The organism is Nocardiopsis sp. iso_238 (assembly GCF_056173325.1).
Genome location: NZ_CM149668.1, coordinates 1,202,170 through 1,259,242, shown reverse-complemented (window position 1 = coordinate 1,259,242; position 57,073 = coordinate 1,202,170). Strand labels below are relative to the sequence as shown.

At 71.7% G+C, this 57,073-nt stretch carries 48 protein-coding genes (2 of these 48 running past the window's edge); 20 read left to right on the top strand and 28 right to left on the bottom strand.

Annotated features, from left to right (window positions below; genetic code table 11):
• Both AC0VYL_RS05640 and AC0VYL_RS05635 read right to left on the bottom strand, forming a co-directional pair.
• A protein-coding gene (locus AC0VYL_RS05640; RefSeq protein WP_475482509.1) for a hypothetical protein crosses the window boundary here: on the bottom strand, nt 1–361 show its 5' portion. Its footprint begins 134 nt before the window's first position; only the first 361 of its 495 coding nucleotides appear in the window; it begins with the start codon at nt 359–361; the stop codon falls past the left edge of the window.
• A gap of 87 nt (nt 362–448) precedes the next feature.
• The gene (locus AC0VYL_RS05635; RefSeq protein ID WP_475459964.1) at nt 449–964 is read right to left on the bottom strand and encodes a gluconokinase; all 516 of its coding nucleotides are present in this window, start codon (nt 962–964) and stop codon (nt 449–451) included.
• A 120-nt stretch (nt 965–1,084) separates the two neighbouring features.
• On the opposite strand from AC0VYL_RS05635, the gene AC0VYL_RS05630 reads away from it, so the two are divergent.
• Entirely contained in the window at nt 1,085–1,792 is a 708-nt protein-coding gene (locus tag AC0VYL_RS05630; protein ID WP_475459962.1) for a FadR/GntR family transcriptional regulator, read from the top strand.
• A gap of 4 nt (nt 1,793–1,796) precedes the next feature.
• On the opposite strand, the gene AC0VYL_RS05625 is transcribed toward AC0VYL_RS05630, so the two are convergent.
• On the bottom strand, nt 1,797–3,173 hold the full coding sequence (locus AC0VYL_RS05625) for a GntP family permease (protein WP_475482508.1): 1,377 nt from the start codon (nt 3,171–3,173) through the stop codon (nt 1,797–1,799).
• A gap of 309 nt (nt 3,174–3,482) precedes the next feature.
• On the opposite strand from AC0VYL_RS05625, the gene AC0VYL_RS05620 reads away from it, so the two are divergent.
• Nucleotides 3,483–4,115 (top strand): DJ-1/PfpI family protein, encoded by a 633-nt coding sequence (locus tag AC0VYL_RS05620; RefSeq protein ID WP_475459957.1) that lies wholly within the window; start codon nt 3,483–3,485, stop codon nt 4,113–4,115.
• Nucleotides 4,116–4,174: 59 nt separating this feature from the next.
• Here AC0VYL_RS05620 and AC0VYL_RS05615 read toward each other — a convergent pair whose 3' ends face one another.
• A complete protein-coding gene (locus AC0VYL_RS05615; RefSeq protein ID WP_475482507.1) occupies nt 4,175–5,200 on the bottom strand; it encodes a MerR family transcriptional regulator in 1,026 nt (341 codons plus the stop codon).
• Nucleotides 5,201–5,320: 120 nt separating this feature from the next.
• Between AC0VYL_RS05615 and AC0VYL_RS05610 the strand changes: the two genes are divergently transcribed.
• The 4 genes from AC0VYL_RS05610 to AC0VYL_RS05595 all read left to right on the top strand — a co-directional run bounded on the left by AC0VYL_RS05610 (nt 5,321) and on the right by AC0VYL_RS05595 (nt 10,057).
• Nucleotides 5,321–6,325 carry a threonine aldolase family protein gene (locus tag AC0VYL_RS05610; RefSeq protein WP_475482506.1) on the top strand — a complete coding sequence of 335 codons (1,005 nt, stop codon included), beginning with the start codon at nt 5,321–5,323 and terminating at the stop codon, nt 6,323–6,325.
• 148 nt (nt 6,326–6,473) lie between these two features.
• Nucleotides 6,474–7,262 carry an IclR family transcriptional regulator gene (locus AC0VYL_RS05605; RefSeq protein ID WP_475459949.1) on the top strand — a complete coding sequence of 263 codons (789 nt, stop codon included), beginning with the start codon at nt 6,474–6,476 and terminating at the stop codon, nt 7,260–7,262.
• A gap of 374 nt (nt 7,263–7,636) precedes the next feature.
• Nucleotides 7,637–9,136 (top strand): glycerol kinase GlpK, encoded by a 1,500-nt coding sequence (glpK, locus tag AC0VYL_RS05600; protein WP_475482505.1) that lies wholly within the window; start codon nt 7,637–7,639, stop codon nt 9,134–9,136.
• A 159-nt stretch (nt 9,137–9,295) separates the two neighbouring features.
• Nucleotides 9,296–10,057, top strand: coding sequence for an MIP/aquaporin family protein (locus tag AC0VYL_RS05595; RefSeq protein WP_475459944.1), 762 nt, complete (start codon nt 9,296–9,298; stop codon nt 10,055–10,057).
• A gap of 72 nt (nt 10,058–10,129) precedes the next feature.
• Here AC0VYL_RS05595 and AC0VYL_RS05590 read toward each other — a convergent pair whose 3' ends face one another.
• Nucleotides 10,130–10,984 (bottom strand): helix-turn-helix domain-containing protein, encoded by an 855-nt coding sequence (locus AC0VYL_RS05590; RefSeq protein WP_475459942.1) that lies wholly within the window; start codon nt 10,982–10,984, stop codon nt 10,130–10,132.
• 456 nt (nt 10,985–11,440) lie between these two features.
• On the opposite strand from AC0VYL_RS05590, the gene AC0VYL_RS05585 reads away from it, so the two are divergent.
• Nucleotides 11,441–13,009 (top strand): glycerol-3-phosphate dehydrogenase/oxidase, encoded by a 1,569-nt coding sequence (locus tag AC0VYL_RS05585; RefSeq protein ID WP_475482504.1) that lies wholly within the window; start codon nt 11,441–11,443, stop codon nt 13,007–13,009.
• Nucleotides 13,010–13,244: 235 nt separating this feature from the next.
• On the opposite strand, the gene AC0VYL_RS05580 is transcribed toward AC0VYL_RS05585, so the two are convergent.
• From AC0VYL_RS05580 to AC0VYL_RS05515, 14 genes are all read right to left on the bottom strand, one after another.
• On the bottom strand, nt 13,245–13,448 hold the full coding sequence (locus tag AC0VYL_RS05580; protein ID WP_014912876.1) for a cold-shock protein: 204 nt from the start codon (nt 13,446–13,448) through the stop codon (nt 13,245–13,247).
• A gap of 279 nt (nt 13,449–13,727) precedes the next feature.
• Nucleotides 13,728–16,229, bottom strand: coding sequence for a glycoside hydrolase family 2 protein (locus tag AC0VYL_RS05575; protein WP_475482503.1), 2,502 nt, complete (start codon nt 16,227–16,229; stop codon nt 13,728–13,730).
• Between the two features lie 95 nt (nt 16,230–16,324).
• A complete protein-coding gene (locus AC0VYL_RS05570) occupies nt 16,325–17,236 on the bottom strand; it encodes an ABC transporter ATP-binding protein (protein ID WP_475459932.1) in 912 nt (303 codons plus the stop codon).
• Between the two features lie 4 nt (nt 17,237–17,240).
• Nucleotides 17,241–18,194 carry an ABC transporter ATP-binding protein gene (locus AC0VYL_RS05565; protein ID WP_475459930.1) on the bottom strand — a complete coding sequence of 318 codons (954 nt, stop codon included), beginning with the start codon at nt 18,192–18,194 and terminating at the stop codon, nt 17,241–17,243.
• A complete protein-coding gene (locus tag AC0VYL_RS05560; protein ID WP_475459928.1) occupies nt 18,194–19,105 on the bottom strand; it encodes an ABC transporter permease in 912 nt (303 codons plus the stop codon). Before AC0VYL_RS05560 ends, AC0VYL_RS05565 begins: the two co-directional genes overlap by 1 nt.
• Complete coding sequence (locus AC0VYL_RS05555; protein ID WP_475459925.1) at nt 19,102–20,097, bottom strand: ABC transporter permease; 996 nt, start codon at nt 20,095–20,097, stop codon at nt 19,102–19,104. Before AC0VYL_RS05555 ends, AC0VYL_RS05560 begins: the two co-directional genes overlap by 4 nt.
• A gap of 68 nt (nt 20,098–20,165) precedes the next feature.
• Complete coding sequence (locus AC0VYL_RS05550; RefSeq protein ID WP_475482502.1) at nt 20,166–21,866, bottom strand: ABC transporter substrate-binding protein; 1,701 nt, start codon at nt 21,864–21,866, stop codon at nt 20,166–20,168.
• A 170-nt stretch (nt 21,867–22,036) separates the two neighbouring features.
• Complete coding sequence (locus AC0VYL_RS05545) at nt 22,037–23,083, bottom strand: LacI family DNA-binding transcriptional regulator (RefSeq protein ID WP_475482501.1); 1,047 nt, start codon at nt 23,081–23,083, stop codon at nt 22,037–22,039.
• A 198-nt stretch (nt 23,084–23,281) separates the two neighbouring features.
• Entirely contained in the window at nt 23,282–24,160 is an 879-nt protein-coding gene (locus AC0VYL_RS05540) for an Fpg/Nei family DNA glycosylase (protein ID WP_475482500.1), read from the bottom strand.
• A gap of 78 nt (nt 24,161–24,238) precedes the next feature.
• Complete coding sequence (locus AC0VYL_RS05535; RefSeq protein WP_475482499.1) at nt 24,239–27,346, bottom strand: AAA domain-containing protein; 3,108 nt, start codon at nt 27,344–27,346, stop codon at nt 24,239–24,241.
• A gap of 141 nt (nt 27,347–27,487) precedes the next feature.
• Nucleotides 27,488–29,218: a phosphonate ABC transporter, permease protein PhnE gene (gene phnE / locus AC0VYL_RS05530; protein ID WP_475482498.1), complete on the bottom strand. Its 1,731-nt coding sequence runs from the start codon at nt 29,216–29,218 to the stop codon at nt 27,488–27,490.
• Nucleotides 29,219–29,232: 14 nt separating this feature from the next.
• Complete coding sequence (gene phnC / locus AC0VYL_RS05525; RefSeq protein WP_475459910.1) at nt 29,233–30,039, bottom strand: phosphonate ABC transporter ATP-binding protein; 807 nt, start codon at nt 30,037–30,039, stop codon at nt 29,233–29,235.
• Nucleotides 30,040–30,125: 86 nt separating this feature from the next.
• Nucleotides 30,126–31,079 (bottom strand): phosphate/phosphite/phosphonate ABC transporter substrate-binding protein, encoded by a 954-nt coding sequence (locus AC0VYL_RS05520; RefSeq protein WP_475482497.1) that lies wholly within the window; start codon nt 31,077–31,079, stop codon nt 30,126–30,128.
• Nucleotides 31,080–31,236: 157 nt separating this feature from the next.
• Nucleotides 31,237–32,676: a PucR family transcriptional regulator gene (locus AC0VYL_RS05515; RefSeq protein ID WP_475482496.1), complete on the bottom strand. Its 1,440-nt coding sequence runs from the start codon at nt 32,674–32,676 to the stop codon at nt 31,237–31,239.
• 137 nt (nt 32,677–32,813) lie between these two features.
• On the opposite strand from AC0VYL_RS05515, the gene gabT reads away from it, so the two are divergent.
• Nucleotides 32,814–34,148, top strand: coding sequence for a 4-aminobutyrate--2-oxoglutarate transaminase (gene gabT / locus AC0VYL_RS05510; protein ID WP_475482495.1), 1,335 nt, complete (start codon nt 32,814–32,816; stop codon nt 34,146–34,148).
• Nucleotides 34,149–34,253: 105 nt separating this feature from the next.
• On the opposite strand, the gene AC0VYL_RS05505 is transcribed toward gabT, so the two are convergent.
• Together AC0VYL_RS05505 and AC0VYL_RS05500 are read right to left on the bottom strand one after the other, a co-directional pair.
• Nucleotides 34,254–34,742 carry an Lrp/AsnC family transcriptional regulator gene (locus tag AC0VYL_RS05505; RefSeq protein WP_475459900.1) on the bottom strand — a complete coding sequence of 163 codons (489 nt, stop codon included), beginning with the start codon at nt 34,740–34,742 and terminating at the stop codon, nt 34,254–34,256.
• Between the two features lie 106 nt (nt 34,743–34,848).
• Complete coding sequence (locus tag AC0VYL_RS05500) at nt 34,849–36,453, bottom strand: PucR family transcriptional regulator (RefSeq protein WP_475459898.1); 1,605 nt, start codon at nt 36,451–36,453, stop codon at nt 34,849–34,851.
• Between the two features lie 184 nt (nt 36,454–36,637).
• On the opposite strand from AC0VYL_RS05500, the gene AC0VYL_RS05495 reads away from it, so the two are divergent.
• A complete protein-coding gene (locus AC0VYL_RS05495; RefSeq protein WP_475459896.1) occupies nt 36,638–37,924 on the top strand; it encodes an aspartate aminotransferase family protein in 1,287 nt (428 codons plus the stop codon).
• A gap of 26 nt (nt 37,925–37,950) precedes the next feature.
• Complete coding sequence (locus tag AC0VYL_RS05490; RefSeq protein WP_475482494.1) at nt 37,951–39,459, top strand: CoA-acylating methylmalonate-semialdehyde dehydrogenase; 1,509 nt, start codon at nt 37,951–37,953, stop codon at nt 39,457–39,459.
• Nucleotides 39,460–39,711: 252 nt separating this feature from the next.
• Here the strand turns inward: AC0VYL_RS05490 and AC0VYL_RS05485 are convergent, their stop codons facing one another.
• From AC0VYL_RS05485 to AC0VYL_RS05475, 3 genes are all read right to left on the bottom strand, one after another.
• Entirely contained in the window at nt 39,712–39,954 is a 243-nt protein-coding gene (locus AC0VYL_RS05485) for a hypothetical protein (RefSeq protein WP_475462953.1), read from the bottom strand.
• Between the two features lie 240 nt (nt 39,955–40,194).
• Complete coding sequence (locus AC0VYL_RS05480) at nt 40,195–41,007, bottom strand: carbon-nitrogen hydrolase family protein (RefSeq protein ID WP_475482493.1); 813 nt, start codon at nt 41,005–41,007, stop codon at nt 40,195–40,197.
• Between the two features lie 332 nt (nt 41,008–41,339).
• Nucleotides 41,340–41,735 carry a DUF4333 domain-containing protein gene (locus AC0VYL_RS05475; protein ID WP_475482492.1) on the bottom strand — a complete coding sequence of 132 codons (396 nt, stop codon included), beginning with the start codon at nt 41,733–41,735 and terminating at the stop codon, nt 41,340–41,342.
• Nucleotides 41,736–41,876: 141 nt separating this feature from the next.
• Here AC0VYL_RS05475 and AC0VYL_RS05470 point away from each other — a divergent pair, with 141 nt between their 5' ends.
• From AC0VYL_RS05470 to AC0VYL_RS05460, 3 genes are all read left to right on the top strand, one after another.
• Nucleotides 41,877–42,695, top strand: a complete 819-nt coding sequence (locus AC0VYL_RS05470) for an alpha/beta hydrolase (RefSeq protein ID WP_475483474.1) — start codon at nt 41,877–41,879, stop codon at nt 42,693–42,695.
• A gap of 92 nt (nt 42,696–42,787) precedes the next feature.
• A complete protein-coding gene (locus tag AC0VYL_RS05465; RefSeq protein ID WP_475459883.1) occupies nt 42,788–44,161 on the top strand; it encodes an amidohydrolase family protein in 1,374 nt (457 codons plus the stop codon).
• A 3-nt stretch (nt 44,162–44,164) separates the two neighbouring features.
• The gene (locus AC0VYL_RS05460) at nt 44,165–44,779 is read left to right on the top strand and encodes a TetR/AcrR family transcriptional regulator (protein ID WP_475482491.1); all 615 of its coding nucleotides are present in this window, start codon (nt 44,165–44,167) and stop codon (nt 44,777–44,779) included.
• 14 nt (nt 44,780–44,793) lie between these two features.
• On the opposite strand, the gene AC0VYL_RS05455 is transcribed toward AC0VYL_RS05460, so the two are convergent.
• Together AC0VYL_RS05455 and rlmN are read right to left on the bottom strand one after the other, a co-directional pair.
• Nucleotides 44,794–45,264 (bottom strand): hypothetical protein, encoded by a 471-nt coding sequence (locus AC0VYL_RS05455; RefSeq protein WP_475482490.1) that lies wholly within the window; start codon nt 45,262–45,264, stop codon nt 44,794–44,796.
• Between the two features lie 6 nt (nt 45,265–45,270).
• Nucleotides 45,271–46,368, bottom strand: a complete 1,098-nt coding sequence (gene rlmN / locus AC0VYL_RS05450; protein WP_475459876.1) for a dual-specificity RNA methyltransferase RlmN — start codon at nt 46,366–46,368, stop codon at nt 45,271–45,273.
• A gap of 213 nt (nt 46,369–46,581) precedes the next feature.
• On the opposite strand from rlmN, the gene AC0VYL_RS05445 reads away from it, so the two are divergent.
• Nucleotides 46,582–47,670: a suppressor of fused domain protein gene (locus AC0VYL_RS05445; RefSeq protein WP_475482489.1), complete on the top strand. Its 1,089-nt coding sequence runs from the start codon at nt 46,582–46,584 to the stop codon at nt 47,668–47,670.
• 105 nt (nt 47,671–47,775) lie between these two features.
• A complete protein-coding gene (locus tag AC0VYL_RS05440; protein ID WP_475459871.1) occupies nt 47,776–48,999 on the top strand; it encodes an MFS transporter in 1,224 nt (407 codons plus the stop codon).
• Here AC0VYL_RS05440 and AC0VYL_RS05435 read toward each other — a convergent pair.
• Nucleotides 48,985–49,380 carry a BlaI/MecI/CopY family transcriptional regulator gene (locus AC0VYL_RS05435; protein ID WP_475459868.1) on the bottom strand — a complete coding sequence of 132 codons (396 nt, stop codon included), beginning with the start codon at nt 49,378–49,380 and terminating at the stop codon, nt 48,985–48,987. The genes AC0VYL_RS05440 and AC0VYL_RS05435 overlap by 15 nt on opposite strands.
• A 540-nt stretch (nt 49,381–49,920) precedes the next feature.
• Between AC0VYL_RS05435 and AC0VYL_RS05430 the strand changes: the two genes are divergently transcribed.
• From AC0VYL_RS05430 to AC0VYL_RS05410, 5 genes are all read left to right on the top strand, one after another.
• Nucleotides 49,921–53,550 (top strand): multifunctional oxoglutarate decarboxylase/oxoglutarate dehydrogenase thiamine pyrophosphate-binding subunit/dihydrolipoyllysine-residue succinyltransferase subunit, encoded by a 3,630-nt coding sequence (locus tag AC0VYL_RS05430; protein ID WP_475459866.1) that lies wholly within the window; start codon nt 49,921–49,923, stop codon nt 53,548–53,550.
• A 10-nt stretch (nt 53,551–53,560) separates the two neighbouring features.
• Nucleotides 53,561–53,740: a DUF6104 family protein gene (locus AC0VYL_RS05425; RefSeq protein WP_378743195.1), complete on the top strand. Its 180-nt coding sequence runs from the start codon at nt 53,561–53,563 to the stop codon at nt 53,738–53,740.
• Between the two features lie 192 nt (nt 53,741–53,932).
• Nucleotides 53,933–54,790, top strand: a complete 858-nt coding sequence (locus AC0VYL_RS05420; protein ID WP_475482488.1) for a DUF4097 family beta strand repeat-containing protein — start codon at nt 53,933–53,935, stop codon at nt 54,788–54,790.
• Nucleotides 54,787–55,749: a PadR family transcriptional regulator gene (locus tag AC0VYL_RS05415; RefSeq protein ID WP_475482487.1), complete on the top strand. Its 963-nt coding sequence runs from the start codon at nt 54,787–54,789 to the stop codon at nt 55,747–55,749. Before AC0VYL_RS05420 ends, AC0VYL_RS05415 begins: the two co-directional genes overlap by 4 nt.
• Before the next feature lie 94 nt (nt 55,750–55,843).
• A complete protein-coding gene (locus AC0VYL_RS05410) occupies nt 55,844–56,023 on the top strand; it encodes a hypothetical protein (protein WP_475482486.1) in 180 nt (59 codons plus the stop codon).
• Nucleotides 56,024–56,309: 286 nt separating this feature from the next.
• On the opposite strand, the gene AC0VYL_RS05405 is transcribed toward AC0VYL_RS05410, so the two are convergent.
• Nucleotides 56,310–57,073 carry the 3' portion of an NAD(P)-dependent malic enzyme gene (locus AC0VYL_RS05405; RefSeq protein WP_475459855.1) on the bottom strand. It continues 430 nt past the right edge of the window, so only the last 764 of its 1,194 coding nucleotides appear in the window; its start codon lies off the right edge, out of view; the stop codon is at nt 56,310–56,312.

Genomic DNA, 57,073 nt, shown 5'->3' with positions numbered 1-57,073 from the left:
CGCCCACGCCGAGGGCGACCAGAGCGCCGAACTGGGCGGCGCGCCACAGGACGTGACCGGCGCGGCGCACGGGCACCACCAGCGCGACCAGCCCCAGGACGACCAGGGACGCCAGGACCACCTGCACCCACAGTTCGCGCACGACCGGCGCGGGCGCCCCCGCGTCGAGGGTCGCCCAGGACTGGTAGGCCAGGCCCGCGAACGCGGCGGCCGTGACGCACATCAGGACACAGGTCTGCCGAACGTCCTGCGGGGGCCGCACACCGGGGCGACCCGCGGCGAGCAGGCTCCGCCGGGGGGCCGGAAGCACGCTGAAGGGCCGGGAGTCGGAGGATACGGGGGACGTCTGGGTGTCTTGCATGACGAACAGGGTCGCGTGCCCGGGCGTACTTCACAAGTGGAGCGAAATCCCCACACAACCGGTGCCCGACTCGTGACGGAGCGTCCCCTAGTTTCGGGAGAGGCGCGTCTGCTCCGACACGTAGTCCAGGGCCTGTGCACTGAGTTCGTCGAGGTCGCCGCGCACGTCGAGCTCCAGGCCCTCCTCGTCCGGGCCCAGGCGCTCCAGGGTCTCCAGCTGGGAGCGCAGGAGCGCGGGCGGCATGAAGTGGTCCTCGCGGGCCTCGATCCGTTCCCAGATCACCTCCTCCGTCCCGTGCATGTGGACGAAGCGCACACCGGGCGCCCCGGCGCGGAGGACGTCCCGGTAGGAGCGCCGGAGCGCGGAGCAGGCCATCACGGTGGACTCCCCCAGCACCTCGTGCGCCGCGATCCAGTCGGCGAGCTCGGTCAGCCAGGGCCACCGGTCCTCGTCGGTCAGCGGCACACCGGCCGACATCTTGCTGATGTTGGCCTCCGGGTGGAAGGCGTCGGCCTCCGCGAAGGGCAGTTCCAGGCGTGCGGCGATCCGCTCCGCGACGCTGGTCTTGCCGCTGCCGGATACGCCCATGAACACGAAATGCATGCTCTCTCCGAGTCTTGGCCCGCCGCCCGTGCGCGACGCCGCCACCAATAGTGATATCAATCAATCCGGCTAGGCTGCTCCCTGACACCGACCGCGTCGCAGGAGATTCCGAGGGGCCAGATGACCACCGAGCACCGAACGCTGCACAACCGGGTGCTGGCGGTGCTCGGTCCGGCGATCGCCGCCGGCGAGTACGCCCCCGGTCACGCCTTCACCCTCCAGGGCCTGGAGAACGACTTCGGCGTGTCCCGGACGGTCGCCCGTGAGGCGGTCCGGGTCCTGGAGTCCATGGGACTCGTGGTGAGCCGCCCCCGGACGGGTATCCGGGTCCGCCCCCAGCGGGACTGGAGCGTCTTCGACCCCCAGCTGATCCGATGGCGCCTGGCCGGTTCCGGCCGGATGGCGCAGCTGCGTTCCCTCAACGAGCTCCGGGCCGCCGTGGAACCCGGCGCCGCCGCCCTGGCCGCCGAACGCGGGGCCGCCGACGAGCGGGCCCAGCTGGAGGCGGTGGCCGAGCGGATGACCCTCACCGGCCAGGCGGGCGAGCTCACCACCTTCATGGAGCTCGACATCGCCTTCCACCGCCGTGTCCTGGAGCTGTCCGGCAACGAGATGCTCTCCGGCCTGGCCGAGGTGGTGACCGAGGTGCTGGTCGCGCGGACCTCCTACGACCTGATGCCGCACAACCCCCGCCCGGAGGCCCTTCGCCTGCACATGACGGTGGCGAGGGCCGTCCGGGACGGGCTGCCCGACGTGGCCGAGGCCGCCATGAGGGCGATCGTCACCGAGGTCGCGGACGCCCTCAGGGACGACGCCCCCGGCTGCTGAGGTCCTACAGGACCAGGTGCAGGGCGAAGGCGAACCCGAAGCCGATGAAGCCGATCAGGGTCTCCATGACCGTCCAGGTCCTGAGCGTCGTCTTCACGTCCATCCCCAGGAACCGGCCGACCAGCCAGAACCCGGAGTCGTTGACGTGGGAGAGCGCGGTCGCGCCGGAGGCGATCGCGATGACGATCAGGGCCAGGTCGAGGGAGCTGAGCCCGGAGGTCGCCTGCACGGCCGGGGCGATCAGCCCGGCGGCCGTGGTGATGGCGACCGTGGCCGAACCCTGGGCGACGCGCAGGGCGAGCGCGATGACGAAGGCCGCGACGATGACCGGCATCCCCGTGGACTCCAGGCTTCCGGCGAGCGCGTCACCGATGCCGCTGGTGCGCAGGACGCCGCCGAACATGCCGCCCGCGCCGGTGATGAGGATGATCCCGCAGACCGGGCCGAGCGCGCCGCCGACGATCTCCTCGACCCGCTGGCGGGTGAAGCGCCCCCGGCTGAGGACCAGCATCGCGTAGAGCACGGTGATGAGCAGCGCGATGGGCGTCTCACCGAGGAGCCGGAGCGACTGCACCCAGAAGGCGTCGGCCGGGACGGCGCCGGTCTCGGCGAGGGTGGCCGTACCGGTGTTGCCGAAGATGAGCAGCATCGGCAGCATCAGGATGCTGAGCACGGTGCCCAGACGCGGCGGGTCCTCGTGGGTGACGTCGCCGTTGGACATGATGTCGTCCGGGACCGGGATCTCGAAGCGCTTGCCCGCCCACAGGCCGAACAGGTAGCTGGCCAGGTACCAGGTGGGGATGGCCAGGACCGCGCCGACGAGCAGGGTCAGGCCCATGTCCGCGCCGATCTCCACGGCCGCCGTGACGGGGCCGGGGTGCGGCGGCACGAAGGCGTGCATGACGGCGAAGGCGCCGGCGGTGGGCAGGGCGTAGGTGAGCACCGAACCGCCCACGCGGCGGGCCACGCTGAAGACGATCGGCAGCATGACGATGAGGCCGACGTCGAAGAAGATCGGGAAGCCGAAGAGCAGGGAGGCGACGCCGAGGGCCAGCGGGGCGCGTTTCTCCCCGAACAGCTTGATGAGGGCTCCGGCCAGGACGGCGGCGCCGCCGGTGACCTCCAGCATGCGGCCGATCATCACGCCCAGCCCCACGAGGAGGGCCACGTTGGCGAGGGTGCCGCCGAACCCGCTGAGGAGGGTGGGGACCACCCCGTCGACCGGGATCCCCGCGGCCAGCGCGGTGAGCACGCTGACCAGGACCAGCGCGACGAACGCGTGCAGCTTGAATCGGATGATCAGGAACAGCAGGAGCGCGATGGCACCGGCCGCGATCCCGAGGAGGGGACCCGTGCCGTAGACGGGTTCGAAGTTCTCCATGACGGAGCCTTCCGGTGGACGGGACTGGGGCTTGGTCGTGCGGGGACACGCCCTTGACCTGCTCTTGGACCAGGCTCAGTGAATGGTAATACCATTTGTGAGCATATGTGAACACCGGCTTTCGATTTTGTGAGGGTGACCCAGGCCACAGGACCGGATCGGAGCCCCTCCGGGCGGCGGCACCCGGGCGGGCAACGGACCGGAATCTTCACGGCACCGGCGGACAAACCAGGTGATCCGCGCGGCGGATGTGGCGTCCACGGTGTGCGTGAATTGACACCCCGCCCACCCAGACCCCAACCTCATGCCATGAGCGCTGAGCCCACCCCCTCTCTGCACCTCGCCGTTTACGACCGGATGGCCGACTGGCACTACGGCCACACCGTCGCGCAGGCGCGGGAGGGAATCGGCCCCCGTCGGACCGGCAGCCTCCCGGTCGTCACCGTGGGGCTCACTGGGGCCCCGGTGACCACGGCGGGCGGGCTCACCGTGCTCCCCGACGTCACGCTCCCCCAGCTCAAACCCTCGCGCAGCGCGATGTTCCTCCTGCCGGGCTCACCCGACTGGGACACCGAACCGGAGTCCCTGGCCCCGATGGCCTCGGCGGCGGGCATCCTCCTGGACGCCGGTGTCCCCGTCGCGGCGATCGGCGGCGCGACGGCCGGACTGGCCCGGGAGGGGGTGCTCGACCACCGCGACCACACCAGCTCGGCCCCCGACTACCTCCTGGGCACCGGCTACGCGGGCGCCCGCCGCTACCGCGAGGAGCTGGCCGTCACCGACGTGGACCTGGTCACGGCGGGCGGAAGCGCCCCCGTCGAGTTCGGCCGGGCCGTCCTCGCCCGGCTCGACCTGCTCAGTCCGCGCGCCCTCGACGCCTGGTACCGGCTGCACGCCCTGCACGACGCGGACGCCTACCTGACCCTGCTCGAAGAGGCCTGAGCCGGGGTCCCGCCCGGACCGCCCGGACCGGATCCGTCGGAACCCCCCGCGGGCCGGCGTCAGGAGCCGAGGGACGCCGCGCTCATGGCGTCCGCGATCCAGACGTAGGAGGCCGGGTCCTCGTCGTGGTCCTCGGGGACTCCGTTGATCACCGCCACCAGCGACAGGTACCGGCCGTGGGTGTCGTCGTGGCCGGGCTCCCCGGAGACGGCGTCCTCCTCGGCCAGCTGGCGCACGATGTCGGGGACCTGGCGGAACCCGTCTGCCATCCGGTCGCGGACCTCCGGAGTGAGCTCCGTGCCGGAGAGGGCGACCGCCGCCTCCATGAAGCGTGTGACGGTCGACTGCGCGCGCGGGGACCGGGGGGACTCCCCCGCACGGTAGGCGGCGAGCAGGTCCTCCATGAGGGGCGTCCCGCTGTCGTGGATGAAGTCCTGGAACGGCTCGGTGGCCATCGTCCTGGCCTCGGGCGCCGCGTGGGTGTACCGGAGGTGGGCGCGGACCGCGTCGCGGAAGTCCCGGTCCCGCACCAGGTCGGCCAGGGTGATCCAGGCCTCCAGCTGCGCGGCGGTGGGCTCCTCGGGCAGGACGGGACGCGTCGCGCGCAACCGGTCGACGAACCCGTCCGGCACGTCGAGGCCCTCCGCGACGTCGTTCCAGAAGTCGTCGATGGTCCGCTCGCGCTCCTCGTCGGTCATCGTCACCAGTCCGTGCATCAGGTCGACCCGCGCGGCCTCTCCTCCCTCCCTACCTCCCTCCCTGATCAGGGCCCTGAGCACCGCCCGCCTGGACCTCAGGACGCGCTCCTGCCGTTCGACGACCTCCAGGTGGGTCACGAGCACGCCGTGCAGGGTCGTGTCACCGGAGAGCAGCCTCCGGATCTCCCTGAGGTCGGTGTCCAGCTCGCGCAGGGTGCGGACGAGCTCCAGTCCGGCGATGGCGTCGACGTCGTACATCCGGTGCCCGGCCTCGTTCAGGGCCGTGGGCCGGACGACCCCGGCCTCCGAGTAGTAGCGGACGGCGCTGACGCTCAGCCCGCTGCGTCGCGCGGCGTCTCCGATGGGGTACAGCTCCTCGTGGTTCATGGGGATCACTGTGGCGCCTCAAGCGGCTTGAGGCGCAAGCTCGCTCCGCGCCGGGCCGGTCCGGGTTCCGCGGGGGCCGCGCAGTATCGTCGTGGGCGCACCCCCACGCCGAGGAGAACCGTGATCGACCTGCGTTCCGACACCCTGACCAGCCCCACGCCCGCGATGCGGCGGGCCATGGCCGAGGCGGAGGTGGGTGACGACGTGTTCGGCGAGGACCCCACCGTGCGCGCGCTGGAGGAGGAGACCGCCGCGCTGCTGGGCCGGGAGGCGGCGCTGTACGTGCCCTCAGGACACATGGCCAACCAGCTCGGCCTGTACGTGTCCACCCGCAGCGGCGAGGAGGTGTGGGCGCACGAGAACCACCACCTCATCGGTGACGAACAGGGTGCCACCGTGGTGCTCGCCCGCGCCCTGCCCCGGCTGTACTCCGGCGACCCGTTCCCCTCCCAGGAGCTGCTGGAGTCGTGGATCGCGGGCGTCGGTGACGTGCACCGGGCCGACCCCGCCCTGGTGTGGCTGGAGAACACCTTCTCGGGGCGGGTGGTCCCCCTGGCCGAACAGCGCCGGGTGACGGACTTCGCGCACGCGCACGGGCTGCGCGCCCACCTGGACGGGGCCCGGCTGTGGAACGCCGCCGCCCATCTGGGGATCTCCCCCGCCGACGCGGCCGCGGGCTTCGACACGGTCTCGGTCTGCTTCTCCAAGGGGCTGGGCGCTCCGGTGGGCTCGGCGCTGGTCGGTGACGCCGAGACGGTCCGGCGGGCCCGGCGCGGCCGCAAGCTGCTGGGCGCGGGCATGCGCCAGGCGGGGATCATCGCGGCGGGCGCCCTGCACGCCCTGCGCCACCACCGGGAGCGGCTGGTCGAGGACCACGCGCGCGCGGCCCGGCTGGCCGGACGGCTGGCGGGCCTGCCGGGGCTGACGGTCGAGGCCCGGACCAACATGGTGCTGGTCACCACCCCCGACGGCCTGGCCGGACGGTACCTGGAGGCGCTCGCGGCCGAGGGGGTCCGGGCGCTCGGCGGCGGGACCCGGGTGCGGCTGGTGCTGCGCCAGGAGATCACCGACAGCGACGTCGAGGACGCGGCGAAGGCGATCACCCGGGCGGCCGCGGCGGTCTGAGGTGAACCGACCGCAGGTCAGCGCGGTGGCGCGTCGGTAGACTTGGCCGATCGCGCGCGAACCCGGGGCGCCGACAGGTGTTGCGCATCACATCGCGTAGTAGCATCGGGCGTATGACATTGTCGTACTAGAGAGTGGTAGCACCGCAATGCCGGGAAGAATCCAGTCCATCGAACGCGCCGCCGCGATCCTCCGGCTCCTGGCCAGTGGCGCCCGCGGACTGAGCCTGGCGGAGGTCTCCCGCTCCCTGGAACTGCCCAAGGGCACCGCCCTGGGCATCCTGCGCACCCTCCAGCACGTGGGCTTCGTGGAGCAGGACCCCGAGTCGGGCCGGTACCGCCTGGGCGGCGGCATGCTCAGCCTCGGCACCCGGTACCTGGACGGCAACGAACTCCGCACCCGCGCGCTGAACTGGGCCGACACCCTGGCCTCACGCAGCGGCGAGAGCGTGCGCATCGGCACCCTCCACAAGCACCAGGTCCTCGTGGTGCACCACGTCTTCCGCCCCGACTCCTCCCGGCAGACCCTGGACGTGGGCACCCTGCTGCCGCTGCACGCGAGCGCCCTCGGCAAGGTCCTGATGGCCTTCGACCCCCTGGCCGTGCCGGAGGAGGTCTCCGCGGTGGAGACCGACTCCCCGGTGGAACTCACCGCCTTCACCCGCCACACCGTGACGTCGATGGCGGCCCTGGAGGCCCAGCTGTCGGAGATACGCGACAACGTCTGGGGCTGGGAGGCCGAGGAACTGGTCGACGGCGAGGTCTCCATCGCCGCGCCCATCCGCGACCGGCGCGGGGTCACCGTCGGCGCCATCGGGGTGCGCGGCGCCGTCGAGCGACTGCGCGGGGAGGACGGCAAACCCGACATGGAGCAGGTCTCCTACGTGCGCGACGCCGCCCGGGCCATCTCCCGTGAGTTGGGTGTCACACCCTACTGAGCCGGGTCTCACTCCCCGGGCCCCCGCCTGAGCGTCCGCTCCCCCGACACCGGGCGGCGGATCCGCGGGCTGTCTTCACACGCCTTCCCATACCCCGCCGGGCAACGGCCGGACCAAAGGCGGTCACCGCTTCGCCCCACTTCGGGTCAGCCCCCGGAGTGGTGCTTTCCGTGTCCGCGTCCGTCTTGAGACAGTGTCCGCCCGACCGCGTGATCCACGCAACACGATTGCGTCACACGGCCTTGACATGGGAAGGAAAGACGGTTGAAACTATCGCCTATTCATACGTCAATGTCGTACATCGTTCGGTGAGCACCGCCGATCACACCGATTCCCACCCCGTTCCAGAGCCGTCCACCTGAAGGCGAGCACCGATGAGTCAGCAGTACGTCGCCGCGATCGACCAGGGCACCACGTCGAGTCGCTGCATCCTCTTCGACCGGGACGGACGTATCGTCTCGGTCGACCAAAGAGAGCACCGGCAGATCTTCCCGAAGCCCGGTTGGGTGGAGCACGACGCCCTGGAGATCTGGACCAACGTCGAGGCCGTGGTCCAGGAGTCGCTGCGCAAGAGCGACATCACGCCCGACCAGATCGCCGCCATCGGTATCACCAACCAGCGTGAGACCACCCTGATCTGGGACCGCGCCACCGGCGAGCCGGTCTACAACGCCATCGTCTGGCAGGACACCCGCACCGACGACATCGTGCGCGAGCTCGCCGCCGACGAGGGCCAGGACCGGTTCCGCCCCAAGTGCGGGCTCCCGCTCGCCACCTACTTCTCCGGCCCCAAGATCCGCTGGCTCCTGGACAACGTGGACGGCGTCCGCGAGCGGGCCGAGCGCGGCGAACTGCTGTTCGGCACCATGGACACCTGGCTCATCTGGAAGCTCACCGGCCGCCACGTCACGGACGTGACCAACGCCAGCCGCACCATGCTGATGAACCTGGCCACCCTGGACTGGGACCCCGAGGTCCTGGAGGCCATGCGGATCCCGGCCAGCCTGCTGCCGGAGATCCGCTCCTCCTCGGAGGTCTACGGCGAGTCCACCGGCTACCTGGCGGGCACCCCCGTGGCCTCGTCGCTGGGCGACCAGCACGCCGCACTGTTCGGGCAGACCTGCTTCGACCCGGGCGACGTCAAGGGCACCTACGGCACCGGCACGTTCCTGGTGATGAACACCGGCACCGAGCCCGTCACCTCGCACAACGGCCTGCTCACCACGCTGGGCTACAAGATCGGCGACGCTCCCGCCGTCTACGCCCTCGAAGGGTCCATCGCGGTCACCGGCTCCCTGGTGCAGTGGCTCCGCGACAACCTCGGCCTGATCTCCTCCGCCCCGGAGATCGAGACGCTCGCGCGCACCGTCGACGACAACGGCGGCTGCTACGTCGTCCCGGCCTTCTCCGGCCTGTTCGCCCCGCACTGGCGCAGCGACGCCCGCGGCGTGATCGCCGGTCTGACCGGCTACGTCAACAAGGGACACATCGCCCGCGCGGTCCTGGAGGCCTCGGCCTGGCAGACCCGCGAGGTCGTCGACGCCATGAACGCCGACTCCCAGATCGACCTCACGACCCTGAAGGTCGACGGCGGCATGACCGCGGACAACCTGCTCATGCAGATCCTGTCCGACGTGCTCGACGCCGAGGTCGTGCGGCCGATGGTCGCGGAGACCACGTGTCTGGGCGCCGCCTACGCGGCCGGGCTCGCCGTGGGCTACTGGCCCGACATCGAGACCCTGCGCGCCAACTGGCACAAGGCCGCCGAGTGGAACCCGCGGATGGAGCCCGCGGTCCGTGAGCGCGAGTACCACAACTGGAACAAGGCCGTGCAGCGCACCCTGGACTGGGTGGAGCACGAGGACGCCGGGTAGCACCGGGCCGACGGGGGCGGGCCGGTCACACGGCCGCCCCCGGCCCGCGCGTCGACCGCGCCCCAGGGGCTCCTCCCGGTGCCCCGGAGCGCGGACCCGGGGCACCGGGAGGTGTCCCCTTCATCCATCTCGGCAGCCCCGCACGGGGCGGAGGTCTCCATGGAAAACATGTCCGCGTACCTGGCGGAGTTCGTCGGTACGGCCATTCTGATCCTGCTCGGCGGCGGTGTGGTCGCCGGCGTCTCACTCGCCCGCTCCAAGGCCCTCGCCGCGGGCTGGATCGTGGTGACGTTCGGCTGGGGTATGGCGGTCGCCATGGCCGTCTACGTCGTCGGCACCACCTCCGGCGCCCACATCAACCCGGCGGTCACGCTCGGTCTGGCCAGCATCGGCGAGTTCGACTGGGGGCTGGTGCCGGGTTACGTCGCGGCCCAGATGCTCGGTGCCATCGTCGGTGCCTGCCTGGTCTTCCTCGCCTACTTCGCGCACTGGAGGATCACCGACGACCCCGAGGCCAAGCTGGGTGTGTTCAGCACCGCGCCCGGGGTGCGCAACCCGGTCGCCAACCTCACCACGGAGGTCATCGGCACCGCGATGCTGGTGCTGGGCATCCTCGGCATCGGCGGCAACGAGGGTTCGGTCACCAAGGGTGACGCCGACCTGTCCGCCCTGTTCGCGCACGGTCTGGCCCCGCTGCTCGTGGGTCTCCTGGTGTTCGCGATCGGCCTGTCGATCGGTGGCCCGACCGGGTACGCCATCAACCCGGCCCGTGACCTCGGTCCGCGCATCGCGCACGCGCTGCTGCCCATCCCGGGCAAGGGCTCGTCCGACTGGGGGTACGCCTGGATCCCGGTGGTCGGTCCCCTCGTCGGCGGTGTGATCGGTGCCTGGATCTGGCACCTGACCGGCTTCGGCACCTGAACCGGGGCGTGACGACGCTCGTTGGGGGCGCCCGGCACCGGCCGGGCGCCCTCCGGCGTTCCCGGGGCGGCCTCACGTGCTCAGGTGGACCTCCTCCAGGTAGTCGAGGGTCTCCCCGGGCCGCAGCGCCACCAGTCTGAGGTGGTTGACCAGCTGCTGGTAGCGGGCGACCTCGTCGGGCTCCTCCAGGTAGATGCCGTCCGTCGCGGTCTCCAGGTAGACCACCGTGGGGTCGCTGGCGTGCGGGAACTCCAGGATCACGCAGGAGCCCCCGGCTCCGGGGTTGAGCTTGGCGGCCCGGGTCATCTGCACGGTGACGTTGGGCCGCTGGGCCATCTCCATGATGTGCTTGACCTGGGACCGGCGGACCTCGGGGTGGTCGTGCAGGCGCAGCAGGGCGCCCTCGTCGAAGATCGCCCACAGCTCGGGAGGGTCCTGGTCCTCCAGGATGCGCTGTCGGGTCATCCGGGCGTCGATGTCCCGGCGGATCTCCTGGGGGTTGGCCAGACACGCCTGGGCGGCGACCCTCATGTACTCCGGGACCTGGAGGAGTCCGGGGATCACGACGGGCTGCCAGGACGTGATGCGTCTGGCCTCGGTCTCGAAGCCGACGAACCGGGCCGCGAGCACGTCCCGGTACCGGGACCACCAGCCGCGTTCGAGGGACTGGCGGCACAGGTCGAGGATCTCGTCGAACTCTCTGCCCCGGGGGACCTGGCAGGCGTCCAGGATCGCCCTGATCTCCGGGACGCTGGGCCGTTTCTTGACCCCGGACTCGATGTTGGAGTAGGTGGACTTGGACAGGCCGGCGGCCGCCGCGGCCTCTTCGCTGGTCTTGCGGGCGGCGAGCCGCACCCGCCGCAGTTCGGCGGAGAGCCGGCGCCGCCGGATCGTGGGTGAGTACCTAGTGGCCATGATGGGGTTCATCGTAGGACCGGCGATGCCTCCCAAGCTGGACAATCCGGGGAACTCGAAGTCCAGACATCCATCTTGTTTGAGGAATCAGGAAACCGGCTTCTCAAACCCTGGATTCCAGTACCCGGCGAGGAGGAACGGGCTCCTGTCGCACCTTGGGGCGACATGCCCGGCATCGGAGCGGCCCGATACCTCGCGCACGAGGTTTCTGCCCCGACGCCCCGGCCCGGATTCGACAATGCCGAACCACAGTGGACAACAAGCGACTACTCGATCCCCCAGAGTCACACCAGGCCCGGGTGGCACCAGGACAGGCGCCCACCTCCAGCGCCGACCCCCGCTACCGCGACGCCGATCGACCACATCGTTCGGCATTGTCGTATTATGCGTACGACACCCACCTGAAACGTGGAGCCCGTTCAGGTACGTGCGGTAACGCCCCCCTCCCCAACGGACGGAGCACCAGCCATGACCGCCAGCGCCCACCGCAGTGACGCCAGCACCCACCGAGGTCGCACGCGCGACGAACTCACCCGGGGCACCTTCGACCTCCTCGTCATCGGCGGCGGGATCCTCGGCACCTCGGTCGCCTGGACCGCCACCCAGGCGGGCCTGCGCGTGGCCATGGTCGACGCGGGCGACTTCGCCGGGGCCACCTCCAGCGCCTCGTCCAAGCTCGTGCACGGCGGTCTGCGCTACCTCCAGACCGGCAACGTGCGCCTGGTCGCGGAGAACCACAAGGAACGGCGCTCGCTCGCCTCCGACGTGGCCCCGCACCTGGTCAACCACCGCCCCTTCCTCGTCCCCGTCTACTCCGGGGGACCGCACGGCGCCGCCAAGATGGGCGCGGGCGTCTTCCTCTACTCCGCGCTGTCCGCCTTCGGCGACGGCATGGGCCGCCTGCTCTCCCCGCTCCAGGCCAAGCGCCTGGCTCCCGGCCTGCGTACCGAGGGGCTGAAGTCGGTGGCCGCCTACAGCGACCACCAGATGAACGACAGCCGCATGGCGGTCATGACCGTGCGCGCCGCCGTGGACGCCGGGGCCGTGGTGCTCAACCACGCCGAGGTCCGCGGGCTGCGGACGACGCGCGGCCGCGTCACCGGCGCCGACCTGCACGACCGCGTGGGCGGCGACGACTTCGGGATCGACGCGCGGCTGGTCCTCAACGCCACCGGCCCCTGGGTGGACCACCTGCGCCGTATGGAGGACGCCGCCGCCTCGCCCAGCGTGCGCCTGTCCAAGGGCGCCCACCTGGTGCTGCGCACCCCGGAGCCGTGGCGGGCCGCGCTCACCATCCCGGTGGACAAGTACCGGGTGTCGTTCGCGATCCCGTGGGAGGACCACCTGCTCCTGGGCACGACGGACGAGGCCTTCGAGGGCGACCCCGCCGAGGTGGGCGTGGTCCCCTCCGACGTCGACCAGATCCTCGGTGAGGCCGCGCTGGGTATCGACTCCCCCTACCTCGACCGCGACCGCATGACCTACTCGTTCGCGGGGCTGCGCGTGCTGCCGGGCGGGCCCGGGGACACCAGCTCCGCCAAGCGGGAGACCGTGGTCACCCAGGGGCGCGGCGGCATGCTCTCGGTGGCCGGGGGCAAGTGGACGACCTACCGGCACATCGGTCGGACGGTCCTGGAGGAACTGCGGAAGGTGTCGGCGGTGCCGCTGGCCGAGGACATGGCCGACCCGCTGCGGACCGTGCCGCTGCCCGGTCTGGCCAGCCCGGACGCGGTCGCCCAGCGCCTGATCATCGACCGCGACCCCGGCACCCGCCTGGACCCGCTGGTCGCCCGCCACCTGGCGTCGCACTACGGAAGCCTGGCCCTGGACATCGCCGGACTGGTGCGCGACCAGCCCGAGCTGGGCGAGCGCATCCACCCGGACGGCCCGGACGTCTGGGCGCAGGTCGTGTTCGCCCGCGACCGCGAGTGGGCGGTGACCGTCGACGACGCCCTGCGCCGCCGGACCACGGTCACCGTGCGGGGCCTGGACACCCCCGACGTACGCGAGCGCACCCGCGCCGTCCTGGAGGCCTGAGCGCCCACGGGAGGCCCTGAAACCCCACGGGGAGGCCTCCGTACACACACAGGGACCCCGGGGCCGTCAGTGACGGCCCCGGGGTCCCTCGCGTGCGGCCCCGGCCCTCCGCCGGACCGCGGACGCCCGGGCACGGAGCCCGGACACGCGAACGCCCCCGGAGAGACGGACTCTCCGGGGGCGTTCAGCGACGTTCACGCCCACGAGGGGCGACATCGCTAACGTCTATGCGGTCTTAGATCGCGACGACGTTCTCGGCCTGCGGGCCGCGGGTGCCAGCGACGATCTCGAACTCCACGCGCTGGTTCTCCTCCAGGTTACGGAAGCCCGTGCCCTGGATGGCGCTGTAGTGAACGAAGGCGTCGGGGCCACCGTCGTCGGGGGAGATGAAGCCGAAGCCCTTCTCGCCGTTGAACCACTTCACAGTTCCCTGAGCCATGTTTTCTCCTTCAGCTCGGTGTACACGGACGCATACTCACACGCCCGAAAATTGCCGCGAGCCGACTCCAAGAGAAACCGCCCGCCGGTCACAAACTCCGCGGGCAAGACACCAACTGCGAAATTCAACGACTAACAATCTCCAATGAACGTACCACAGCCTCGCCAGCTGGCGAGGGTTTTCGATGTGGCAACCCGCACGGCCCGCCGAGGAATACCGACGGGCCGGGCGGGGAACGCGTGTGATCCCTGTGGCGGACACCGGAGTGTCACCGGAAGGTCACCCGTCGTTCACCAAAGCGTCGTTGACGCACCTCAACACAGGTGGAGCGGTCACGGCCCCGGGCTCCAGCGCCGCGCCTCCCGACACCGTGAAGGTGTGCGACTCGCCGGGCAGCAGCGTCACCAGGGCACTGTCCGCGCTCGCCCCGGGATCGAGTCGATCGACGTTCAGGACCAGATCCCGCAAGAGCACGCGAGCGCGGACCGTCACCCGCAAATCGGAACCGTCCACCCGCGTTTCCACGTCGAATTCCGGCTTTCGGTACTCCAGGTCGAGATCGCGGGAGAAGAACCACCACGCCCGCTCCCCCGCCCCGTCGACGGTCAGCACCTCGCGGACGGGATCCCCCGGCTCCGCGACCCCGGAGGGCACCGGAACGCGCAGTGCTCCGCGCGGCGCCACCCGGACCTCGTGCGCGGAGGCCGCCACCGCGCGCCCGGTCCCGGTGTCCCGGCGGGCGAGGGTCACCTCGGTGACCCACTCCTCGTCCGTGTCGTTGCCCAGGACCACCGCGAGTCCGGCGGAGGCGGGCTGGACGGTGGCCACCCGGTCCGCGTACACGCGCCGCAGCGCGTACCACAGGGGCTTGCGGCGCCCCGCGCCGTCCACCGCCGCCCACGACGTGACCGGCCAACAGTCGTTGAGCTGCCACATCACCGTGCCGGTGCAGTACGGCCAGGTGGACCTGAAGTGCTCGATCCCCACGGTGAGGGCGCGCGCCTGGTTGACCTGCGTGAGGTAGTGCCAGTCGTCGTACTCCCACTCCCGGTCCCCGAAGTGCGCGGCGAGCCCGCGCGCGAGCTTGCCGTTGCCGTCCTCGGCCTTCTGGTGGTGCAGCACGCCCGGGGAGGTCGGCTTGAGCGGGTCGTCGGTGACCGCGCCCCGCAGGGTGGCGTGCGCGGGCGGCGCCTGGTAGCCGAACTCGGCGGCGAACCGGGGCCGGTGGTCGCGGTAGACGGTGTAGTCCTCCTGGTTCCAGACGTCCCACAGGTGCATGGTGCCGTGAGCCGCGGCGTTGGGGTGGACCCCCTCGCCCTCGGAGTAGGGGCTGCCCGGCCAGTAGGGGCGGGTGGGGTCGAGCTCGGCCACCACGCGCGGGAGAAGGTCCAGGTAGTACCCGGCGCCCCACGCGCGGTCGCCCAACCGCTCCTTCCAGCCCCAGTCCTCGTGTCCCCAGATGTTCTCGTTGTTGCCGCACCACACCGCCAGGCTGGCGTGCGGGGACAGCCTGGCGACCGCCTCGCGCGCCTCCGCCTCGACCTCGGAGGCCAGCGACTCGTCCTCGGGGTAGGCGGCGCAGGCGAAGAGGAAGTCCTGCCAGACGAGGATCCCGAGTTCCGAGCAGAGTTCGTAGAAGTCCTCGGACTCGTACATCCCTCCGCCCCACACCCGCAGCAGGTTGATCCCGGCGTCGCGGGCCTGTTCGATGCGTTCCCGGTAGCGGTCCCGGCGGATCCGGCTCGGGAAGGCGTCGTCGGGGATCCAGTTGGCTCCCCTGACCAGTACGTCGCGGGCGTTGACCTGGACGGCGAAGCCCGTTCCCTCGCGGTCGGGCTCACTGCGAACCGCCACGTTCCGGAAGCCGATCCGCCGTTCCCACGTGTCGAGCCGGGGGGTGTCCGGCCCGGCCCCGGCGAGCTCCACCACGAGGTCGTGCAGGGGCTGGTCGCCGTGGCCGCGCGGCCACCACAGCGCGGGTTCGGCCACCACGAGGTCCAGGACGGCCTCTGTGCGCCCCGGCGCGAGGGTGACGGCGGTGGTGGCCCCCGCGACCGTCGCCGTGAGCGTGAGCGGGAGGTCCGTGCCCGGCCCGGTCCGCTCCACCTCCACGTGCGCGCTGACCCGGCCCAGCGAGCCGTCCTCGGAGACCGTCACGAGCGGCCGTACCGAGGCCAGCCGCGCGGTGGACCACGCGTGCAGCCGGATCGGCCGCCAGATCCCGGAGGTGACCACAGTGGGCCCCCAGTCCCACCCGAAGTTGCAGGCCATCTTCCGGATGAACTGGTAGGGCTCGTCGTAGGCGCCGGGCAGCGCGCCCATGCGCTCCCGGTTCCCCTCCGCGTACCGGTAGGGGGACGCGAACTCCACGTCGAGGACGGGGGCCGGGCCGCCCTCCGCCAGCGCCCGGGTGACGTCGAAGCGGTACGAGCGGTGCATGTTGGCGGTCCGCCCCACCTCCCGGCCGCCCACCCGGAGCGCGGCGACGGTGTCCAGGCCCTCACAGACCAGGTCCACGCGTTCGGCCGCGCCCACGGCCGGGAGGAGGCCCTCCAGGGTGCGGGTGTACCTCCAGTCGGTCCGGCCGATCCAGCCCAGCCGGTCCTCGTTGTCGTCGAGGTAGGGGTCCTCGATCAGGCCCCGGTCGAGCAGGTCCGTGTGGACACAGCCGGGCACGGTGGCCGGGACCTCTCCCAGCGCGGCGGCCGACTCCGGCAGTGCGCCCTCGTGTGGCACCGCCGTCAGGGTCCAGCCCTCGCCCAGGTCGAACCAGGAGGTCATACGCTCCCTCTCACTACTGCTCGGGTACCGCTTCGGTACTGCGTTGTTGGTCCGGGGCGGGCCCTGTGCTGACCCGGTGCGGACCCGCCCCGGGGTCAGCCCTGGTCGATGCCGACGAAGTGGTTCTCCTCGATCTCGACCAGCGGTGCGGAGTCGTCGCCCTCGGCGACGGTGGGCAGATCCACGTCCTCGGGCGGATTCGCGGCCAGTTCCGCGTCCACCTCGGCCCAGGTGCGGTGCAGTTGTGGCACGCACGAGAGCAGGTGGCGACTGTAGGGGTGCAGGGGGTTCTCGAACACCCTGCGGGTGGGTCCCATCTCCGCGATCGCGCCCTTGCGCAGGATCACCGACCGGTCGCTGACGTAGTTGCCCAGGGACAGGTCGTGGGTGACGAACAGGACGCCCAGGCCCCGTTCCTTGAGGTCGCCCAACAGGTTGAGCACGTCGATCCGGGTGGAGGCGTCCAGCATGCTGATCACCTCGTCCGCGACCAGCAGCCGGATGTCGAGGAGGAGCGCCCGCGCGATGAGCAGGCGTTGCAGCTGCCCGCCGCTGAGCTGGTGCGGGTACTTGTCCAGCACGTTCTCCGGGTCGAGGCGGACCGTGCGGACCACCTCCAGGACCCGCTCCCGCCAGTCGGCGTCCGAGACCTCCGGGAAGTAGGAGGAGCGGACCATCGCGAAGACGCGGTCGGCCTTGAAGATGGGGTTGAAGGAGCTGAACGGGTCCTGGAAGACCCCCTGCACCCTGCGGTAGTACTCCTTGCGGGCCGCGAAGCCGCGCAGCCGCGAGACGTCCCGCCCCTCGAAGCGGACGGTGCCGGAGCTCACCCCGGTCAGGCCCAGCACCATCTTCCCGATCGTGCTCTTGCCGCTGCCGCTCTCCCCGATCAGCGAGACCACCTCGCCGGGTTCGACGGTGAGGTTGACGTCCCGGACGGCGCGCAGCCTCGCGCCGCCGAACGCCCCGACCCGGTACACCTTGTGCACGTGGCTCAGTTCCAGCACGGCGCTACCTCCCCGTCTTCCAGCAGGCGGCCCAGTGGCCGGGGTCGATCTCCACCAGGGGCGGGGTCTCCTCGCACTCTTCGGAGGCGAGGGGACAGCGTTCCCGGAACCGGCAGCCGGAGGGCGGCCGCAGCAGCCCGGGCGGGGTGCCCGGGATGCCCTCCAGCCGGGTGCCCTCGGTGGTCGTGCCGACCTCGGGCAGCGCCCCGATGAGCATCCGCGTGTAGGGGTGCCTCGGTTCGTTGATGAGCGTGGCCGCCGGGCCCTTCTCCGCGATCCGGCCCGCGTACATCACCATGACCGAGTCGGCCATCTGGTAGACGAGCGAGATGTCGTGGGTCACGAAGATCATGCTCTTGACGTAGCCGCGGTCGCGGAACTCCACCATGGATTCGACCACCGAGCGCTGGGTGGACACGTCCAGGGCCGAGGTGGCCTCGTCCGCGATGAGCAGGGACGGGTTGAGCAGGGTGGCCATGACCATGACCACCCGCTGCTTCATCCCGCCGGAGAGCTCGATGGGGAACCGCTGGAGCACGTCGGGGTCGAGCCCCACGAGTTCCAGTCGGCGGTTCAGCTCCTCCGCGACCGTCGCCGGGCGGACGCCGCGTGCGCGCAGCAGCTCGTTGATCATCCGACCGATCCGGCGGGTCGGGTTGAGCGCGCTCATCGCGTACTGCGGGATGAGCGAGATCTCGTGGTACCGGAACGGGTTCATCGCGCGGTCGTCCGCGACGGGCACGTCCTTCCCGTCCAGCTCGATCGTGCCGTCCACGTGCCGCATCCGGCCGTCCAGCCGGATCAGGCTCTTGCCGAGGGTGGTCTTGCCGCAGCCGGACTCCCCGGCCAGGCCCATGATCTCCCCGTCGGCGAGGTCGAAGCTCACTCCGTCGAGGGCGTGAACGTCCCCGCGCAGGGTCTGGTAGTGGACCTTCAGGTCCTTGACGCGCAGGGTCATCACAGCTCCCGCAGCTTGGGGTTGAAGACCTCGTCCAACCCGACGTTGAGGATGTACATCGAACCGACGAGCAGGGTGATCCCCGCGCCCGGCGGGACGAACCACCACCACATGCCGAGCTGGAGGGCGCTCCAGGCTCCGGCGCTCTCCAGCATCAGTCCGAGGGAGACGCCGCCCGCCGGGCCGAGGCCGATGAAGTCGAGTCCGGCAGCGATGAGGATGGCGCCGCCGAACAGCAGGATGAACGACATCACCAGGTAGGAGCTCATGTTGGGAGCGATCTCGCTGGTGATGATCCGCCAGGTGCGCCGTCCGCTGAGCCGGGCCAGGTCCACGTAGTCGCGGGTGGCCAGGGTCAGGGCCTGGGAGCGGACCGCGCGGGCCGCCCACGGCCACGACGTCAGGCCGATGAAGAGCGCCTGGACGACCAGTCCGCGGACGTCGAGGTAGGCGACGGCGACGATCAGCACGACCATGCCGGGCAGGACCAGCACGACGTTGGTGAGCATGTTGAGGATCTCGTCGACGACCCCGCCCTTGTACCCGGCCACGAAGCCCACGGTGGTGCCGACGAGGAAGGCGATGCCGCCGCCGAGCAGGCCGGTGAGGAACGTGGAGCGCAGGCCGTACACGAACTGCGCCCAGATGTCCTGGCCGAACGTGGTGGTGCCCATCCAGTACTCGGAGCTGGGCGGCTGGCTCTGCGGGCCGATGTAGACGTTGGGGCCGTGGTCGATGAACAGGGGCCCGACGAGCCCGACCGCCAGGAGGGTGAGCACGATCCCCGAGCCGATGAGCAGCTTGGGGTTGCGCCGGGCGAAGTGCAGGGTCTCGGACATCCGGCGCTCGCCGGTCGCCTCGGGTGCGCCCCCGGGGTCGGTGGCCCCGGGGGCGCCGGGGATGCTGCTCATGACGCGCCTCCCGTCATCTGGACGCGCGTGCGCGGGTCGACCAGGACGTAGATGATGTCGATGATGAAGTTGGCGATCAGCACGCCGACGACCACGAACAGGAAGATCCCCTGGAGCAGGAAGAAGTCGCGGTTGTTCAGCGAGTTGAGGATCAGGGTCCCCAGGCCGGGGTAGTTGAAGACGATCTCGGTGAGCAGCGCCCCGGCGATCAGCGTGCCCAGCTGGACGGCGAGCCCGGTGATCTGCGGCAGCATCGCGTTGCGGAACGCGTAGCGGCGGATCAGTCGGCGGGGGGCGCCCAGGGCCTGGAGGTAGTTGGAGTAGTCCGCCTCCAGCTCGTAGATGATCATGTTGCGCATGCCGATCGCCCAGCCGCCCAGGGCCACGACGAACATGGACAGGAACGGCAGGAACCAGTGGGAGATCAGGTTCGAGACGAACGTCCACGACCATGACGGTGTGAGCGCGAAGCTGTACCCGCCCGCGGTCGGGAAGAAGCCGCCGACCACGGACAGCGAGTAGGCGAGCAGCAGCGCGATCCACATGTAGGGCATCGCGGTGAGGATGTAGCCGATCGGCAGGACGGTGTTGTCCAGGACCTTGCTCCGGGCCGCGAAGGCGCCGAAGCGGTTGCCGACGATCCAGCTGAGGATGATGGCGGGGAGCAGCAGGCCCAGGGTGAAGGGCACGTGCCGCAGGATGACGTCGGTGACGGGCTCGGGGTAGAGCCACACGCTGACCCCGAGGTCACCCCGGAAGAGACCGGCCCAGAAGCTGAGGTACTGCTGGTGGAGCGGGGTGTCGAGGCCGAAGACCTCGTTGTAGTACGCGGTCATCCGCTCCAGCGCCTCGGGGTCGGAGACCGAGGCCCTGCTGAGCATGCTCCGGACGGGGTCGCCGGGCATGAAGCGCGGGATCATCCAGTTGATGGTGACCGCCACGACGAAGGTGATGGCGTAGATGCCGACTTTTCGGCCCATGTAGCGCCACACGGGTGTCCTCCAGGTGTGGGGGCGCGGGTCGTGGGGCGCTCCCGCTCGGGGAGCGCCCCACGTGTGCGCTATTCGGCCAGTTCGATCTCGGCGAGGGTGTAGATCGCGCCCATCTGGTACATGTTGTTCCACATGGTGGCGAAGTGGTCGGGGGTTCCCTCGTCCTCACTGGGCCAGTTGGTCCACACCTGGTTGCTGGCCTGGGACCACATGCCGTTGTACCAGAGCGGGATGATCGGCAGGTCGTCCAGGAAGATGCCCTGGAGGTCGGAGGTGATCGCGGCCATGTCCTCGGTGTCCTCGGCGGGAGTCGAGGCCAGCTGTTCGGTCAGGTCCCAGGCCTCCTCGTTCTCGTACCGGGCGTAGTTGGCCGTGGTCTGCTGGTCGCGGATCGGCAGCTGGAAGATGAAGTCGTAGTACGTCCAGGGCGTGTTGCTGATGCTCCGGTCGTTGTTGATCATCAGGTCGAACTCCGCCTTGCGGAAGTTCTCGATGAGCAGCTCGTGCTCGGGGAAGGCCGGTTCGACCTTGATCCCGACCTCCTGGGCGTTCTCGGCGATGACGTTGGCCGCCTCCATCCAGTCGCTCCAGCCCGAGGGGACCTCCAGGGACAGGGTGATGGGTTCGCCGTCGGGGGTCTCGACGAAGCCGTCGCCGTCCTCGTCCAGGTAGCCCGCCTCCTCGAGGATGGCCACGGCCTCGTCGGAGTCGTAGGTGAAGCCCTCGTCCGCGACCAGCTCGTGGTCGACGAACTCCTCCCACTGCGGGAGCAGACCGGTGGGGTCGGCCGGCTCGACGAGGTTGGTGTAGGGGCCCTCGACGATCTGGTTGACGTCGACGGCGTGGGCCAGCGCCCGGCGGAACTCGGGGTCGCCCAGAGCGGGGTGCTCGTGGTTGGGGACGAGCCAGGCGGTGTTCGCGGACTGCATGTAGGGCGGGCCCGCGAAGTAGCTGGTGATGTTGTTGTCGTTGCTGATGACCTGGTCGATGCCGGGGAGGAAGTTGTTGGAGAGGTCGACCTCGTGGTTGTTCAGCATGTTCATCGTGACGTCGTTGGACGCGTTGACGATGTCCACGATGTAGGTCGGCTTCATCTCCAGGCCGAGGGCCTCGGTGCCCCACCACTCGTCGTTGCGCCGCCAGACCATGCGGTCGTCCGCGTGGTTCTCGTAGACGTAGGCGCCGGTACCGACCGGGTCGCGGTTGGGGTCGTCGTTGACCTGTTCCTGGCTCTTGTCGGCCCAGAGGTGGTCCGGGACGATCGCCCGGTTGGCCACCCAGTTCATCCACTCCTGCGGGCGCGCCTCGGAGAAGGTGAGGGTCACCTCGCGCTCACCGGTGGCCTCGGCGCTCTCCAGGTAGTCCCAGACGTTGCTGTAGTGGATGTCGAAGTGGCCGAGCTCCAGGGTGGTGACCACGTCCTGGGCGACCAGGGGTTCGCCGTCGCTCCACTCGACCCCGTCGCGGAGGGTGATGACGTGCGTGTTCTCGTCCGGCCACTCGTCGCTCTCGGCCAACCAGGGCGTGTACGCGCCCTCGCTGGGATCGAAGACGAAGAGGGGCTCGTAGACCAGCCCGACGGTCCCGACCGCGTAGTTGCCCTCCATGATGGGGTTCCAGTTGGTGGGGGGACCCCAGGCCGTACCCGTCGTGTACAGCGTCTCGTTCCGGGGGTAGCCCCCGGAGTCGCCCCCTGCGCCCTCGCCCGAGCACGCGCTGGCGACCAGCACCAGCGCCGCCAGAGCGGCGGGAAGCCTCAGAGATCTCATCTCGACTCCTCCTTTCACCCGGTCGGCCCTTCGTATGGGGGAAGCCGATCCTGGCTCGGAAGGCTGGGAGCGCTCCCAATAGAGGGAGCGAAGGACCGTTGCTGAACCGGGTAAGTGACGTTAACAACAACACGGACCGGCGAACCCCGTCAATCCCCGACACTTCGGTGTTATCCGCTTGTAACAGCGGATTCGGGGTCCCCCACCAGCGGCCCCGTGCTTCCACGAGGGTGCAGCTCCCCCACCGGACTCTCCTCGCTCTCCACCCGCTCGCCGTCCAGGACCCGGCCGAGCATCCCGGCGACCTGGCGACCGTGACCCACCACGTCCCGGCTGATCGCGGTCAGTGAGGGCCGCACCAGACGGCACAGCGCCGAGTCGTCCCACGCCACGATCGACAGCTGGCCCGGCACGTCCACGCCCATCTCGGCGGCCACACCGAGCCCGGCCACCGCCATCAGGTCGTTGTCGTAGACCAGCGCGGTGGGCCGGTTCGCGGAGGCCAGCAGGCGCCGGGTGGTCCGGGTACCCGCCTCCCCCGTGTAGTCGGCGTTCACCGAGTACGCCTCGGCCAGCCCGGCCCCGGCCGCGGCCTCCAGGAAGGCGGCGCCGCGCACCCGGGTGTGCAGGAAGTCCTCCGGGCCCGCGATCCGGGCGACGCGTCGGTGCCCCAGCGCCGCGAGGTAGCGGACCACCTCCCGGACCGAGGCGCCGTCGTCGGAGTACACGCAGGGCAGACCGCCCACGCCCTCCGGCCCGCCGAGGAACACGGCGGGCAGGCCCAGGGAACGCACCGCCTCCGGACGGGGGTCGTCCGCCCGCAGGTCGACCATGACCACCCCGTCCACCCGGCGCTCCGAGGCCCAGCGCCGGTACACCTCCAGCTCCGCCCGGTGGTCGTCGGTGACCTGGAGCAGGAGGTCCACCCCGGCCGAGGCCAGCTCCGTCTCGACTCCGGAGACCAGCTGCATGAAGAACGGTTCGATGCCGAGCGAACGGGCCGGCCGGTCCACCACCAGCCCGACGGCGCCGACCCGGCCGCCCGGGGCCAGCGCCCGAGCCGCCTTGCTGGGTGCCCACCCCAGGTCGTGGGCGATGTCCAGGATGCGCCTCCGGGTCTCCTCCGAGACCCCGGGGCGCCCGTTGAGCGCGTACGAGACCGCCCCCTTGGACACCCCCGCCGCACGGGCGATGTCCATGATCGTCGGCCTCCGCATCAGAGCACCCACAGTGTCTCCCTCACGTCCTCTCTCCTCCCGTCCCCGGTCGCGGACCGGGGCTCCGAACAGCCGGTTCACTGAACCGGTTAAGCGATCGACACGGGATTGTACCCACGGCGGTACCGGGCACCCCAGGGGTTTTCGGGGCGGCGGCGCGGGGCGGGGCGCGCCGGAGCGGGAGGGTCGGGGAGGCGGCTACCCCTGGCAGCCGGGGCACCAGTACAGGGTGCGCCCGGACAGCTCGGTGGCGGAGACCGGCGACGAGCACACGCGGCAGGGGTCCCCGGTCCGGTAACAGACGTAGAGCGTGTCGGGCCGGGGCACCGGGAGCGCGTCGGGGTCGGGCCGGTCCTCCGGCCGCGTGGTGATGATGTAACCGTCCCTGACGCCGTCGCGCAGGAGCGCCGTGAGGTCGGCCCACAGGGCGTCCCACCGCTCCCGCGTGAGCTCCCGGCCGGGGGTCAGGGGGTCGAGCCCGGCGCGGAAGAGGGACTCAGCCCGGTAGATGTTGCCGATGCCCGCGATGACGTCCTGGCGCATGAGGAGCACCGCGAGACTGCTGCGGGACCGGCTCACCACACTCCAGGCCCGTTCGGGGTCGGCGTCGGGGCGCAGCGGGTCCGGACCGAGCCTGGCCTGGACGGCGTGCTTCTCCGCCACGGTGATGACCTCGCACGCCGAGGCGCCGCGCAGGTCCGCCCAGCCCGAGGAGTTGACCAGGCGGACGCGGACGGCGCCCACCGGCTCCGGTGGGACGACGAAGCCGTCCGGATCGCGGCGCAGGTCGAGGCGTTCGGCACCCTCCGCGCGGGGCGCGCCCAGGTGGCGCTCGCCGTCGGCGTCACCGAAGGACCAGGCACCGTAGAGGCCGAGGTGGACGCGGAGCCACTCGCCGGAGTCGAAGCCCAGGAACAGGTGCTTGCCGTGCGCCTCGCTCTCGGTGAGGACCCGGCCGTCGATCCGGGCCGCGCCCTCGACGAAGCGTCCCTGGGGGCTGCCGGCCCTCACCGTGCCGCCGCCGAAGGTCTTCTCGAAGTGTGCGGCCAGCCGGTGCAGCGTGTGACCCTCAGGCACCCGTGTCCCCTTCTGTGAGCATGTGTCCTTCGCTCCAGGATAGGGCGCGGGCCCGCACACCCGACCGGGGTCGAGGGGTCAGCAGGCGGAGAGGATCTCCTCCACCAGCGTCCGGGGATCGGTGAGGCAGCGCCAGGCGGGCACCACCACCACGAGGTCGTCCGTGGCCTCGCTGAGTGCTTCCCCCCTGGCGAGCAGACGGCGCAGGGCGGGGCCGTCCGGCTCCCCGTCCAGCAGCAGGAGCACCCGCCGAGCGCCGTAGCCGACCACGAGGTCGGCGGCCCACCCGTCGAAGCTGCGCCCCACCTCCACTCCGGTACCGGCCGTGCGCAGGGCGTCCACCAGGGCGATGCCGGCCGGGGTGGTGCCGGGCCCGGAGCGTCCGCCGAGGAGGTCGCGGAGGGGGCCGTCCCCACCGGTCCAGTGCCCGCGGTCGCCCACCACCACGAGGCGTTCGCGGGTCCGGGTGAGCAGGGACGACCACAGGTGGTTCATCCGGCGCACCCTGCGCTCCGCGATGGCCGGGGCGCCCGCCGCGAGCATCGGGGAGAGCACGGTGACGTCGGCACCGGCGGCGTCGGTGTCCAGCATGTCGGGACCGCCCACCCGGACCCGGCGGCGCAGGTGGCGTTGGCGCAGCAGCCTGCGGAGCAGCGCCACCTGCGGTTGTAGCGGGGCCACCACCGCGAGGTCGGCCCCCTCGGGCAGCTCCCGGTCGAGCTCGGCCACCACCACCGCCACCCGGTAGGCCTCCTCGCGGTTGATGTAGGAGGACCCGGGCGCCGCCTCGCACTCCCCCGCGACGTCGCGCCACTCGAAGGCGGGCCCCTCGCCGCCCCGGGGCGGGCCCGCCACCACGAGCCGCCCGCCGTAGCAGTGCCGGGAGGCGGACGCGGCCAGGACCTCGGGGGCGCCGTCGTGTTCGCCCAGCCAGAGCGTCGTCGGGGTCGCCGCGCGCACCGCCCGCAGCGCCGAACCCGCGCCGTACCGGAGCGCGCGGTCGTCCAGCTGGTCCGCGACCAGACCGGCGGTGGCCAGGGCGCGCCGCTCCTCCTCCGGTTCCAGCACGCTGGCCGGGCCCGGGTGGGCCGGGTCGCCCGCGACGACCGCGCGGTGGGCCCGGTAGAGCACCGGCAGGAGTTCGCTGACCCGGGTCCGCTCGGCGCCCACCACGACCACCAGGTCGAACATGCCCGCTTCCGAGGGCAGGGCGCGGGCCTGGTCGGTGCGGCAGGTCCACACCGGCAGCGCGTCGAGGAGGTCGGCCGGGCCGGGCCAGCTCCCTCCGTGGTTCCAGTTGAGCGCCTCCACGCGGTTCTCGATGGAGGCGCGGCCCCGCCGGAGGCGGGGGCCGGTCACCGAGGCCAGGCAGGCGGCGCTGGCCGCGCGGTGCCGGGCCCAGGCGTCGGCCAGCTCCCGGGTGAGTTCGTTCAGGGGCGCGCAGCGGGTCCGGCGGTCCACGGCCTCGCGCCACGCGCTCTCCAGCCGGGCCACGGCGCAGAGCTGGTCGAGCCCCTCGGGGTCGGTGGCCACACCGAGTTCGCGGCGGACGGCGGCGCGGTGGTGGAAGCCGCCCAGACCGCCCCCGGCCGCGCGTTCGGCCCGGTGCAGCCAGTACTCGGGGCCGCCGTGCTCGGGGGTGAAGAGGGTGTCGGGGGCCCAGCCCCGGGCGATGCTGCGGCCGCGCTCCTCGGCCAGGTGGGCGAGGACGTGGCCGTCCGCGGCCAGCGTGTCCATGGCCGACCAGACCCGGCGGATCCGGTTCCACGAGGCGACCAGGTCGTCCCGGTGGCCGGTGCCCTCCTCCCCGTCGGTCGGCGGGCCCGCGACCGCCGGGGACTGTGCGTGACGGGAGAGCAGACGGGTGAGCTGGCGCTGTTCGGCGGCGCGTTCACCGGTGCCGCCCGCGCGGACCACCGGGTGCGCGGGGGCGGTGTCGGCGCGGGCCAGGACGGCGTCGAGGTCGGCCTCGGTCCGGCCGCACACCAGGACCCGCTGGCCGCTGGCGACCGCGGTGCGCACGAGCGCGTCGACCAGGTCGTGGACGCCGCTCCGGGGAGGGGCGGCCACGGCGGTGAGCTGTTCGCGCATGGCGGCGCTCAGGACCGCGTACTGGGGCTGGCTGAGTTCGGTGGCCGAGACCGGGACCGTCGGGGGGTTGTGGTCCCGGGGGTCGCGTCGGTGGGCGCGCGGGCCGCGGAGCGGGGATTCGGGGATCCACCGGCCTGCGGCGGGGTCCGTGACCCGGGCGGTGGGGGCGGCATGGGCGGAACTGCCGAGCAGGGACTCCAGCGCGGTGCCGAGGACGGCGCCGGGGTCGAGTCCGTCCTGGTGGGTGGGGTCGAGGTCCGTGAGGACCCCCTCCACCCCCTCGGCCGGGGCCGGTGCGCCGTCACCCGTCGCCGTGGGTCCCGCCCGGAAGAGCACGGCGGTGTTGTGCGCCCCGGGGGTGAGCGGATGGGGCCTGCCCCGGGTGCCGAGCGGGGCGATGTCGTCGACCCGTTCGATCTCCAGCCGGGTGAGGAGGGTGCGCACCTTGACGGCGAGGTCGGCGACGGCGGCGGGCCGGTGCGCGGGGTCGGGGGCCCCGGAGCGGAGACGGGTCCGCAGCTCGAAGAGGTCCTCGGGGTCGGTGATGCCGAGCCGGGCGAGGAGGGCGGTGTTGACGTCGGGCCGACCCACGGCGCGCACCAGCGGGCCCGGGCCGGTGCCCGGGAGACCGGTGGCGCCGACCGCCCCGGGTTCGTCCACGGCCCGGACGTCCACGGTGAGGAGGGGCAGGGCCACGCGGTCCGCGCCCTCACCGAGGATCACCAGGGGGTAGCCGTAGCGCAGCGCCTGACCGTGCCGTACGGCCAGACGGGTCACCCGGGCGCTCTCGGGGTGCGCGGGCAGCGTGTCCCTGGCCCCGCTGAACAGCAGTTCGGGACCGGCGGGAAGGCAGGCGCAGGTGTCGGTGTCCAGGCGTTCGGCGCGCACCACGTGGGTGAGCACGGACTCGCGGCGCAGGCAGGCCCGCAGGTAGGCCAGGAAGGAGCGGATCCCGCCCCGGTCCGCCGGGGCCTTCCAGCGCACGGACGGCGCACCGACCCCGGCGGCCCCCCGGTCCCGGCCCGCGAACCGGCCGCCGGTGGTCGGGTAGGAGCCCAGACCGCCGATCTGCTCGTCGTCCTGTAGTGACCTCACGACGCCCCCCTGACCACCCGACCACGCGTGATCAGATGACTACCCCCAGCTATCAGGGCCATTGTGGTGCATTTTCCGCGCCCCCACCCGGCGAACGCCGGAACCGGTGCCACTTTCCCCGGGGCCCGGTCCGGCGCGCGCTCAGTGGGACGTCCGGCCGCCGACCACCCCGCGCAGCCACACGGCGACCAGCTCCACGGCCAGCGCGACCCCGAAGACCATCAGGGTGATGAGGGTGACCACCCCGAACTCCAGCACCCGGGCGGCGTTGAGCAGTTCGTAGCCGATCCCGCCCGCGCCGACGATGCCCAGGACGGTGGCCGACCGGATGTTGACGTCCAGCTGGTACATGGCGTGTCCGACGAAGGCGGGGAGCGCCTGGGGCAGTGTGGCGCCGAAGAACACCTGGACCCGGCTGGCCCCGGTGGCCCGCAGCGCCTGCTCGGGACCGGGGTCGACTTCCTCCACCGAGTCGGCGACCAGCTTGCCGAGCAGTCCGACGGCACCGATGGCCAGGGCGAGGGTGCCCGCCACCGGACCGAGCCCGATCATCACCACCAGGACGATGGCCAGGATGAGTTCGGGGACGCCGCGGACCAGCACGACGAACATCCGGCAGGCCTGCCCCACACGGTGGTGGGGGGCCACGTTGCGCGCGGCGAGCACGCCCACCGGGAGTGCCAGCACCAGGCCGAGCAACGTGGCGGCGAAGGCGATCTGCACGGTGACCAGCAGGCCCTGGATGAGGCGTTCCCCGATCCCCCCGGTCTCCGGCGGCCAGAACAGTGCCAGGGCGCCCAGCGGCCCCCGGCCGGAGTCGACGAACCCGGTGAAGTCCGCCAGCGAGTAGCCGACCGACCCGGCCAGGACCGCCACGGTGACCAGCGCGTAGAGGGCCCGGCGCACCCGGGAGGGGGTCCAGGGCGGGCTCACCCGGGCCGAGGCCCGTGCGGCGGCGGAGGCCGCCCGGGGGTCCACTGCGGCGTGTGGCTCCCCCGCCATGCCGGGGGCACGTCGGCGCAGGCGGGCCGTGAGCCCGGTGATCCCGGTGGGGCGCTGGTCGGTGTGCGGCAGCAGGGCCCGGCGCACGGCGACGGACGCCAGCTCGATCACGACGCACAGCACCAGCACGACCACCGCCAGGGCCATGCCGCGCTGGTAGTCGAGGCGGCCCAGGGCGTGGGCGAGGTCCTGGCCGATCCCGGCGACGCCCACGAAACCGAGGATCACGGAGATCCGGAGGTTGATGTCCAGCCGGTGCATGGCGGTGGCGACGAAGGCGGGCAGCACCTGGGGCAGCACCCCGCCGGTGAGCTCCTGGAGGCGGCTCGCGCCCGCCGCGCGCAGCGCCTGGCGCGGACCCTCGTCGATCTGCTCGACGGCGTCGCCGTAGAGCTTGGCGACCATGCCGACCGAGTGCAGCCCCATCGCCAGCACACCGGTCACGGCGCCGAAGCCGAAGAGGCGGAAGAACAGGATCGCGAGCACGACGTCGGGGACGGCGCGGGCGACCACGATCAGGGCCCGCGCGGCCAGCCGGGCCGGTCGCCCGGGGGTGGTGTTCCCGGCCGCCCACACCGCGAGGGGAAGGCTCAGGACCACCGACAGCAGGGTGGCGGCGATGACGATGGCCAGGGTGGTGGCCAGGGGTTCGACCAGTTCACCGGGGGCGGGGAAGTCCAGCGGGAGGGTCCGGGAGAGGAAGTCGGACGCGTTGTCGGCGCTGGAGACGAGGGTGGCGACGTTGACGCGGAGGTCGAGGACGGACCACACGCCGATCCCGACCAGGGCGAGCAGGGTGAGCGCCGCGGCCGTCCCGCTCGGGCCGGGCGCGGCCAGGGTGCGCGGTCGGACGGCGGGTTCGGGCCTCATTCGCACGTTCACCGTCAGCCGACCGTCACGGGGGCGCCGCCCACACGTCCGTAGACGGACATCGCCCGGGCCCGGTCGAGTTCGCGGACCGGGCTGTCCAGCACCACCCGTCCCGAGCGCAGGCCGACGATCCGGTCGCCCCAGGAGAGGGCGAGGTCCACCTGGTGCAGGCTGCACAGCACGGTCAGCCGCTCCTCGGCGGCGACCTCCCGGATCAGCTCCATCACCTGGTGCGCCGACTCGGGGTCCAGGGAGGCGACCGGTTCGTCGGCCAGCAGGACCTCGGGGCGCTGGAGTACGGCGCGGGCGATGGCGACCCGCTGCTGCTGGCCGCCGGAGAGGGTGTCGGCCCGCTGGAACGCGCGGTCGGCCAGGCCGACCCGGTCCAGCTGGGCCAGGGCCTCCTCGCGGACGGCGCGCGGGTAGGTGGGCAGTCCCAGGCGGGGTCCGCGCAGGCGCCCGAGGGCCCCGGTGCACACGTTCTCCAGGACGGTGAGCGATCCCACCAGGTGGAACTGCTGGAAGACGAAGCCGATCCGGCGGCGCAGGGCGCGGAGTTCGCGGCCGCGCGCGGCGGTCACGTCCACGCCGAGGACCTCGACCCCGCCGCTGGTCGGCGCCTGGAGGCCGTCCACGTGGCGGAGCAGGGTGGACTTGCCCGAACCGGACAGACCGAGGAGGACGAGCACCTCCCCGGCGTCGGCGGTCAGTGACACCCCGTCGAGGGCGACGGTGTCACCGAAGCGTCTGGTCACGTCGTCGAAGCGGACCACGGGCGGGGTGCCGGGTGCGGCGGCTGGTGCGGCTGGTGCGGTGTCCACGCGACTCCTCAAGGTCAGTGGAGGGGGCGGGTCGGGAGGTGGGGGCGCCCGTCGGAGGAGGGCGCCCCGTGGTCACGCGGGTTCGGTCAGGCGTCGGCGCACTGCGGCGCCCCCGTCGTCTCGCAGACCGCGTCGAGCGGGGCGTAGAAGTCGTCCGGGACGGCCTCCCACCCCCAGATCCGCTCGTCGGTGAGGTCGCAGTCGCCCGCCTCGCAGTAGCCGTTGGCGGCGAGGTAGTCCTGGTTGGCCTTCTCCTGGAGGGCGGTCACCACCGTGTCGAACAGCTCCGGCTCCAGGCCGTTGTAGACGGTGACCGGGGAGCTGGTGATGGTCTCGGACTCCCAGACGACGCGCAGGTCGCCCTCCTCCAGGGAGCCGCTGTCGACGAGGGTCTCGTCCACCATCGAGTCGAAGGCGAAGCCCGCGTCGCACTCACCGGCGGCGACCGCGACGGCCGAGGCGTCGTGGCCCCCGGCGAAGGTCTCCTCCCAGTCGCCCTCCTCGATCCCGGCCTCCAGCAGTCCGGCCAGCGGATACAGGTACCCCGAGGCGGAGTTGGGGTCGACGAAGCAGAGCTGCTTCCCGGCGAAGTCCTCGATGCCCTCGATGTCGGAGTCGGCCGGGACGACGCCGTAGGAGACGTAGCCGGGCGGCTGGCCCTCCTCCTGCACCATGGCGCCCGCGACGCTGATGTCCGAGTCGGCGTTCTTGGCGATGTAGTAGGAGAAGGGGCCGTACTGGGCGATGTGGATCCGGCCGCTGCGCTGGCCCTCGATGACCGCCGCGTAGTCGGTCGCGGTCTGGAACTCCACCTCCAGGCCGGTCTCGTCCCTGAGCATCCTGATGACCGGCTCGTAGCTGTTCTGGAGCCCGCCCGCCTCCTCCGAGGGGACCGCGGCGATGACCAGGGTGTCGGGGGAGGCCCCGTCCCCGCCCGCCGAGGCGTCCTCTTCGGCGCTCGGCCCGCAGGCGGCCAGGAGGGCGAGGGCTGAGGCCGCGGCGGCGATGGCGCCGACCCTACGGCCGGGTCTGGTCTGCATGGTTCGGAGGACTCCTCGACGTGGTCCGCCCGGAAGCGGACATTTCACTCATGGGGACGTCTCCACTGTGCAGATCCCCGACTGTCGTGAGCCGAAGCCGAGGTGACCGGGCAGGGAACGCGGCACGGCGTCTTGGTGCGGACGCCGACGGCGGGGGTCAGCGGCGGCCCTCGCGGACGCGCAGCGCGATCCACAGTTCGGTGCGGTGGTCGGGGTCGTCCAGGTCGCCGGGGAGCAGTTCCCGGATGCGCCGCATCCGGTAGCGCAGGGTGTGCCGGTGCACGCCCAGCCGCTCGGCGGCGGTGTCCCAGCGGCCCGAGGCGGCCAGGTAGGCGCGCAGCGAGGCGAGGAGTTCGGGTGCGGCCCTCTGCCGGTCGATGGGGGCCAGCAGCTCGTCGGCCAGCCGGGCCCCGGCGGAGGTGTCCAGCAGACCGAGCAGGCCGCCCGGAAGCTGGTCGAAACGCTGGAGCTCGCGCCCCTCCTCCTCGGCGGCGGTCAGCGCCCGCTCGGCCTGGGAGCGCGCGGCGGCCAGCTCCGGGTAGCCGACCGGGGCGCTGACCCCGACCGGTCCGGCCAGGACCTCACCGAACACGGTCGCGTCGGCACTCGCGGCGGCCAGCACCGCGGTGCGGCCCTCGTGCTCGGCCACCAGGACGCCGTCGGGTCGGGGTCCGTCCGGCACGGCCGTCCCGACGGCCACCACCACGGGTTCGGCGGGCAGCACCGACCGCAGGTCGGCGGCGCCCGGGTGGACGGGGTCGAGGGCGCCGTCGAGCAGGGCCGTGAGCACGCCCGCCCCGGTCCCCGCGCCGGGCGAGGGGCGTTCGAGTTCGAGGGAGAGCAGGGACACCGCCGCGTTGACCAGGGTGCGGTCGTCGGAACCGGACACGCGGACCCCGCCGACGGCCAGGAAACCCCGTGCCCGGCCGCCCGTGGCCAGGGGCTGTACGGAGACGCGGTCACCCTCCGAGGCCACCGAGACGCTGGCCCGGGGTCCCGCGCCGCGCAGCCGGGCGAGCTCGTCGGCCAGGCCGGGGGCGCGCGCGGCGGCCGACGCGGGGGCCGCGTGCCGGACCGCGCCGTCCGGGGAGAGCAGCAGCACCCAGCCGCCGAGTTCGCGGGCGAGCCGTTCGACCACGGCGGGGGCACCGGTCAGCGCGGCCCGGGTGAGCGCGCGCTGGGCGGCGAAGGCGCGGTTCAGCCCCTCGTACTCCTCCTGGGCGAGCAGCCGGGAGACCTCCTTGCCGACCGCCATGAACGGGGTCAGGCGGTGGACCTCCAGGAGCGCCACCCCGAACTCCTCGGCGGCGGCGACCAGCTCGTCGGGGGTGTGCTCGAAGTTCACGGCGGCGCCGAAGCCGATCCCCGCGATGTCGCGTTCGGCCAGGCGGCGCACGTAGTCGCGCAGGTCGGGGAGCCGGTCCACCCACCGCACCCCGGTGGTGAGCACCAGTTCTCCCCCGGCGAGATAGGGAGTGGGGTCGGCCAGCTCGCTGACCGCGACCCACTCCACCTGGCGGTGCGTGCGGTCCTGGCCGGTGAGCAGGCGCAGGCGCAGGCTCGGCGTGCGCAGCAGCGCTCCCAGTGTCGGCGGCATCCGGTCTCCCCCGTCGCTCCCTGACGCAATGGCACACGACTCCCCACCGATTATCCACTGTGTCCATGGGTGTCCGGTTCGGCGCGATCTAGTGTCTTGCTCGTCCGCACCGTCGCACCGCACAAGGAGGCAGCCGCATGGCACAGACCGAGGTCGTCCAGTCCCGCCGGATCGTCACCGAGATCCCCGGCCCCAGGTCCCGCGAGATCCAGAAGCGCCGGTCGGCCGCCGTCGCCCAGGGCGTCGGCAGCGTGCTGCCGGTGTACGTGGAGCGCGCGGGCGGCGGCATCGTCGAGGACGTCGACGGCAACGCGCTGATCGACTTCGGCTCGGGGATCGCGGTGACCAACGTCGGGAACGCCGACGCGCGCGTGGTCGGGCGCGCCGCCGAGCAGCTCGGCCGCTTCACCCACACCTGTTTCATGGTCAACCCGTACGAGGCCTACGTGGAGGTGTGCGAGGCGCTCAACCGGGTCACCCCGGGCGACCACGAGAAGCGGTCCATCCTGCTGAACTCGGGCGCGGAGGCCGTGGAGAACGCCGTCAAGATCGCCCGCAGCGCCACCGGGCGGCAGGCCGTCGTGGTGTTCGACCACGCCTACCACGGCCGCACCAACCTCACCATGGGTCTGACCGCGAAGAACATGCCCTACAAGCAGGGCTTCGGGCCGTTCGCGGGAGAGATCCACCGCATGCCGATGGCCTACGCCTACCGTTGGCCGACCGGCCCGGAGAACTGCGGCCCCGAGGCGGCGGCCGCCGCGATCGACCAGATCGTCAAGCAGGTCGGTGCCGAGAACGTGGCCGCGATGGTCATCGAGCCCATCCAGGGCGAGGGCGGCTTCATCGAGCCCGCCCCCGGGTTCCTGCCCGCGCTGGTCGAGTTCTGCCGCGCCAACGGGATCGTGTTCGTCGCGGACGAGGTGCAGACCGGTTTCGCGCGCACCGGCGACATGTTCGCCTGCGACCACGAGGGGATCGTCCCGGACCTGATCGCCACGGCGAAGGGCATCGCGGGCGGCCTGCCGCTGGCGGCGGTGACCGGCCGGGCCGAGCTCATGGACGCCGTGCACGGCGGCGGTCTGGGCGGCACCTACGGCGGCAACCCGGCGGCCTGCGCCGCCGCGCTGGCCTCACTGGAGGTCATCGAGACCGAGGACCTCACCGGCCGTGCCCGCGAGATCGGTGCGCTCATGCTGGACCGCCTGCGTTCCTTCGCCGACCGTTTCGACGTCGTGGGCGACGTGCGCGGCCGGGGCGCGATGGTCGCCATCGAGCTGGTCAAGGACGGGAAGGAGCCCCACCCCGAGGCCGTGGCCCAGGTGCTCGCGCACTGCCACTCCCGGGGCCTGGTCCTGCTCAGCGCGGGCACCTACGGCAACGTGATCCGGATGCTGCCGCCGCTGGTCATCGGGGACGACCTGCTCCGCGAGGGCCTGGACATCCTGGAGGAGGCCCTCGCCGGGCTGTGACGACCGCCTCGGCCACGGGTCGGAAGGCCGACCGGGTACCCCTTCCGTGAGGAGGGGGTGCCCGAACACGGGCCGAGGCGAAGCGTCAGGCCCGAAGGGGCACAGCTACCGGGTCCCCCACGCGTAGCTCTGTTTGCGGAGCTTGAGGTAGAGGAAGGTCTCGGTGCTCTCCACGGTCTCCACGGCGCGGATCGCGGCGAGGATGTCCAGCAGGCGGGCGTCGTCCTCCGCGACGACCTCCACCATGAGGTCGAAGGAGCCCGCCGTGATCACCACGTACTCGACTCCGGCCAGGTCGGAGACCGCGTCGGCGGCGGCGTTGAGGTCGCCGCTGGTGCGGACGCCGATCATCGCCTGACGCTCGAAGCCCAGGGTCATGGGGTCGGTGACGCCCACCACCTGGACCACCCCGGACTCCAGGAGGCGCTGCACACGCTGGCGGACGGCGGCCTCGGAGAGGCCCACCCTCTTGCCGATGGCGGCGTAGGAGAGGCGTCCGTCCTGTTGGAGGACCTCGATGATGCGCTTGGCCGTCTCGTCCAGCACCACCCCGTTGACCCGTCGCGCGGGTCCGGGGTCGGGGAGCTCGGTCACTGGCGCCTCCACGCTTGAAAATCAGGAATCCCTTGTCAGACCCGGGATTCACAACGGAATCCAACGTACTGCACCCGGTGTGACGAGCCGGTCGACCCGAGGTCTCCTACTGCTGGTCCCGGAGCGAGTCCAGGGACAGCAGGGCCACGTGGAGGGACAGGCAGGTCTCCACCGACTCCAGGTCGGCGTCGAGCACGTTGCCGATCCGGCGCAGCCGTTCGTAGAAGGCGGGCCGGGACAGGTGTGCCCGGCTCGCGGCCAGCGCCTTGTTCCGCCCCGCGCCGAGGTAGTGGCGGAGCATGTCGGCCAGGTCTCCGCCGTGCCGGGCGTCGTGGTCCAGGAGCGGCCCGAGCTCGCGCTCCACGTAGGTCTGGAGGCGCTCGTCGTCGCGGAACAGGTGGAGCAGCCCGCGCAGGTGCAGGTCGGGCAGGCGGTAGAAGGGACGCCGGTCGCTCTGCTTGATCGCCACGTCGCCCACCTGTCGGGCTTCGAGGAAGGAGCGGCGCACCTCGCGGACGTCGTCGGCGGTCGACCCCACGGCGAGCACCGCCGCGTCCCCCACCGCGCCCCGGACCCGGTCCGCGAGCAGGTGCAGTGTGGCGTCCAGGCGCCTGCGGTCGGGCAGCGCCAGCAGGATGCCCACACGTAGGTCGTCGAGGGAGCCCACCAGCGCGGGGAGTCGGAGTTCGCGGCAGGCGCGGGCGGCGCCCTCCGCGGTGTCGGACAGGCGGGCCTGGGCGGCCAGGCCCGTCCCGCTCTCACGCAGGCGCAGGACCAGGCCCACCATCTCGCGGTTGTGCAGGGGCACCCCCACGGCGCGCGCCCGGACCAGCGCCTCCTCCGGGTCCGAGTAGGCGCGGTCGATGATGCCCGTGATGATCGTGCGGTGGGTCTGGCGCTCCAGGCTCTCCTGGTGGCGCTCCAGCAGGCGGCCCAGGGCCAGGGTGATGGCCGCGCGTTCGATGAGCATGGTCTGCCGGGCGGTGGGGGCGGCCCCGGTGATGAGGATCAGGCGCCCCCAGTCCTGTCCCCGGGCGCCGACCGTGGTGACCAGCCAGCCGGAGGCGGGCGCGTGGACGGTCCGTGTCCCGGTGCGGACCGCGCGCGAACGGCTCTCCCAGGCGGTCAGCAGGGTGCCGGGGTCCTCGCCGTTGAGGTCGCAGGCCAGGACCTGGTGGGTGAGGTTCTCCAGGACCACCGGGCAGCCGGAGAGCTGGGCCACCTCGTGCAGGATCTGCCCGACGTCGGCGCCCTCCACGGACAGCTGGGTGAAGACCGAGTGGAGCTTCTCGGACTCGCGGAGCTCCTCCAGCTGCTCGTTGACCACCCGGATGTGCACGGCCTCGGTGATCTCGACGAAGCGGGCCTCGCGGTCGAGCAGGATGACCGGGACGCGGGCGTCGCGGGCGGCGTCGAGGAAGGCCTTGGGGAGTTCGGCGTGGTACTTGCGGCCGAGCTCGACGGCGATCCCGCTGACCCCGGCGTCCGCGATGTCCTCGATGTACCGGCGCAGGGCGTCGGGGTCGTCGGGCATGGCGATGCCGGTGCTGAGCACCAGCTCACCGCCGCGCAGCAGGTGGGCCAGGTCGGTGACCTCGGCGATGTGGACCCAGCGCACGGCCACGTCCAGGTACTCGGACCCGGCCACCACTCGGGGCCTGGCCTTCTGGAGAGCGGGCAGCTGGAGGACCTCGGCAAGGGTGGGAAGCACAGGCGACAGTCTAGGACGCTCTGTCAGATTCGAGGGCGTTTCGCTTTACACCGTGCTGAGCCGCCCCCACCCGTGAGCACCGGAGGGACGACCCGACGGATGCTTTACATGTTGTAAAGCCGACCAGCATGTTGTCAACATGGTGATTCTGGCCAAGCCCCCCGGCGCTGGGGAGACTGGGGGCATGTCGGAACTCCTTGCGCGCCACCGCGCGGTCATGCCCTCCTGGTTGCCCCTGTACTACGAGTCCCCGCTGGAGATCGTGAGCGGAAAGGGCGCCCGTGTCACGGACGCCGAAGGCCGCACCTACCTCGACTTCTTCACCGGCATCGTGACCAACATGCTCGGCTACGACGTCGCGGAGGTCCGCGAGGCCGTGGAACGCCAGCTCGCCAAGGGCGTCGTCCACACCTCCACCCTCTACCTCATCCGCTCCCAGGTGGAGCTGGCGGAGCGGATCGCCGGGCTCTCCGGCATCCCCGACGCCAAGGTCTTCTTCACCAACTCCGGCACCGAGGCCAACGAGACCGCCCTGCTGCTGGCCACGCACGCGCGCGGCAGCGACGAGGTCCTGGCCATGCGCGGCAGCTACCACGGGCGCTCCTTCGGCACCGTCGCGGTCACCGGGAACCGCGCCTGGAAGAACTCCTCGCTCTCCCCCCTCAACGTGCACTACCTGCACGGCACCGACCACGCCTCCCCCGCGTTCCGGAGCCTCGACGAGCAGGAGTACATCGACGTCTGCGTGGCCGACCTGCGCGAGGTCCTGGACACCGCCGCGCCCAACGTGGCGTGCCTGATCGCGGAGCCGGTCCAGGGCGTGGGCGGGTTCGCGATGCCCCCGGACGGCCTGTACGCGGCCTACAAGGAGGTCCTCGACGAGCACGGCATCCTCTTCGTCTCCGACGAGGTGCAGACCGGGTGGGGCCGGACCGGGACCAGCTTCTTCGGGATCGGCAACCACGGGGTCACCCCGGACGCCATGACCTTCGCCAAGGGGCTCGGCAACGGCTTCGCGGTGGGCGGCGTGGTGGCGCGCGGCGACCTCATGGACGGCCTGACGGCGCTGGGCGTGGCCACCTTCGGCGGCAACCCGGTGTCCATGGCGGCGGCCGGGGCCACCCTCGACTACGTGCTGGAGAACGACCTCCAGGGCAACGCGCTCCGCCAGGGGGCCACCGTCGTCGAGGGCCTGCGCGCGCTGCGCGAGCTCGACTGCGTGCGGGACGTGCGCGGCAAGGGCCTGATGTTCGCGATCGAGATGGCCGACCCCGCCACCGGTGCTCCGTCCTCCCCGCTGGCCGGGAAGGTGCTGGAGGCCGCCCGTGAGCGCGGGCTGCTGGTGGGCAAGGGCGGCGTGCACGGCAACGTGCTGCGCATGGCCCCGCCGCTGACCCTGTCGACCGAGGAGGCCGCCGAGGGCCGCGACATCCTGCTGGACGCCGTCCGCGCCGTCGCGGACCAGGCCTGAAGCCCGCCCCACCAGGAAGAGGAAGCATGAGCAAGCACGTCACCCACTGGATCGGCGGCGGCGCCCACGAGGGGCCCGCCGCGCGGACCGGCGACATCTACAACCCGGCGTCCGGCGCGGTCACCGGAACGGTGGCCCTGGCCGGGGCCGAGGAGGTCGCCATCGCCGTGGCGGCGGCGAAGGCGGCCTTCCCCGGATGGCGGGACACCTCGCTGTCCAGGCGGGTCCAGGTCCTGTTCCGGTTCCGGGAGCTGCTGCGCGCCAACAGCGACCGGCTGGCGGCGGCCGTCAGCTCCGAGCACGGCAAGGTCTTCTCCGACGCCCAGGGGGAGGTGGCCCGGGGACTGGAGGTCGTGGACTTCGCCTGCGGCATCCCCCACCTGCTCAAGGGCGGGTACTCCGAGAACGTGTCCACCGGGGTGGACGCCTACTCGATCCTCCAGCCGCTGGGCGTGGTCAGCGGCATCACGCCGTTCAACTTCCCGGCGATGGTCCCGATGTGGATGTTCCCGGTGGCGATCGCCTGCGGCAACACGTTCGTGCTCAAGCCGAGCGAGAAGGACCCGTCCGCGTCCCTGATCCTGGCCGAGCTGTGGGCCGAGGCCGGACTGCCCGACGGCGTCTTCAACGTGGTGCACGGGGACAGGGTCGCCGTGGACGCGATCCTGGAGCACCCCGACGTGGCGGCGGTGAGCTTCGTGGGCTCCACCCCGATCGCCCGGTACGTGTACCGCAACGCCGCCGAGCACGGCAAGCGCGTCCAGGCCCTGGGCGGCGCCAAGAACCACATGGTGGTGCTGCCCGACGCGGACCTCGACCTGGCGGCGGACTCGGCGGTCTCGGCTGGCTTCGGTTCGGCGGGCGAGCGCTGCATGGCCATCTCGGCGGTGGCCGTGGTGGACGCGGTCGCGGACGACCTGCTGGAGCGTATCCGGGAGCGCGTCTCCCGGCTGCGGGTCGGCCCCGGGGACGACGACCGCAGTGAGATGGGTCCGCTGGTCACCCGGGAGCACCGCGACAAGGTGGCCTCCTACCTGGAGTCGGGGGTCCGTGAGGGGGCGACCCTGGCGGTCGACGGCCGGGTCCACCCGGTGCTGGGCGGGGAGGCGGACGGCTTCTGGCTGGGCCCCTCGGTCCTCGACCACGTCGACCCCGGGATGTCCTGCTACCGCGAGGAGATCTTCGGCCCGGTGCTGAGCGTGGTCCGCGTGCGCGACTACGACGAGGCGGTGCGGCTGGTCAACGGCAACCCGTACGGCAACGGGACGGCGATCTTCACCAACGACGGCGGGGCCGCGCGGCGGTTCCAGAACGAGATCGAGGTGGGGATGGTGGGTATCAACGTGCCCATCCCGGTGCCCATGGCGTACTACTCCTTCGGCGGCTGGAAGCAGTCCCTGTTCGGCGACTCGCACGCGCACGGCACCGAGGGAGTCCACTTCTACACCCGGACGAAGGCGGTCACGGCCCGGTGGACCGACCCGGGACAGCGCCCCGAGGGCGGCGTCGACCTGGGGTTCCCGACCAACGGCTAGCACGGGACCCGTCGAAATAGTGGACGGATGTCTCTCACTGACGGTCTACGGCGGGCCACACGGAGTATCGTGGTTCACCGGCGCCCTTCACCGGGCGCGACCGCGCGCCGAGCGCGCCACGAGAGACCATCCTGGATAGACGCGCTCAATTCCCCTCCTCCCCATGGAAGCGGGTGCGTCAACGGAAGCGCTCCGGGTCCTCAAGACTCCCCCTGGACCCGGAGCGCGACCGTGTTCACCGGCCTTCATCGCCTAGCGTGCCGCGATCAGCGACCCGCCCGCGGAGACCGGCTGGTGACCGATGATCCCCGCGCACTCGTCGCATCCGTACACGTGGCTGCCGTCCGGCAGTTCGCCCAGGACCCGGCGGGGCCGGGGCCACTTGACGTGGCAGACGACGCAGGCATCCCCCATGCACTGCGCTCCGCTGAGCCAGCTCGGGTCGTAGACGTGGATCTCGGATGCGGCGTCGGGCCTCGTGTCCCGTTCGCACATCGTGCTCATTCCGCGCAATGTCCTTGCTCCCCCCGTGGTTTAGGACAGTCTGGCGGGCCGATAGTTACCGGCTCTTAATTGAATCAGAAGCTCTCGGCACCTGGAAGGGTCCGGACCGATCTAAATCACTCCGTGCAGGGAGATCATAACCCTAAGTGACGAACCCTGGGAAGACCCCAGTTCATTGAGGATCTTTCCTACGAAGAACCGGATATGTCCCGTCCCGTGCGGGGCTGGGACTCAGTCCTGGTCGTGCGGAACCACCGAGAATCGGCGCAGGGACAGCGCCGGGTTCGTGACACGGACCGCTTCCACACGCGCGGCCGAAACCTCCGCCGAGGCCACCTCGAAGGTCTGCTCCCCCAGGGATGCCAGCGCGGTCCCCATCGGGTCGACCACCACGCTGTTGCCCGCGCCGGTCGGCGCGGACTGCCCGGAGGCGGCCACGTACACCGTGTTCTCGATGGCGCGGGCCCGGGCGAGGGTGCGCCAGTGGTCCTCCTTCAGCGGCCCCGGAACCCACTGCGCCGCCAGCAGCACCACGTCCGCCCCGGCGTCGGCGATCCGCCGGGTCACCTCCGGGAAGCGCAGGTCGTAACAGGTCTGGAGGCCGAAGACCACGTCGTCGACGGTGAAGGTCTCCGGGTCGTCGATCGGCCCGGGGGCGACCACGTCCGACTCGCTCGCGCCGAAGGCGTCGTAGAGGTGGACCTTGCGGTAGAGCGCGACCCGCTTCCCCTCGGGCGAGAGAGCGACGAGCGTGTTCGTGAAGTGGGTGGCACCCTCTCCCCCGGACTCGTTCACTCCCAGCACCAGGTACACGCCCTCCCGACGGGCGGTGTCGGCGGCGTCGTCCAGGAACGGCCCGTCCAGGGGTTCGGCGGCCTCCACGAACCGGTGGTCGGTGCACGGAGCGGTGAACATCGTGTACTCGGGGAACAGGACCACGCGCGCGCCCCGGGCGGCGGCGCGAGCGGTCAGCTCCGCGACCGACCGCTGGTTCTCGGCCTTGTCCTGCCCCGGCGCGAACTGGGCGACCGCGACCTGCACCATCGAACTTCCCCCCTCGTGACCTGGGACCCGAACCCGCGAACGGCCCCGAACGTGCCCCGAGTGTACGCCCGGGCCCCACACGCCCCTCGCCCCGCGACGAGCACGTGCACGTACACGTGCACGTGCACGGCCTGTGCCTTCGCGCTCCCGCCCCGTCCGCCGCCGGTCGGGTTCGACACCGCGGCGCTCCCCCTCCACCTCGGGGCGGTGCCGCCCGCCGGGGGCTGGGGCCGCTGGGGTTCCGCGACCTGGCGAGCGTCCGAGCCCCGGCCCGGGGGGCCGCCCGGTGCGCCGCTCGGCGTCTCGGGCGGCCCTCCCGGGCCCTGTGGGTGCTACTCGTCGACCAGGACGTCCCAGTTGACGTCACCGCCGTCGACCGAGGTCACGGTGAGGGTCACACCGAGCGTCTGTCCCCCGTGGGTGAGTTCGCAACGCATCTCCGCGCCCTCCTCGGCCGGGAGGTCCCCGGGGCAACTGAAGTCGTCCGGCGCCTGGCCGACCTGCTCGGCCAGCCGATCGCTCGACTGGCGCTCGACCTCCGCGACGTCCACGGCGGCGGCGGTGTCGCCCCCGGTGCTCTCCTCGCCGTTCGCGGCGTCCGAGGCGTCCGAGGCGTCGCCGCCCAGAGGCTCGGTGTCCCCGATGCTCCACTCGAAGGAACATCCGGTGGCCAGGAGCAACGCTCCCAGCGCCGTTCCGACGACGATCCCACTGCGTCCGGCCCGCATGGCGGCCTCCCTGCTGTTCGGTGATCAGGCACAGGAACAGACGCCGCCCACCGCGCTCCGGTTCCACGGCGGACCGTCCGGTATCAGCCACGGTGAACGGGTACTCCACGCGACAGGGCACCAACCCCGGGAGGAACCTTGGTGAGACCGGTCCTGATCGTGACGGCCGTGACGGCACTGGTGCTGGTGGTGCTGTTGGGATTTCTGTGGGCCATGCAGCGATCCGTGATCTACCTCCCCTCCCACGACGAACCCCCCGCCGCCGGGTCCGTGATCGAGGGTGCCGAGGACGTCCGGCTGCGCACCGGGGACGGGCTCGAACTGGGCGGCTGGTTCGTACCCCCGACCGCCGGGGACCGGGAGGCGGCCGTGCTGGTGACCAACGGCAACGCGGGCGACCGACGGTCCCGTGCACCGCTGGCACGCGCGTTGGCCGCCGAGGGGTTCTCCGTGCTGCTCTTCGACTACCGGGGGTACGGGGGCAACCCGGGCTCCCCCAGCGAGAAGGGTCTCGCCGCCGACGCGCGTGCCGCCGCCGACCACCTCTCCCAGCGCGGCTTCGACGCGGACCGCACCGTGTACTTCGGGGAGAGCCTGGGCGCGGCCGTGGCCGCCGACCTGGCCGAACAGCGCCCACCGGCGGCGCTCCTCCTGCGCTCGCCCTTCAGCTCCCTGGCCGACCTGGGCCGTCACCACTACCCGGTGGTGCCCGTGCGGGCGCTGTTGCGGGACGAGTTCCCGGTCGCGGAACGGGTCGCGGGGGTCGAACGGCCCACCACCGTGGTCGTCGGTGACGCCGACGCCGTCGTACCGCCCGAACAGAGCCACGAGGTGGCCGGGGCCAGCGCGGACCTGTTCGAGGAGGTCGTCCTGCCGGGAGCGGGCCACAACGACCCGAGGACGATCCACGGTCCCGAGGTCGTCTCGGCCGTCACCCGCCTCGCCGACCACGCCCTCTGAGCGGATCCGGCCCCGCCCTCTCTTCGGTCCCGCACGATCGCTAACATAAACAGATCAGTCGGTCTATTAATGTACGAGACTCGGGGCGGTCGATGGGCGAAGAAGCGGACGGAACGGCGGAGCGGGGTTCGACCGGCGGCGGGAGGAGCACGAGGCGAAGGGTCCTGCGCGGACTGCTGGTCCTGGGCGGCCTGGGCCTCCTCGCCGGGACCGGGGGTGTGGGCCACTACCTCGCCACCATGTACCGCCCCCGGGCGGAACCACAGCGAGGTCACCTCGCGCTGACCGGGGCCACGGTCCTCACCGGAGTGGAACTGGAACCGCGTGAGAGCACGACGGTACTGGTCTCCGACGGCGTCATCGCCGGGATCGCGGACGACGGCGACCTCGAACTCCCGGCGGGCACCGAGATCGTGGACCTCGGCGGGCACACGTTGTTGCCCGGCCTGATCGACCTCCACGTGCACCTCGGCTTTCCGCAGCAGGATCCCGGGGAGGAGCTGGGGACGGCCGACATGCCGGGGGTGGTCTACGAGATGGCGCGCTACGCCCCGTCCGCCCGGCGCGCCCTGATCGACCACGGTGTGACGACGGTGCGCGGGCTGGGTGACGACCACGTCTGGATCACGGAGATGCGCCGGATGCTCCGCAGGGGCGAACTGGAGGGCCCTCGGCTCTTCACCTCGGGTCCCCTGTTCACCACCCCGGGCGGCCACCCGGTGGTGACCTTCGGTGTGGAGCCGGACTCCGGCACGGTCCGCCTCCCGGCCACCCCGGAGGAGGCCCGGAGCGCCGTACGCGAGCTCGCCTCCGGCGCGGACCCCGTGGACCTCATCAAGGTCGTGCAGGAGAGCGGGGAACCCGGGCGCCGGGAGTTGGACCCGATCCCCTTCGAGATCCTCGAAGCCGTCGTCACCGAGGCCCACGAACACGGCCTGCCCGTGACCGCGCACTGGGGCGCCGAAGCCGACCTGGCCGACGCCCTGGCCGCCGGGGTGGACGGGCTCGAACACCTGGAGGCCCGCGGTGTCCTCGACGGCTGGCCCGAGGAGCTGCTGGCCGAGCTGGTCGAGCGCGACATCCCCGTCACGCCGACCCTGGCCGTGACCGAGGTGGGCGGTGACCACGAGGTGCACCGTCGGCTCAGGGAGCGCGCGGGCGAGCTGCACGCCGCGGGCGGCCGGATCGTGGCCGGAAGCGACGCGGCCGTGCCCGGTGTCGGCTTCGGTGACGGTCTGCACCGTGAACTGGAACTGCTGTCGGAGAGCGGTATGGGCCCGCACGCGGCGCTCAGGGCCGCGACCAGCGAGGCCGCGCGGGTGCTGCGCACCGACGAGGTCGGCGCCGTCGAGGTGGGCCGCGCGGCCGACCTGCTCGCCGTGGCCGGTGACCCACTGGCCGACATCTCGGCGATCCGCGACGTGGCCGCGGTCTACCGTGACGGCCGCCGAGTGGTAGGGAGATAGGTCATGCGCAAGGTCGATCCCGCCCAGTACCGGGCCAAACGCCGTCACATCATGCACGCCGCCGCTCCGCTGTTCGCCACCCAGGGCCTGGACGGTACCTCCACCGCCCAGATCCGTGCGGCCGCCGGGATCAGCTCGGGCACGCTGTTCCACTACTTCCCCAGCAAACGCGCGATCCTGATCGCCCTCCTGACCGACGAGGGAGGCGACGACGCCGAGCGGATCGCCGTCGCTCGCGACCACGCGGACCCCGGATCCGCCCTCCTCGACCTGGTGGAACACCTCGCGGCTCCGGCGGCGAACCCCGTGGCCGCCGGGCTGGTGTTGGAGGCGCTGCGCCAGGCCCCGCGCGTTCCCGAGCTGGCCGAGGCGCTGGAGGCCGACAACAGCGCCGAGTTCGACGCCCTGACCCGCCTGGTGTCCCGGGCGACCCGGGAGGGCGGGGCCGATCCCGCCCTGGACGCGGAGGCCACCGCGGGCTGGATCCAGACGCTGGTCGGCGCGCTGTTCCTGCGCGCGGCCACCGAGACCGGGTTCGACGCCGACACGCACCTGCGTGACCTGCGGCTGATGCTGGCCCGGTTGGTGGGTCTCACCGATCCCCGAGCCGGGGGCTGAGGTCCCGCCGGGGTTCAGGGCAGGAAGGACATCGCCCAGGCCGGGGCCAGGACCAGGATCAGGAAGCGCGCGAACCGGGTGGCGAAGGTGACCGCGCAGAACAGCACGAGGTTCATGCGCAGCACCCCGGCGAGGACCGAGACCACCATGAACGGCGGGACGCTGGCGAAGGAGCTCAGGGCGAGCAGGCCCGCCCCCCAGACGGGGCGTTCCTCCGCCCGGGCCCGCCAGCGGGACACCCGCTCCGTCCACCGGCCGGGGGTGGCGGCGCGGCGCCGCAGCCACGGCGTGGAGATCGTCCCGTACCCCACGTAGTAGTACGGGATCTTGCCGAGGGTCTGGCCCAGCGCGGCGGCCAGGGCCATCGGCACGAGGGCGCCGTCGTCCACGAGGGCGACGGCGCCCAGCAGGTACAGCTCGATGTTGATGAGCGGGACCAGCCCGGCCGCGGTGGCCACCGCGAAGGCCAGGGCGGTCTCGACCACGTCGGTCTACTTCTCGGCGGCGGCGAGCTGCCCGCAGGCCCCGTCGATCTCCTGGCCGCGGGTGTCGCGGACGGTCACCGAGACTCCGTGGGACTGGAGGCGCCGGACGAACTCGCGCTCGTCCTCGGGGCGCGAGGCGGTCCACTTCGACCCCGGGGTGGGGTTGAGCGGGATGAGGTTGACGTGCACCAGGTGGCCCTTGAGGAGCTTGCCGAGGAGGTCGGCCCGCCAGGCCTGGTCGTTGATGTCCTTGATCAGCGCGTACTCGATGGACACGCGGCGGCCGGTGGTCCCGGCGTAGCGCCAGGCGGCGTCGAGGACCTCGTCGACCTTCCAGCGGGTGTTGATCGGCACCAGCTCGTCGCGGAGCTCGTCGTCGGGGGCGTGCAGGGAGATCGCCAGGCGGACCTGCATCCTCTCGTCGATGAGCTTGTTGATCGCCGGGACCAGGCCCACCGTCGAGACGGTGACGCCGCGCTGGGAGATGCCCATCCCGTTGGGGACCGGGTCGGTGATCTGGCGGACGGTCTGGAGCACCCGCTTGTAGTTGGCCATGGGCTCGCCCATGCCCATGAACACGATGTTGCTGATCCGTCCCGGGCCGCCCGCGACCTCGCCGCGCGCCAGGTCGCGGGCGCTCGCCACGACCTGGTCGACGATCTCGCCGGTGGACAGGTTACGGGTGAGACCCGCCTGGCCGGTGGCGCAGAAGGGGCAGTTCATGCCGCACCCGGCCTGGGAGGAGATGCACAGGGTGACGCGGTCCGGGTAGCGCATGAGCACCGACTCGAACATCACCCCGTCGAAGGCCTTCCACAGGGTCTTGCGGGTCATCCCGTTGTCACAGGTGATGTGCCGGACGGGGGTGAGCAGGGTGGGCAGCAGCGCCTCACCGAGCCGTTCCCGGGAGGACTCGGGGAGGTCGGTCATCTTCGCGGTGTCCGACTCCAGCCCGCCGTAGTAGTGCTTGGCGATCTGCTTGGCCCGGAAGGGCTTCTCGCCCAGCTCCCTGACGACCTCCAGCCGCTCTTCGGGGCTGAGGTCGGCCAGGTGCCGGGGCGGCTTGGCGCGGCGGGGTGCGACGAATGTGAGCTCGGCGGGCATAAGGATCCGTAAGGAGTGGAGTCGGTGGTCTGCGCCCGGTGCGGGAGGGAGGTGGCGGCACGGGTCGTTATACGACCTATACGCGACTGCGGTGCTGCTCCGACTGTCAGGGCACTACCGTCGATTCTACTTAGCTCGTGGACAGGCCGGGCGGCTCCGCCCGCTTCCGGCGGACACGACGACATGACAGCCCGTCGGCGCGTGGGAGGGCCGGTGACCGAGATCGACGTCCTGCTGGACGAGATCAGTCCCTACCAGAGCCGCCGCGTCGTCGTCGAGTGCGACTCCCACACCACGGCCGCGTACCTGCTCGACGCCCGTGAGCGGATCCGGGTACCGGTGTGGCTGGCCAACCACGAGGCGGCCCCCCGCGAGAGCGCGTCGGGCGGCCTCCACCGGGGTCAGGCACCGCTCATGCCGGAGGGCCACACCAAGCACCCGCAGGGGCGTCCGCGCTTCGACCCGGCCACGCTGCGCGCGGTGTGGTTCGAGGAGGGCGACGGGGTGGCCCTGGTGGACGAGGAGGGTCTGCTCGCGGTGATCCCGGGCTGGGCGGAGGCCGACAGCGGCCTGCCCGGCTACGCGCGCGAGGCGATCGGGCGCAGCGCCTACGCCTGGGAACTGGACTCGGTGCGCGACCAGCTGTGGCCGCGCGTGGTGCACGCCGAGGCCTACTGGGACTGGCGGCGCGCCTCCGGGGCGTGGCGCAGCGTGCAGCGGACCGTCCTGAGCCACCTGAACCGCAGGGTGGGCGAGCCCGGCCACTACTGGGACGTGTCCGACGGGCACCCGCCGCTGCTGCGGGTCTCGGAGCGGCCGCCCTCGCGCGACCGGCCCTTCACGGTGCTCTCCACGGTGGGGATGTGCGGGCAGCGGATGCCCACCCTGGACCGGTACATGGCCGACACCTCGAACCACGCCCGGGTGGAGCTGGCCCTGGCCACGACCCTGCCCGCGCACCACGCGGCCCGGATCTTCCGGTGGATCGGGGCCTTCCCCTGGCGTGCGGTCACGTGGTTCGGGACCGGGCACACCATCAAGTGGCTGGACAACCCCGAGGACCGCTCCATGCGCGGCGGCGCGGGCGCGGTCCTGCTCCTGGAGGACCCGACCCCGTTGGTGACCGATCCCACCCGGGTCCCGCCGGACACCTCCGGGCTGTCCTTCCAGGGCGACCCCGTGCGGTGGCTGTGGATCGTGCCGATCACCCGCCCCGAACACCTCTTCGCGAAGGAGCACGACAGCGCCACCCTGGTGGAGAAGCTGGCGGCCGAGGGCCGGAGCTGGGTCCTCGGCCGCTGAGCGGTCGGCCGCCGGAAAACCGGTTGACCCGCGTCCGGCCTTCGGAGAGGGTGCCCCGGTCGACACGGTGACCGGAGGGTGGGCTCTGATGGAGCGGGGGCACGGATGACCGCGCCGAGGGGATCGGGGCCCGGAGTCACGGCACCGCTGGCCCACGCGCCCTTCCGCGTCCTGGTGACCGGCCGGGTGCTGATGCTCTTCGGCAACGGCATGGCGCACGTGGCCCTGGCCTTCGCCGTCCTCGACGTGACCGGCTCCCTGGCCCAGGTGGGGCTCGTGGTGGGCGCCCGGTCCGTGGCCAACGTGGCACTCCTGCTGTTCGGCGGGGTCCTCGCGGACCGGCTGCCGCGCACCCTGGTGATCCAGGGCGCCTGCCTCCTGGCGGCGCTCTCCCAGGCGGTCCTGGCGCTGTCCCTGCTCAGCGGTGCGGCCACCCTCTGGCTGATGGTCGCGCTGGGCGTGCTCAACGGGGCCGCTGCCGCCGCCAACCTGCCCGCGATCGCGGCGCTGACCCCGCAGACCGTCCCGGCGTCGCTGCTGCGCCAGGCCAACGCGGTGGCCGGCGTCGCCAAGCAGCTGGGCATGTTCGCCGGGATGTCGGCGGGCGGGGTCCTGGTGGGCCTGGTCGGTCCGGGTTGGGCGATCGGTGTGGACGCGCTGCTGTTCGCCACCGCCGGGGTGGTCTTCCTGTTCCTGCGGGTGCCGTCCACGTCGGCGCGGAGCCGCGGGGTGCTGCGCGACCTGCTGGACGGGTGGAGCGAGTTCGTGGCGCGGCCGTGGGTGTGGATCATCGTGCTGCAGTTCATGGTGGTCAACGCCGGGTGGTCGTCGGTCACGGCGGTGTTGGGGCCGGGGATCGCGGACGACACGTTCGGACGGACCACGTGGGGCCTGCTCATGGCCGCCAACAGTCTGGGGCTGCTGGTCGGCGGGGTGCTCGCGGCGCGCTGGCAGCCGCGGCGGGCGCTGTTCTACGGCACGGCGCTGGTCACGCTCCAGACGCTGCCGTTCCTCGTCCTGGCCGGGCCCTCTCCGCTGGTCCCGCTGCTGTTCGCCGCGATGTTCGCGGGCGGGGTGGCGGTGGAGCAGTTCACCGTGGCCTGGGAGGTGTCGTTGCAGGAGAACGTCCCGCCCGAGCGGCTCTCCCGCGTGTACTCCTACGACGCCCTGGGGTCGTTCGTGGCGATGCCCGTGGGGCAGATCGCCATCGGGCCGGTGGCGGAGGCCATCGGCCCGGAACGGTCCCTGCTGATCGTGGCGGGGCTGACGCTGGCGGCGACGTTCGCGGCGGTCGCCACCCCGAGCGTGCGTTCCCTACGCCGTCGGTGAGGCGCGGGTGCGGCCCGGTCCGCGCCGGTCGCGCACCTGCCGGAAGACGTGGTGCAGCCGGGCCATCTCCTCGTCACTGAAGCGCTCCACGAAGCGCAGCAGGGTCGCGCCGGGGTCGGGCCCGGTCTCCAGGACCTCCCCCATCACGCGGGCCGTGTACTCGGCGTGGGTCTCCCGGGCCCAGTAGACCCAGGCCCGGCCGTCCTTCTCACGGTCCACCAGCCCCTTGTGGAAGAGGATGTTGGCGACCGTCATGACGGTCGTGTAGGCGACCTCGCGGTCGTAGACCATGTGTTCCCGGACCCCGCGCACGGAGAGCGGGCCCTCCGAGCTCCACAGGGCTCCCATGATGGCCGCCTCCAGTTCTCCGAGTCCCTTCACGGTCCTCCCCACCCGACATGTCGCGTTCGTAGGCCGATCGTAGGCACGGGCGGCTCCGCCATGGGGGAGAACGGGGAAGAGCGCGCAGATCCGAACACCCCCGCCGCCGGTCACCGGCGTTTCACCGTCGGACGCGGTCCGGTGGCCGTCGGTTGCTGTCCGGTGGCCCTGCTCACGGCCACCGGCGGGAAACGTGGTGCGCACCACAGGGCGCCTGGCCGGAGACGGTCACAGGAATGCGCACCGAAAACCCCGACAAACAGGAGCAAACGCTCCATGTTGACCACGCAACGCAAAGTGACCGGCACGTAGCGACAAGGTTCGTGTGAAAGATTGTTAGGTATCTCCCAGTTTCAACTACACCGATGTTCCCGTCAGGGAGGTCGGTACAAGTAGCCTTGTACCCGACGAGTGCTGGCCAGGACAGATTCTTCCCTGCGAAGGGGAGCGACTCCGTGCTTCTTCGAGCCCGCCTTGCCAGCAGCCACCCGTCTTTCCTAATCATTCACAAGCGAGCTGCGGAAGTGGGCGATCTCCGCCGTGTCGTCTGAGGCGTCTCAACCCCTGACAGATTTCGGCCCGAACGAGTGGCTGGTCGAGGAGCTTTACCAGAAGTACCTCACCGACCCGAATTCGGTTGACAAGGCTTGGTGGAACTTCTTCGCGGACTACAAGCCCGCGGACTCGGCCAACGGGAAGGGTGGGGGCACTGCGACCGCAAAGGCGCAGACCGAGAAGGCCCCCTCCGCACCCGCGCCGAAGAAGAAGGCCACTGCGGCCCCTGCACCCAAGAACACCAACGATGCTCTCCAGGTCAACGAGGAGCGGCTGCGTGGCGCACCCGCCCGCACCGCGACCAACATGGAGTCGAGCCTGACCCTGCCCACCGCGACGAGCGTGCGCGCGGTGCCGGTCAAGCTGCTGTTCGACAACCGCATCGTCATCAACAACCATCTCCGGCGCGGCCGCGGTGGGAAGGTCTCCTTCACCCACCTCATCGGCTACGCCATGGTCAAGGCCCTCAAGGCCCTGCCCGAGATGAACCACTCCTACACGGAGATCGACGGCAAGCCCGGCGTCGCCAAGCCCGAACACGTGAACTTCGGCCTGGCGATCGACCTGCAGAAGCCCGACGGCTCCCGTCAGCTGGTCGTGCCCTCCATCAAGAAGTCCGACGAGATGGACTTCAACGAGTTCTGGAGCGGCTACGAGGACCTGGTCCGCAAGGCCCGCAACAACAAGCTGGGCGTTCCGGACTTCCAGGGCACCACGATCAGCCTGACCAACCCGGGCGGCATCGGCACCGTGCACTCCGTGCCGCGCCTGATGCCCGGGCAGGGCACCATCCTCGGTGTCGGGGCCATGGAGTACCCGGCCGAGTTCCAGGGCGCCTCCCAGGACACCCTGAGCGAGCTCGGCATCAGCAAGGTCATGACGCTCACCTCGACGTACGACCACCGGATCATCCAGGGCGCCCAGTCGGGCGAGTTCCTGCGGCGCATCCACCAGCTGCTGCTGGGCGAGGACGGTTTCTACGACGAGATCTTCAACTCGCTGCGGATCCCGTACGAGCCGGTCCGCTGGGTCCAGGACATCCACGTCAACAAGGCGACCCAGCTCGACAAGACCACCCGGGTCCAGGAGCTGATCCACGCCTACCGCGTGCGCGGCCACCTCATGGCCGACACCAACCCGCTCGACCACGAGCAGCGCAAGCACCCGGACCTGGACGTGCTGGAGCACGGCCTGACCCTCTGGGACCTGGACCGCGAGTTCCCCACCGGGGGCTTCGGCGGCAAGCAGGTCATGAAGCTGCGCGACGTGCTGGGCGTGCTGCGCGACACCTACTGCCGCACGGTGGGTATCGAGTACATGCACATCCAGAGCCCGGAGGAGCGGGAGTGGATCCAGTCGCACATCGAGCGCGAGCACGAGAAGCTCGACCGTGACGAGCAGCTGCACATCCTGCACCGGCTCAACAGCGCCGAGGCGTTCGAGACCTTCCTCCAGACCAAGTACGTCGGTCAGAAGCGCTTCTCCCTGGAGGGCGGCGAGTCGCTGATCCCGCTGCTGGACGGCGTGATCTCCAAGGCCGCCAAGGCCGAGCTGGACGAGGCCGTCATCGGCATGGCCCACCGCGGCCGTCTGAACGTCCTCGCCAACATCTGCGGCAAGTCCTACGGGCAGATCTTCGGTGAGTTCGAGGGCAACCTCGACCCGCGCAGCGCGCACGGCTCCGGTGACGTGAAGTACCACCTGGGCACCGCGGGCACCTTCCAGACCCGCGAGGGCGAGTCGATCCAGATCTCGCTGGCCGCCAACCCGTCCCACCTGGAGACGGTCAACCCGGTCGCCGAGGGCATCGTCCGCGCCAAGCAGGACGTGCTGGACAAGGGCCCGCACGGCTTCACCGTGCTGCCGATCCTCATCCACGGTGACGCGGCCTTCGCCGGTCAGGGCGTGGTGGCCGAGACGCTGAACCTGTCCCAGCTGCGGGGTTACCGCACCGGTGGCACGGTCCACGTCATCGTCAACAACCAGGTCGGCTTCACCACCTCGCCGACCGACAGCCGCTCCAGCGTGTACGCCACCGACGTCGCGCGGATGGTCCAGGCGCCGATCTTCCACGTCAACGGGGACGACCCCGAGGCCGTGGTCCGGGTCGCGCACCTGGCCTTCGCCTACCGTCAGGCGTTCAACAAGGACGTTGTCATCGACCTCGTCTGCTACCGCCGCCGCGGTCACAACGAGACCGACAACCCCGCGTTCACGCAGCCGCTGATGTACGACGTCATCGACGCCAAGCGCTCCACCCGCAAGCTGTTCACCGAGTCCCTCATCGGGCGCGGCGACATCACGGTGGAGGAGGCCGAGCAGGCCCTGCGCGACTACCAGTCCGAGCTGGAGCGGGCCTTCACCGAGACCCGCGAGGTCGAGAAGAAGCCGATCGAGCCGGGCGCCGTGGTGAAGCCCGAGGTGTTCACCGAGGCGCGTCTGGACCACTCCAAGGTCGAGACCGCCATCAGCACCGAGACGGTCAAGCGGGTCATCGACACCCAGGTGTCGATGCCCGAGGGCTTCACGCCGCACCCGCGGCTGGCGCCCCAGCTGACCCGTCGCGCCACGATGGTCGAGACCGACACCATCGACTGGGCCACCGGTGAGCTGCTGGCCTTCGGCTCGCTGCTGCTGGACGACCACCCGGTCCGCCTGATCGGCCAGGACAGCCGTCGCGGCACCTTCGGTCAGCGCCACGCCTCGCTCATGAACCGCGACACCGGCGAGACCTACACGCCGCTGAAGCAGTTCGACAACGGCACCACGAAGTTCCTCGTGCACGACTCGCTGCTGAGCGAGTACGCGGCGCTGGGCTTCGAGTACGGCTACTCCCTGACCCGGCCGGACGCGCTGGTCATGTGGGAGGCGCAGTTCGGTGACTTCGTCAACGGCGCGCAGACCGTCATCGACGAGTACATCAGCGCGGGCGAGCAGAAGTGGGGCCAGCGCTCCAGCGTCACCATGCTGCTGCCGCACGGCTACGAGGGCCAGGGCCCGGACCACTCCTCGGCCCGCATCGAGCGGTTCCTGCAGCAGTGCGCGCAGGAGAACATGACCGTCGCGATGCCGAGCACCCCGGCGAGCTACTTCCACCTGCTGCGCTGGCAGGCGAAGTCGCCGTTCGAGCGTCCGCTCGTGGTGTTCACGCCCAAGTCGCTGCTGCGCCTGAAGGCCGCGACCTCGGCCGCCGACGACTTCACGTCGGGCCACTTCCAGCCGCTGATCGGGGACGACTCGATCTCGGCGGACAAGGTCCGTCGCGTGGTCATCTGCTCGGGCAAGATCTACTACGACCTGGACGCGGCCCGCCGCAAGAGCGGTGACAAGCACACCGCCATCATCCGGGCGGAGCGGCTCTACCCGCTGCCGATCGAGGAGATCCGCGAGCAGCTCAAGGCCTACCCGAACGCGGGCGAGGTCCTGTGGGTCCAGGAGGAGCCCGCGAACATGGGTCCGTGGCCCTTCGTCGCGCTGGTCTTCTCCGAGCAGCTCGACCGCCCGTTCACCCGGATCTCGCGTCCGGCCTCCTCCGCGCCCGCGGCCGGTTCGGCCAAGCGCCACGAGGCCGAGCAGCGTGCCCTGGTGGACACGGTGTTCCCGCCCGCGGAATAGGACCGGTTCCATGTACTACACCGATCGCGGGATCGAGGAGTTGGAGAACCGCCGCGGCGAGGAGGAGGTCAGCTTCGCCTGGCTCGCCGAGCAGCTGCGGGTGTTCACCGACGTCAACCCCGAGTTCGAGACCCCCGTCGAACGACTGGCCACCTGGTTGGCCCGGTTGGACGACGAGGACGAGGAGTAGTCACGCGGAGCCGCCGTGAGCGGCGTCATCCGGCCGAGGGGCCCGGGTCTTCACCGACCCGGGCCCCTCGGCCGTTCCCGTACCCGACCCCGAGCCGTCCCTGACACGACCCTGAAATCCGCGACATATCTTGAGTTCGGCCGACTCGCGACATATCGTGAAGTCATCGAGAGCGAGCGGAAGGGATCCACGATGGCACGTTGGTCCATCGACAGTCCGACGACCCACACCCTGGACGGCATCGTCGCCCTCAAGGTGCGGATCGTCAGCGGACAGGTCAACATCATCCCGACGGACGACCCGGTCACCTTCGAGATCTCCGAGATCGAGGGCGAGCCCCTGGAGGTCACCCAGGAGGCGGGCATCCTCACCATCCACTACCAGGACCTCACCGGTCAGGGGCTGCTGGACCGGCTCAAGCCCATCCAGCTGGGCCGCTACCGCAACATCGCCTCCCGGCGCGCCACGGTCGACCTCCGGGTCCCCCGTGACTGCCCGGTCGAGGTCACCACGGCCGGGGCCCCGGTGGTCGTGGCCGGACTGACCTCCCGAACCCGCGTGCGTACCGCCACGGGCGAGGTCACCCTGGACAACGTCTCCGGGGAGACCGAGGTCAACACGGCCTCCGCGAACGCCTCCGTGCGCGCGCCCGGCGGCACCCTCTCCTTCAACAGCGCCAGCGGACAGCTCGCCGTGGCCGGCGGCCGCCTGGCCGAGCTGCGCGCCAAGACCGCCTCGGGCCACGTGCTCGTGGACACGGACCTGGCGGCCTCCGCCCGGGTCCGGGTGACCACGGTCTCCGGCGAGGTGGCCCTGCGGGTGTCCTCGGAGAGCTCGGCCTCGGTGGAGCTGCGCGCCGTCACCGGCAAGGTGGACTCGGACTTCGGTCTGGACCGGCGCAGCGCCCCGGCCCGCACCGCCCTGACCGGCAAGATCGGTGTGGGCGTCGACCCCGCCTCCATCAGTGTCAACACCGTGTCCGGGCGGACCGCGCTGCTGCGGCGCGCGCCCGAGGCCCCGGCCGCGATCCCCGAGGGGGCCTCCGAATGAGCACCGTCTTCGGCCACGGCAGACTCCGGCTCTACCTGCTCAAGCTGCTGGACGAGAGCCCGCGCCACGGCTACGAGATCATCAGCCTGCTCCGGGACCGCTTCCTGGGCGTGTACTCGCCCTCGCCCGGCACCATCTACCCCCGGCTCGCGAGGCTGGAGGAGGAGGGGCTGGTCACGCACACCGAGGAGGGCGGCCGCAAGGTCTACAGCCTCACCGACAAGGGCCGCGAGGAGCTGCGGGCGCGCGAGAGCGACCTGGACGACCTGGAGAAGGAGATCACCGACTCGGTCCGCGACATCGCCCGCGCCGTGAAGCAGGACGTCCGCGAGACCATCAGCTCGCTGCGCGACGAACTCAAGTTCGCCTCGGGTGAGGGGCGCCGTGAGGGGTCCGGCGCCGGGGACCGCGAGGGGTCCGAGGACGGGGACCGGGACCGGGACCGGGACCGCGACCGCGACCGCGACCGCGGCGACAACGGTATGTGGGCCCGCGAGTGGGAGCGGTTCGCCCAGGGGTTCGGCGCCTTCGGCGCGGCCTGGGGCGGTCGCGGCGAGTCCGAGGGCTCGGACCGCTCGGACCGCTCGGAGCGCTCCGACTCCGGCGACGGTCCGGGACCCGGTGGGGAGGACCGCTCCGAGTTCGAGCACGCCCTGCGCGACTTCTCGGTGAAGGTCCGCGACATGGTGCGCGGCGCCGGCCAGGTGGGCGAGTCCGCCAGCAACGACCTGCGCCGCATCCTCGACGACACCGTCGAGGTGATCCGCCGCGACATGGGCCGCTGGGGGCCGCCCGACCGCGAGGAGGGCCCCGCGTCCTCCGATGACTCCGGGACCGCTGAGCGCCCCGAGCCCCGGACCGAACCCGAACCGGAGGCCCCGGACGCCCGACCGATGCCGCCGTCCGGCGGGGACCCCTGGTCCACCGCCACCGGCGAGGACGACCAGAAGAAGGACTGACCGAGGACCGGCCCGGGCACGGGGCCCGGAGGACCGCGCGGGGGCGTGGTCCTCCGGGCCCCTCCGTGCACGCGGTCGGCGGAGGAGGGGAACCGTGTGGGTTCCGTACACGATCGAGCAGGACGAGGTCGGGGTCTGGTGCGCGCGCGCCGTGCTCCGCGCGGGGGTCACCGCCCACGGCGAGGGGGACACCCCGGACGCCGCGCTCGCTGACCTGCGCGCGGCCTTCAGCCTGCTCACCGAGGAGTTCGGCTCCCCCGCCGAGCTGCTGTGAGGACCCCTGGCGCTCACACGAGGGCCAGGGCCACCAGCAGGACGAGCCCGGCCAGGGCGGGCGGGACCGTGAGCAGCCACGCCAGTACAGGGAGCAGGGTCACCACACCGAGGCGGCCGTGTACACCCGCTCCCCCGCCGCGTTGTCGGGGCAGGCGCGACCCGCCACGGTGGCCCCGAGAGGGATCCTCAGAGATGCGACACAACCGTCGAGAAACTTCGGGGACTCGTGTGAACGACAGGGGCCCGGAGACCGTGCTCGGTCTCCGGGCCCCGTCGTGTGGTGCCTAGCGGCGGGCGACGCCGTCCTCGCGGGCCTGGGCGGCGACGGCGGCGGAGACCGCCGGGACCACCCGGTCGTCGAACGGGCTGGGAATCACGTAGTCGGCGCTCAGGTCGTCACCGACCAGCCCGGCCAGCGCCTTGGCGGCGGCCAGCTTCATGTTCTCGGTGATGTCGGTGGCCTGGACGTCGAAGGCGCCTCGGAAGACGCCCGGGAAGGCCAGCACGTTGTTGATCTGGTTCGGGAAGTCGCTGCGCCCGGTGGCGACGACGCTCGCGTACTTGCGGGCGACGTCCGGGTGCACCTCCGGGTTGGGGTTGGCCATCGCGAAGATGACGGCGTTCTCGGCCATGGTGGCCACGACCGACTCGGGGACCTCGCCGGCGGACAGGCCCACGAACACGTCGGCGCCCTTCAGCGCGCTCTCGATGGAGCCCTGGAGCCCGGCCCGGTTACTGATCTCGGCCAGCTCCTGCTTGACCGGGGTCAGGCCCTCGCGGCCCTGGTGGATGATGCCCTTGGAGTCGGCCACGGCGATGTCACCGATCCCGCCGTCGATGAGCATCTTGGTGACGGCGACCCCCGCGGCGCCCGCGCCGGAGACGACCACGCGCAGGTCGGCCAGGGTGCGGCCGGTGAGACGGGCGGCGTTGTGCATCGCCGCGACGGTCACAATGGCCGTGCCGTGCTGGTCGTCGTGGAAGACCGGGATGTCCAGGCGCTCGCGCAGCTTGGCCTCGATCTCGAAGCAGCGCGGCGCGGAGATGT

Excerpts from the sequence above, each read along its gene's own strand:
- AC0VYL_RS05635 (WP_475459964.1), bottom strand. The coding sequence starts at position 964 with ATGCATTTCGTGTTCATGGGCGTATCCGGCAGCGGCAAGACCAGCGTC.
- AC0VYL_RS05630 (WP_475459962.1), top strand. The coding sequence starts at position 1,085 with ATGACCACCGAGCACCGAACGCTGCACAACCGGGTGCTGGCGGTGCTC.
- AC0VYL_RS05625 (WP_475482508.1), bottom strand. The coding sequence starts at position 3,173 with ATGGAGAACTTCGAACCCGTCTACGGCACGGGTCCCCTCCTCGGGATC.
- AC0VYL_RS05620 (WP_475459957.1), top strand. The coding sequence starts at position 3,483 with ATGAGCGCTGAGCCCACCCCCTCTCTGCACCTCGCCGTTTACGACCGG.
- AC0VYL_RS05615 (WP_475482507.1), bottom strand. The coding sequence starts at position 5,200 with ATGAACCACGAGGAGCTGTACCCCATCGGAGACGCCGCGCGACGCAGC.
- AC0VYL_RS05605 (WP_475459949.1), top strand. The coding sequence starts at position 6,474 with ATGCCGGGAAGAATCCAGTCCATCGAACGCGCCGCCGCGATCCTCCGG.
- glpK (WP_475482505.1), top strand. The coding sequence starts at position 7,637 with ATGAGTCAGCAGTACGTCGCCGCGATCGACCAGGGCACCACGTCGAGT.
- AC0VYL_RS05595 (WP_475459944.1), top strand. The coding sequence starts at position 9,296 with ATGGAAAACATGTCCGCGTACCTGGCGGAGTTCGTCGGTACGGCCATT.
- AC0VYL_RS05590 (WP_475459942.1), bottom strand. The coding sequence starts at position 10,984 with ATGAACCCCATCATGGCCACTAGGTACTCACCCACGATCCGGCGGCGC.
- AC0VYL_RS05585 (WP_475482504.1), top strand. The coding sequence starts at position 11,441 with ATGACCGCCAGCGCCCACCGCAGTGACGCCAGCACCCACCGAGGTCGC.
- AC0VYL_RS05580 (WP_014912876.1), bottom strand. The coding sequence starts at position 13,448 with ATGGCTCAGGGAACTGTGAAGTGGTTCAACGGCGAGAAGGGCTTCGGC.
- AC0VYL_RS05575 (WP_475482503.1), bottom strand. The coding sequence starts at position 16,229 with ATGACCTCCTGGTTCGACCTGGGCGAGGGCTGGACCCTGACGGCGGTG.
- AC0VYL_RS05565 (WP_475459930.1), bottom strand. The coding sequence starts at position 18,194 with ATGACCCTGCGCGTCAAGGACCTGAAGGTCCACTACCAGACCCTGCGC.
- AC0VYL_RS05560 (WP_475459928.1), bottom strand. The coding sequence starts at position 19,105 with ATGAGCAGCATCCCCGGCGCCCCCGGGGCCACCGACCCCGGGGGCGCA.
- AC0VYL_RS05550 (WP_475482502.1), bottom strand. The coding sequence starts at position 21,866 with ATGAGATCTCTGAGGCTTCCCGCCGCTCTGGCGGCGCTGGTGCTGGTC.
- AC0VYL_RS05545 (WP_475482501.1), bottom strand. The coding sequence starts at position 23,083 with ATGCGGAGGCCGACGATCATGGACATCGCCCGTGCGGCGGGGGTGTCC.
- phnE (WP_475482498.1), bottom strand. The coding sequence starts at position 29,218 with ATGAGGCCCGAACCCGCCGTCCGACCGCGCACCCTGGCCGCGCCCGGC.
- AC0VYL_RS05520 (WP_475482497.1), bottom strand. The coding sequence starts at position 31,079 with ATGCAGACCAGACCCGGCCGTAGGGTCGGCGCCATCGCCGCCGCGGCC.
- AC0VYL_RS05515 (WP_475482496.1), bottom strand. The coding sequence starts at position 32,676 with ATGCCGCCGACACTGGGAGCGCTGCTGCGCACGCCGAGCCTGCGCCTG.
- gabT (WP_475482495.1), top strand. The coding sequence starts at position 32,814 with ATGGCACAGACCGAGGTCGTCCAGTCCCGCCGGATCGTCACCGAGATC.
- AC0VYL_RS05495 (WP_475459896.1), top strand. The coding sequence starts at position 36,638 with ATGTCGGAACTCCTTGCGCGCCACCGCGCGGTCATGCCCTCCTGGTTG.
- AC0VYL_RS05490 (WP_475482494.1), top strand. The coding sequence starts at position 37,951 with ATGAGCAAGCACGTCACCCACTGGATCGGCGGCGGCGCCCACGAGGGG.
- AC0VYL_RS05485 (WP_475462953.1), bottom strand. The coding sequence starts at position 39,954 with ATGTGCGAACGGGACACGAGGCCCGACGCCGCATCCGAGATCCACGTC.
- AC0VYL_RS05480 (WP_475482493.1), bottom strand. The coding sequence starts at position 41,007 with ATGGTGCAGGTCGCGGTCGCCCAGTTCGCGCCGGGGCAGGACAAGGCC.
- AC0VYL_RS05475 (WP_475482492.1), bottom strand. The coding sequence starts at position 41,735 with ATGCGGGCCGGACGCAGTGGGATCGTCGTCGGAACGGCGCTGGGAGCG.
- AC0VYL_RS05465 (WP_475459883.1), top strand. The coding sequence starts at position 42,788 with ATGGGCGAAGAAGCGGACGGAACGGCGGAGCGGGGTTCGACCGGCGGC.
- AC0VYL_RS05460 (WP_475482491.1), top strand. The coding sequence starts at position 44,165 with ATGCGCAAGGTCGATCCCGCCCAGTACCGGGCCAAACGCCGTCACATC.
- rlmN (WP_475459876.1), bottom strand. The coding sequence starts at position 46,368 with ATGCCCGCCGAGCTCACATTCGTCGCACCCCGCCGCGCCAAGCCGCCC.
- AC0VYL_RS05440 (WP_475459871.1), top strand. The coding sequence starts at position 47,776 with ATGACCGCGCCGAGGGGATCGGGGCCCGGAGTCACGGCACCGCTGGCC.
- AC0VYL_RS05425 (WP_378743195.1), top strand. The coding sequence starts at position 53,561 with ATGTACTACACCGATCGCGGGATCGAGGAGTTGGAGAACCGCCGCGGC.
- AC0VYL_RS05420 (WP_475482488.1), top strand. The coding sequence starts at position 53,933 with ATGGCACGTTGGTCCATCGACAGTCCGACGACCCACACCCTGGACGGC.
- AC0VYL_RS05415 (WP_475482487.1), top strand. The coding sequence starts at position 54,787 with ATGAGCACCGTCTTCGGCCACGGCAGACTCCGGCTCTACCTGCTCAAG.